This window comes from Intrasporangium sp. (assembly GCF_035688975.1).
Taxonomy (GTDB): Bacteria; Actinomycetota; Actinomycetes; order Actinomycetales; family Dermatophilaceae; genus CALMNV01.
In genome coordinates this window covers 1-44,101 of the sequence record NZ_DASSMH010000109.1, presented here as the reverse complement: position 1 = coordinate 44,101, position 44,101 = coordinate 1, and the positions used below count along the sequence as shown (strand labels likewise).

General features: G+C 70.0%; 41 protein-coding genes and 1 pseudogene. 35 read left to right on the top strand and 7 right to left on the bottom strand.

The features are described from left to right. The 12 genes and pseudogenes from VFJ94_RS11495 to VFJ94_RS11440 form a co-directional block, all read left to right on the top strand. Positions 1–211: pseudogene (locus VFJ94_RS11495) on the top strand (asparaginase); the annotation flags it as partial. A gap of 66 nt (positions 212–277) precedes the next feature. Further along, the gene (locus tag VFJ94_RS11490) at positions 278–1,171 is read left to right on the top strand and encodes a polysaccharide deacetylase (RefSeq protein WP_325004345.1); all 894 of its coding nucleotides are present in this window, start codon (positions 278–280) and stop codon (positions 1,169–1,171) included. Then, on the top strand, positions 1,164–2,528 hold the full coding sequence (locus VFJ94_RS11485; protein WP_325004344.1) for an MFS transporter: 1,365 nt from the start codon (positions 1,164–1,166) through the stop codon (positions 2,526–2,528). Before VFJ94_RS11490 ends, VFJ94_RS11485 begins: the two co-directional genes overlap by 8 nt. Before the next feature lie 94 nt (positions 2,529–2,622). Next, complete coding sequence (locus tag VFJ94_RS11480) at positions 2,623–3,402, top strand: SDR family NAD(P)-dependent oxidoreductase (protein ID WP_325004343.1); 780 nt, start codon at positions 2,623–2,625, stop codon at positions 3,400–3,402. Next, positions 3,399–4,139 carry an SDR family NAD(P)-dependent oxidoreductase gene (locus tag VFJ94_RS11475; RefSeq protein ID WP_325004342.1) on the top strand — a complete coding sequence of 247 codons (741 nt, stop codon included), beginning with the start codon at positions 3,399–3,401 and terminating at the stop codon, positions 4,137–4,139. Before VFJ94_RS11480 ends, VFJ94_RS11475 begins: the two co-directional genes overlap by 4 nt. Before the next feature lie 193 nt (positions 4,140–4,332). Beyond that, positions 4,333–4,518, top strand: coding sequence for a hypothetical protein (locus VFJ94_RS11470; RefSeq protein ID WP_325004341.1), 186 nt, complete (start codon positions 4,333–4,335; stop codon positions 4,516–4,518). After that, the gene (gene pxpA / locus VFJ94_RS11465) at positions 4,515–5,273 is read left to right on the top strand and encodes a 5-oxoprolinase subunit PxpA (protein WP_325004340.1); all 759 of its coding nucleotides are present in this window, start codon (positions 4,515–4,517) and stop codon (positions 5,271–5,273) included. The genes VFJ94_RS11470 and pxpA overlap by 4 nt, the downstream gene beginning before the upstream one ends. Further along, a complete protein-coding gene (locus VFJ94_RS11460; RefSeq protein ID WP_325004339.1) occupies positions 5,266–5,511 on the top strand; it encodes an acetyl-CoA carboxylase in 246 nt (81 codons plus the stop codon). Before pxpA ends, VFJ94_RS11460 begins: the two co-directional genes overlap by 8 nt. Then, on the top strand, positions 5,508–6,869 hold the full coding sequence (locus tag VFJ94_RS11455) for an acetyl-CoA carboxylase biotin carboxylase subunit (protein ID WP_414654605.1): 1,362 nt from the start codon (positions 5,508–5,510) through the stop codon (positions 6,867–6,869). The genes VFJ94_RS11460 and VFJ94_RS11455 overlap by 4 nt, the downstream gene beginning before the upstream one ends. Further along, a complete protein-coding gene (locus VFJ94_RS11450) occupies positions 6,866–7,756 on the top strand; it encodes a 5-oxoprolinase subunit B family protein (RefSeq protein ID WP_325004337.1) in 891 nt (296 codons plus the stop codon). The genes VFJ94_RS11455 and VFJ94_RS11450 overlap by 4 nt, the downstream gene beginning before the upstream one ends. Then, complete coding sequence (locus VFJ94_RS11445) at positions 7,746–8,708, top strand: biotin-dependent carboxyltransferase family protein (RefSeq protein ID WP_325004336.1); 963 nt, start codon at positions 7,746–7,748, stop codon at positions 8,706–8,708. The genes VFJ94_RS11450 and VFJ94_RS11445 overlap by 11 nt, the downstream gene beginning before the upstream one ends. A gap of 40 nt (positions 8,709–8,748) precedes the next feature. Then, on the top strand, positions 8,749–9,261 hold the full coding sequence (locus VFJ94_RS11440) for a GNAT family protein (protein ID WP_325004335.1): 513 nt from the start codon (positions 8,749–8,751) through the stop codon (positions 9,259–9,261). 95 nt (positions 9,262–9,356) lie between these two features. Here VFJ94_RS11440 and VFJ94_RS11435 read toward each other — a convergent pair whose 3' ends face one another. Beyond that, positions 9,357–12,056, bottom strand: a complete 2,700-nt coding sequence (locus tag VFJ94_RS11435) for a UvrD-helicase domain-containing protein (protein ID WP_325004334.1) — start codon at positions 12,054–12,056, stop codon at positions 9,357–9,359. A gap of 292 nt (positions 12,057–12,348) precedes the next feature. Between VFJ94_RS11435 and VFJ94_RS11430 the strand changes: the two genes are divergently transcribed. The 4 genes from VFJ94_RS11430 (at position 12,349) to VFJ94_RS11415 (ending at position 17,554) form a co-directional block, all read left to right on the top strand. Further along, positions 12,349–14,022 (top strand): AMP-binding protein, encoded by a 1,674-nt coding sequence (locus VFJ94_RS11430; RefSeq protein WP_325004333.1) that lies wholly within the window; start codon positions 12,349–12,351, stop codon positions 14,020–14,022. Further along, complete coding sequence (locus VFJ94_RS11425; RefSeq protein ID WP_325004346.1) at positions 14,022–15,824, top strand: helix-turn-helix domain-containing protein; 1,803 nt, start codon at positions 14,022–14,024, stop codon at positions 15,822–15,824. The genes VFJ94_RS11430 and VFJ94_RS11425 overlap by 1 nt, the downstream gene beginning before the upstream one ends. A 92-nt stretch (positions 15,825–15,916) precedes the next feature. Then, positions 15,917–16,549 (top strand): SDR family NAD(P)-dependent oxidoreductase, encoded by a 633-nt coding sequence (locus VFJ94_RS11420; RefSeq protein WP_325004332.1) that lies wholly within the window; start codon positions 15,917–15,919, stop codon positions 16,547–16,549. An 18-nt stretch (positions 16,550–16,567) separates the two neighbouring features. Continuing rightward, positions 16,568–17,554, top strand: a complete 987-nt coding sequence (locus VFJ94_RS11415; protein WP_325004331.1) for an NADPH:quinone oxidoreductase family protein — start codon at positions 16,568–16,570, stop codon at positions 17,552–17,554. A 68-nt stretch (positions 17,555–17,622) separates the two neighbouring features. Here VFJ94_RS11415 and VFJ94_RS11410 read toward each other — a convergent pair whose 3' ends face one another. After that, positions 17,623–18,411: a glucose 1-dehydrogenase gene (locus VFJ94_RS11410; protein WP_325004330.1), complete on the bottom strand. Its 789-nt coding sequence runs from the start codon at positions 18,409–18,411 to the stop codon at positions 17,623–17,625. A 124-nt stretch (positions 18,412–18,535) separates the two neighbouring features. Here VFJ94_RS11410 and VFJ94_RS11405 point away from each other — a divergent pair, with 124 nt between their 5' ends. Continuing rightward, complete coding sequence (locus tag VFJ94_RS11405) at positions 18,536–19,582, top strand: phosphotransferase family protein (protein WP_325004329.1); 1,047 nt, start codon at positions 18,536–18,538, stop codon at positions 19,580–19,582. A gap of 62 nt (positions 19,583–19,644) precedes the next feature. Here the strand turns inward: VFJ94_RS11405 and VFJ94_RS11400 are convergent, their stop codons facing one another. Both VFJ94_RS11400 and VFJ94_RS11395 read right to left on the bottom strand, forming a co-directional pair. Next, positions 19,645–20,643 carry an NADPH:quinone oxidoreductase family protein gene (locus tag VFJ94_RS11400; protein ID WP_325004328.1) on the bottom strand — a complete coding sequence of 333 codons (999 nt, stop codon included), beginning with the start codon at positions 20,641–20,643 and terminating at the stop codon, positions 19,645–19,647. A gap of 99 nt (positions 20,644–20,742) precedes the next feature. Further along, positions 20,743–21,195, bottom strand: a complete 453-nt coding sequence (locus VFJ94_RS11395) for a MaoC family dehydratase (protein ID WP_325004327.1) — start codon at positions 21,193–21,195, stop codon at positions 20,743–20,745. A gap of 189 nt (positions 21,196–21,384) precedes the next feature. On the opposite strand from VFJ94_RS11395, the gene VFJ94_RS11390 reads away from it, so the two are divergent. The 5 genes from VFJ94_RS11390 (at position 21,385) to VFJ94_RS11370 (ending at position 27,514) form a co-directional block, all read left to right on the top strand. Beyond that, positions 21,385–22,620, top strand: a complete 1,236-nt coding sequence (locus tag VFJ94_RS11390) for an acyl-CoA dehydrogenase family protein (RefSeq protein WP_325004326.1) — start codon at positions 21,385–21,387, stop codon at positions 22,618–22,620. A gap of 192 nt (positions 22,621–22,812) precedes the next feature. Continuing rightward, positions 22,813–23,919, top strand: a complete 1,107-nt coding sequence (locus VFJ94_RS11385) for a LuxR C-terminal-related transcriptional regulator (RefSeq protein WP_325004325.1) — start codon at positions 22,813–22,815, stop codon at positions 23,917–23,919. A gap of 62 nt (positions 23,920–23,981) precedes the next feature. Then, the gene (locus VFJ94_RS11380; RefSeq protein WP_325004324.1) at positions 23,982–24,962 is read left to right on the top strand and encodes a quinone oxidoreductase family protein; all 981 of its coding nucleotides are present in this window, start codon (positions 23,982–23,984) and stop codon (positions 24,960–24,962) included. Between the two features lie 22 nt (positions 24,963–24,984). Further along, complete coding sequence (locus VFJ94_RS11375; RefSeq protein ID WP_325004323.1) at positions 24,985–25,764, top strand: enoyl-CoA hydratase/isomerase family protein; 780 nt, start codon at positions 24,985–24,987, stop codon at positions 25,762–25,764. Between the two features lie 88 nt (positions 25,765–25,852). Next, positions 25,853–27,514 (top strand): AMP-binding protein, encoded by a 1,662-nt coding sequence (locus VFJ94_RS11370; protein WP_325004322.1) that lies wholly within the window; start codon positions 25,853–25,855, stop codon positions 27,512–27,514. A 99-nt stretch (positions 27,515–27,613) separates the two neighbouring features. Here VFJ94_RS11370 and VFJ94_RS11365 read toward each other — a convergent pair whose 3' ends face one another. Next, positions 27,614–28,030, bottom strand: coding sequence for a MaoC family dehydratase (locus VFJ94_RS11365; protein WP_325004321.1), 417 nt, complete (start codon positions 28,028–28,030; stop codon positions 27,614–27,616). Beyond that, a complete protein-coding gene (locus VFJ94_RS11360; protein ID WP_325004320.1) occupies positions 28,027–28,503 on the bottom strand; it encodes an FAS1-like dehydratase domain-containing protein in 477 nt (158 codons plus the stop codon). Before VFJ94_RS11360 ends, VFJ94_RS11365 begins: the two co-directional genes overlap by 4 nt. A 73-nt stretch (positions 28,504–28,576) precedes the next feature. Between VFJ94_RS11360 and VFJ94_RS11355 the strand changes: the two genes are divergently transcribed. Both VFJ94_RS11355 and VFJ94_RS11350 read left to right on the top strand, forming a co-directional pair. Next, positions 28,577–29,752, top strand: coding sequence for an acyl-CoA dehydrogenase family protein (locus VFJ94_RS11355; RefSeq protein WP_325004319.1), 1,176 nt, complete (start codon positions 28,577–28,579; stop codon positions 29,750–29,752). Positions 29,753–29,764: 12 nt separating this feature from the next. Further along, positions 29,765–31,699, top strand: a complete 1,935-nt coding sequence (locus VFJ94_RS11350; protein WP_325004318.1) for an AMP-binding protein — start codon at positions 29,765–29,767, stop codon at positions 31,697–31,699. Between the two features lie 65 nt (positions 31,700–31,764). Here VFJ94_RS11350 and VFJ94_RS11345 read toward each other — a convergent pair whose 3' ends face one another. Then, positions 31,765–32,544, bottom strand: coding sequence for a FadR/GntR family transcriptional regulator (locus tag VFJ94_RS11345; protein WP_325004317.1), 780 nt, complete (start codon positions 32,542–32,544; stop codon positions 31,765–31,767). A 110-nt stretch (positions 32,545–32,654) separates the two neighbouring features. On the opposite strand from VFJ94_RS11345, the gene VFJ94_RS11340 reads away from it, so the two are divergent. From VFJ94_RS11340 to VFJ94_RS11290, 11 genes are all read left to right on the top strand, one after another. Then, the gene (locus VFJ94_RS11340; RefSeq protein WP_325004316.1) at positions 32,655–33,728 is read left to right on the top strand and encodes an acyl-CoA dehydrogenase; all 1,074 of its coding nucleotides are present in this window, start codon (positions 32,655–32,657) and stop codon (positions 33,726–33,728) included. Positions 33,729–33,792: 64 nt separating this feature from the next. Continuing rightward, positions 33,793–34,959 carry an acyl-CoA dehydrogenase family protein gene (locus tag VFJ94_RS11335; protein WP_325004315.1) on the top strand — a complete coding sequence of 389 codons (1,167 nt, stop codon included), beginning with the start codon at positions 33,793–33,795 and terminating at the stop codon, positions 34,957–34,959. Next, the gene (locus VFJ94_RS11330; RefSeq protein ID WP_325004314.1) at positions 34,959–35,708 is read left to right on the top strand and encodes an SDR family NAD(P)-dependent oxidoreductase; all 750 of its coding nucleotides are present in this window, start codon (positions 34,959–34,961) and stop codon (positions 35,706–35,708) included. Before VFJ94_RS11335 ends, VFJ94_RS11330 begins: the two co-directional genes overlap by 1 nt. Then, positions 35,708–36,904: a thiolase family protein gene (locus tag VFJ94_RS11325; protein WP_325004313.1), complete on the top strand. Its 1,197-nt coding sequence runs from the start codon at positions 35,708–35,710 to the stop codon at positions 36,902–36,904. Before VFJ94_RS11330 ends, VFJ94_RS11325 begins: the two co-directional genes overlap by 1 nt. Continuing rightward, on the top strand, positions 36,904–38,142 hold the full coding sequence (locus tag VFJ94_RS11320; protein ID WP_325004312.1) for an acetyl-CoA hydrolase/transferase family protein: 1,239 nt from the start codon (positions 36,904–36,906) through the stop codon (positions 38,140–38,142). Before VFJ94_RS11325 ends, VFJ94_RS11320 begins: the two co-directional genes overlap by 1 nt. Positions 38,143–38,168: 26 nt before the next feature. After that, positions 38,169–39,092, top strand: coding sequence for a hydroxymethylglutaryl-CoA lyase (locus tag VFJ94_RS11315; protein WP_325004311.1), 924 nt, complete (start codon positions 38,169–38,171; stop codon positions 39,090–39,092). A 56-nt stretch (positions 39,093–39,148) separates the two neighbouring features. Next, on the top strand, positions 39,149–39,907 hold the full coding sequence (locus tag VFJ94_RS11310) for a 3-oxoacyl-ACP reductase family protein (RefSeq protein WP_325004310.1): 759 nt from the start codon (positions 39,149–39,151) through the stop codon (positions 39,905–39,907). A gap of 62 nt (positions 39,908–39,969) precedes the next feature. Then, entirely contained in the window at positions 39,970–40,824 is an 855-nt protein-coding gene (gene menB / locus VFJ94_RS11305) for a 1,4-dihydroxy-2-naphthoyl-CoA synthase (RefSeq protein ID WP_325004309.1), read from the top strand. Between the two features lie 78 nt (positions 40,825–40,902). Further along, complete coding sequence (locus VFJ94_RS11300) at positions 40,903–41,688, top strand: enoyl-CoA hydratase-related protein (protein WP_325004308.1); 786 nt, start codon at positions 40,903–40,905, stop codon at positions 41,686–41,688. Continuing rightward, positions 41,688–42,683 (top strand): EamA family transporter, encoded by a 996-nt coding sequence (locus tag VFJ94_RS11295; protein WP_325004307.1) that lies wholly within the window; start codon positions 41,688–41,690, stop codon positions 42,681–42,683. Before VFJ94_RS11300 ends, VFJ94_RS11295 begins: the two co-directional genes overlap by 1 nt. A 149-nt stretch (positions 42,684–42,832) precedes the next feature. Then, positions 42,833–44,065: an ABC transporter substrate-binding protein gene (locus VFJ94_RS11290; protein WP_325004306.1), complete on the top strand. Its 1,233-nt coding sequence runs from the start codon at positions 42,833–42,835 to the stop codon at positions 44,063–44,065. The last annotated feature ends 36 nt before the right edge of the window (positions 44,066–44,101 follow it).

The window sequence follows — 44,101 nt, the reverse complement described above, 5'->3', positions numbered from 1 at the left end:
CGTCGTGGTGACCACCTCCACCCGCGTGCCGCAAGGACCCGTTGCCCCCATCTACGGCGACGGTGGAGGAGCCGACCTCTTGAGGGCCGGCGCCGTCCCCGCTGGGCTGCTGCGCCCGTCACAGGCGCGGGTCCTGCTCGCAGCCCTGCTCGGCGTGCACGCAGACCCCGGCGTCGTGCGCGACGCCTTGGCCTCGTACGTCCACGGCTGATCCACAGCACCTTTTCCTCACACCACTCTCGGCTGGCATGGCCCAGCCCTATGAAAGGAGATTGCCTTGCCGAAGGAGATCTTGTGTGCGTTCGGCGTCGACGTGGACGCCGTCGCAGGCTGGCTCGGGTCCTACGGAGGGGAGGACTCCCCGGACGACATCTCACGTGGACTGTTCGCCGGAGAGGTCGGCGTCCCGCGCCTGCTCGACCTCTTCAAGAAGTACGACCTGCCGAGCACGTGGTTCGTGCCCGGCCACTCCATCGAGACGTTTCCCGAGCAGTTCCAGCAGATCGTCGACGCGGGCCACGAGGTGGGCGTCCACGGCTACAGCCACGAGAACCCCATCGCGATGACGCGCGAGCAGGAGGCGGCCGTCCTCGACCGGTGCATCGGGCTCATCGAGAAGCTCACCGGCCGGCGCCCCACGGGTTACGTCGCGCCCTGGTGGGAGTTCTCCTCGGTCACCAACGAGCTGTTGCTCGAGCGAGGCATCAAGTACGACCACTCCCTCATGCACAACGACTTCACCCCCTACCGCGTTCGGGTGGGGGACAGCTGGACGAAGATCGACTACTCCGCGAACGCGGAGGACTGGATGAAGCCCCTGGTCCGGGGTGCGGAAACCGACCTCATCGAGATCCCGGCGAACTGGTACCTCGACGACCTGCCGCCGATGATGTTCATCAAGGCAAGCCCGAACAGCCACGGTTTCGTCAACCCGCGTCACCTCGAGGAGATGTGGCGGGACCAGTTCGACTGGGTCTACAGGGAGATGGACTACGGCGTCGTCACCTTCACCATCCACCCGGACGTCTCCGGGCGTCCGCAGGTTCTCTTGATGCTCGAGCGGCTCATCGAGCACATCAACCAGCACGAGGGTGTGCGTTGGGCCACCTTCGACCAGATCGCGGACGACTTCGCCGCCCGCAACCCACGCAACGGAGGAACTCATGAGTGAGATGGCTCTGCCCATCGACGAAGCGGCTGAGGGCGTCCAGCGGCGCCGCTTCCCCCACTTCACCCGGAAGCAGACCAACACGGCGATGATCCTCGCCTTGCTGGCGTGGACCGTGGCCGTGTTCGACTACGGCCTCTTCGGCACCCTCCTGCCCGCCATGCAAGCGGACTTCGGCTGGACGTCCTCGACCGCGTACCTCGTCAACACGCTGATCGCGATCGGCACCGCGATCGTCGCCTTCGGCGTCGGTCCCGTCATCGACCGTCTCGGTCGCCGGCGCGGGATGATGGTGACGATCGGCGGCACCGCTGTGGCCTCGGTGCTCACCGCGCTCATCCCCGCGAAGCTCGGGGCAGTGAGCAGCGGCGCCATGGTCGCCGTGCGCTCGCTCGGCGGTCTCGGGTTCTCCGAGCAGTCAGTGAACGCGACCTACCTCAACGAGGTCTTCGCGATCACGGACGACGAGAGGAAGCGGGAGCGGCGCGGCTTCTGGTACGGGATCGTCCAGGGCGGCTGGCCCCTTGGCTTCCTCATCTCGAGCGCCCTGGCCCTGGTCCTGCTGGACCGCCTCGGGTGGCGGTCGATGTACCTGATCGCCACCCTTCCGGCGCTTGCCCTCATCCTGGTCATCGGCAAGAAGCTCAAGGAGACGCCGCAGTTCGAGCTGCACGAGAAGCTGACGCGCCTGAAGAAGGAGGGCAAGGTCGGCGAAGCCGAGCGGCTGGCCGCGGCATACGGCGTGGAGCACACCGAGAGTGCGCCCATCGCCCGCATCTTCCAGCCCGGGCTGCGCCGCAACACCGTCGTGCTGTCGCTGGCCTGGATCGTCAACTTCTTCGGCATCAACATCTTCAGCGTGCTCGGCAGCTCAGTTCTGGCCAACGCCAAGGGGGTTGAGCTCAGCACCGCGTTCTGGATGCTCATCGTGATCAACCTCGGCGCCTACTTCGGCTACATCTTCCACGGCTGGCTTGGTGACCGCATCGGACGCAAGCGCACCATCGTGATCGGCTGGATGATCTCCGGGCTCGCGTTCGCGGCCATGCTCTCGCCACTGGTGAACACCGCGCCCCTGATCGTGGCGACCTACGCGATCGGCCTGTTCTTCCTCGTGGGCCCCTACGCCGCGATCATGTTCTACATGGGCGAGTGCTACCCCACCGACTGCCGTGGGACCGGCACCGTGATCATCGGTGCGATGAGCCAGCCCGGCACCATCTTGGGTGGCTTCCTCTTCACTGCAGCCGCTGCCGCCTGGGGCACCGGTCCGGCCGCCATGTGGGTGGGCGCCGTCGGGACCTTCCTGTCCGGTCTGGTGATGCTCTTCGCCAAGGCAGTGCCCCAGCTGGAGCACTGACCGACCGGGAGCTCGACGACATCCGAGTGTCGCGGTGGGCGTGATCGACCGGTCCGCCCCCGCGACCGCTGAACGAGGACAGGTGGAACAAGTCATGGCAGCAAGCGCCCAGCCTGAGGCGAAGGTCGCCGTCATCACCGGAGCCGCGAGCGGGATCGGACGCGCCCTCGCCGTGCGCTACGCCCGGGAGAAGGTCCACGTCGTGATCGGGACCTACCCCGGTGACCCGCACGACCCCCAGGAGACCCTCCGGCAGGTCGAGGCCGCCGGCGGGAAGGGCCTGGTGGTCGAGGTCGACGTGCGCGACGGCAAGCAGGTGGACGACCTCGCCCGCAAGGCCCACGAGGCCTTCGGCAGGATCGACAAGGTGGTCGCCAACGCCGGCATCCTGCGGCGCGCCCCGCTCGCGGAGCTCTCGGACGAGGCCTGGGACGACATGCTGTCCGTGGACCTCACGGGGGTGATGCGCACCTTCCGCTCGTGCGCCCCCTATCTCGGCCAGGGTTCCGCGATGGTGGCGGTCTCGTCGATCGCCGGCGGTGTCTACGGCTGGGAGGACCACGCGCACTATGCCGCGGCCAAGGCCGGCGTCCTCGGCGTATGCCGCAGCCTTGCCGTGGAGCTCGCGCCCCGCGGCATACGGGTCAACGCCGTCATCCCGGGCCTCATCGAGACCCCGCAGTCGTCCGACCCCGTCAACTCCCTCGGCCCGGAGGGCCTGCGCCGGGCGGGCACCGACATCCCCTGGGGACGGGTGGGGCAGCCCGAGGAGGTCGCGGACGTCATCTGGTTCCTGACCTCCCACGACGCCCGCTACGTCACCGGCCAGGAGCTCGTCGTGGACGGCGGCCTCATCGTGAAGATGCGCGCATGAGCGGTGTGCTCGCGGGGCAGTCGGCGCTGGTCACGGGGGCTGCCAGCGGCATCGGGAGAGCCATCGCCGAGGCGTTCGTCGCCGCCGGTGCCGCGGTCGTCGTCCTCGACCACGACCCGGCCGTGAGCGAGGACGCGGCCCGGGGCGTGGGGGCCGTCGGCGGCGTCGCTGCCGACGTCGCCGACGAGGACTCCGTGGTGCGGGCGGTCGCCGCCGCAGAGCGGCAGCTCGGACGGGTGGACGTGCTCGTCAACTCCGCGGGGATCCTCACCCAGTCACCCCTGGTCGAGATGCCGCTCGCCTTGTGGCAGCAGACGCTGGACGTCGACCTCACCGGCGTCTTCCTCATGTGCCGCCACGTGGTCCCGGGCATGGTGTCGCGGCGCCACGGACGCGTCATCAACATCGCCTCGCAGCTCGCCATCAAGGGCGGCACCTCGCTGACTCACTACAGCGCCGCGAAGGCGGGTGTCATCGGCCTGACCAAGGCCCTGGCCCTGGAGGTGGCCCGCGATCACGTCCTGGTCAACGCCATCGCCCCGGGCCCCATCGAGACTCCCCTGGTCGACGGGATCTCGGAGGACTGGAAGCGCGCCAAGCGCGCGGAGCTGCCCCTGGGGCGGTTCGGCACGCCCGAGGAGGTGGCGCCCACCGCGGTGCTGCTGGCCAGCTCCCCGGGCGGGGACCTGTACGTGGGACAGACGCTGGGGCCCAACTCCGGCGACGTCATGCCGTAGGGAGGGCAACATCATGTGTGGGGCATGCGGAAGGGTCACCGCGACCGACGGTTGGTCCGCGCTGTTCGCCACCAGGCGAGCCCGCTGGGAGGCCAGCCGGCTCGTCAATGAGGCGCTGACCCGCAGCGGTCACCCCGGGCGAGTCACGTGCACGACCGGGCCCTGGGTCGTCAGCTCAGGGACGGGGAGGTCGGTGGTCGCCGACACCCTCACGGAGGTGTGGGGTCAGCTCGCCTCGCTCCACCCCATCAGCGCCACCACACTGCAACCGCTGGTGGGCGACCTCTCGACCTCCACGGCGCGGGCGGTCCTCGAGGCCGCGGAGCAGGTGCGGTCCGACACCGAGGCGACACCACGGGAAGGATGTGTTGCGCGATGACTGTCACGATCAACTCCGACATGGGGGAGTCCTACGGGATCCACTCCTTCGGCAACGACGAGCTCCTCCTGCCACTCATCGACAGCGCGAACGTGGCATGCGGCTTCCATGCCGGCGACCCGGTCGGCATCCACGACACGGTGACGAAGGCGGCGGCATCCGGAGTGGCCGTCGGCGCGCACCCCGGGCTGCCGGACGCCGTCGGCTTCGGGCGCCGCGAGATGAAGCTCTTCAAGGAGGAGGTCCGCGACCTCGTGCTCTACCAGGTCGGTGCGCTGAAGGGCTTCCTCGACGCCGAAGGCGTGCCGCTCCACCACATCAAGCCGCACGGCTCGCTCTACGGCATGGTCGCGCGGGACGAGGTGCTCATGGACGCGGTGTGTGACGTGGCCGTCCAGTACGGCGTCCCGGTGTACGGCATGACGGGCACGGCCCATGAGCGGGTCGCCGCCAGAAGGGGGGTCGCCTTCGTCGGCGAGGTCTACGTCGACCTCGGCTATCGCGCGGACGGCGGGCTCATCATCGCGCGGCGTCCCCACGCGACGCCCCCGGACCTCGCGGCCAGGCGAGCGCGGCTGGCCCTGCACGAGGGCGTCGTCGAGGCCGACACCGGGGAGCGGGTCCCGGTGGTCTTCGACAGCATCTGCGTGCACTCCGACACGCCGAATGCCGTCGACGTCGCCGCAGCAGTGCGCGAGGTCATCGAATCCGCCGAGACGCACCATCCCGACACGAGAGGAAACCACGATGGCTGAGCACGCAGTCCACTCACCGCTGCCGGGCATTTTCTACCGGAAGCCGTCACCGGACGCCGAGCCGTACGCCGAGCCCGGTTCCCGGGTCACCGCCGACCAGACCATCGGCCTGGTGGAGGTGATGAAGCAGTTCGCGGAGGTCAAGGCGGGCGTGGACGGGACCCTCGTCTCCTTCGCTGTCGAGACCGAGCAGGTGCTGTCGCCGGGGCAGCAGATCGCCACGATCGAGGTCGACTGATGCACAAGCTGTTGATCGCGAACCGCGGCGAGATCGCCGTCCGCATCGCGAGGGCCGCCCGCGAGCTGGGCATCACCACCGTCGCCGCGTGCAGTGAGGCGGACACGGACGCCGTCTCGGTCCGCTACGCGGACGAGCGCGTCGTCATCGGTCCTGCTCCCGCCGGCCAGAGCTACCTCAACGTCGAGGCGCTTCTCGGTGCCGCGAGGCAGGTGTCAGCCGACGCGGTCCACCCCGGATACGGCTTCCTCTCGGAGAACGCCGACTTCGCCGAGCGGGTGGAGAGCGAGGGGATGACCTGGGTCGGTCCTTCGCCCCACGCCATCCGTCTCATGGGCGACAAGGCCCGGGCGCGCTCCACCGCCCAGCAGGTCGGAGTCCCCACGGTCGCGGGCTCCGACGGCCCGGTCGCCGACCCGGATGCGGCGAGGGAGGCGGCAGCCACCGTCGGCTTCCCGGTCGCGATCAAGGCAGCCGCCGGCGGGGGTGGACGAGGCATCCGCGTCGTCGGCTCCGACGAGGAGCTGGAGTCCCAGCTGCCGGTCGCGCAGGCGGAGGCCCGGGCTGCCTTCGGCAGTCCGGACGTCTACATCGAGCGCTTCGTCCCACGCGCCCGGCACATCGAGGTGCAGGTCTTCGGTGACGGCACCAACTTCATCCACATGGGCACCCGGGACTGCTCGATGCAGCGGCGCCGGCAGAAGGTCATCGAGGAGGCCGGTGAGCTCGGCCTGCCCGAGCACGTCGAGCGCGGGATGACTGCCGCGGCGGTCAGCCTGGCCGAGGCCGTCAAGTACTGCGGCGCGGGCACCGTGGAGTTCCTCTACGACGCCGAGCGAGCCGAGTTCGCCTTCATCGAGATGAACACCCGTATTCAGGTGGAGCACCCGGTCACCGAGATGGTCTGGGGTTTCGACCTCGTGCAGGAGCAGCTCCTCGTGGCGCAGGGACAGCCCCTGTCGAAGTTCCAGGAAGAGCACCGCCCGCGGGGACACGCGATCGAGGTCCGGCTCAACGCAGAGGACCCGCACCTCGGCTTCCTGCCCAGCCCGGGCCCCTTGGAGCGCTTCCGCCTGCCCGGCGGGCCTTTCGTTCGCGTGGACTCCGGCTACGAGGAGGGGGGCCAGGTCCCGCCCTTCTACGACTCGCTGCTCGCCAAGATCATCGTCTGGGGCGCGACCCGCGAGGAAGCCATCGTCCGTCTGAGCCGGGCCCTGGGCGAGGTGGAGGTGACGGGCGTGTCGACGACGGTCACCTTCCTCCGGCAGGTGCTGGACCTGCCCGAGTTCCGGACCGGCACCTACCACACCCGGTTCCTGGAGGACTGGATGCAGCAGCAGCACAAGGGGTCACGATGAGCCGACTCGGGCGGAGCCGGTACTCCTGGGGAGGCGACGAGCACCTGGTGGTGCAGATCGCGGAGGCCATGAGCCTCGAGGCGAACTTCACCGCGATGGCGATGAGCACGGCGCTGGCCAAGCGAGCACTGGACGGAGTGGTCGACATCTGCCCGGCCAACGCGTCCCTGCTCATCCGGTTCAACCCGGACGTGATCGCGCCCCGGGACCTGGAAGCCGTGGTGCGCGGCATAGAGACGGACGTCGCCGAGGCACCCCACCTCAGCCTCGACACCCGGATCTTCGAGGTGCCGGTCTGGTACGACGATCCCTACACCAACGAGACCGGCGCGCGGTTCCGGGACCGGCACCAGCGGCCGGAGGGCAACGACCTCGAGTTCGCCGCCATCGAGAACGGGCTCGACTCGGTGCAGGCCTTCATCGAGGCGCACTCCTCGTCGCCGTGGATCACGTCCATGGTGGGCTTCGTCGCCGGGCTTCCCTTCCTGTTCCAGATGGTCGAGCGCGAGCGGCAGCTCGAGGTGCCCAAGTACATCCGGCCGCGCACCGACACACCGGCGCTCACCGTCGGCTACGGCGGCTGCTTCTCGTGCATCTACTCCGTGCGCGGGGCCGGGGGCTACCAGATGTTCGGCATCACCCCGGTGCCCATCTTCGACCCCGAGCAGAAGCTGCCCGACTTCGAGGACTTCATGGTGTTCTTCCGACCCGGCGACATCGTGAAGTTCCGGCCCATCGACGAGGCGGAGTACCACGGCATACGGGCCGAGGTGGAGGCGCGCACGTACCGCTTCCACCAGGCGCCGGTGCGGTTCACGCTGGAGGACTTCCTCGCCGACCCCACGAGCTACAACGCAGGCCTGCTGGAGGCACTGAATGTCGATTGAAGTCATCTCCCCCGGGCTCGGCTGCAGCGTCCAGGACCGTGGACGCCCGGGCTACTACAACGTCGGCATCCCGCCCTCCGGCGCGCTCGACCTCACCTCGGCGCTCGCCGCGAACCTGCTCGTGGGCAACGACGCCGATGCCCCCGTCATCGAGGCCGCCTACCTGGGGCCGCAGCTGCGCTTCACCGACGCCGCGGTCATCGCTCTCACCGGGGCGAGGTTGGAGCCTCGCCTCAACGGGGACGTCGTGCCCCAGTGGGAGTCACTGCAGGTCTCGGCCGGCGACGAGCTGAGCTTCGGCTACCTCCAGGACGGGGCGCGCATCTACATCGCTGTCGGCGGCGGCATCGACGTGCCGGCCGTCCTCGGGAGTCGGTCCACCTACACCGTCGGCGGCTTCGGCGGGCACCAGGGCCGCACCCTGCAGGCCGGCGACGTCCTCTCGCACGGCACCGGGGGGACCCCCGCGAAGGTGCTGCCCGAGCACCTGCGGCCCACGCTGTCGCGCGAGGTGGATGTGAGAGTAGTCCTCGGCCTGTACGACTACCGGCTCACCCCTACCGGGCTGGATCGGTTCCTGGACTCCAGCTGGACGCTGAGCCCGGTCGCCGACCGCATGGGCTTGCGCTACAGCGGCCCGGAGCTGGAGTGGGAGGAGCGCGAGCAGCCGTTCGGTGCCGGGTCCGATCCGTCGAACATCGTGGACGCCGGCTACCCGATCGGCTCCATCCAGGTGCCGGGCGGCGTCGAGCCGATCATCCTGCACCGCGACGCCGTCTCCGGTGGGGGATACGCGATGGTGGCCACGGTCATCAGCGCCGACCTGGACCTCGTCGCCCAGTGCTCGCCGGGCACGAAGACGCGCTTCCGTGCCGTCTCCCTCGAGGACGCCGTGGCCGCGCGCCAGGTCGCCCGCGACCACGAGGAGAACCTGCGCTCCGCACTCCGGTGACCCCGGCTGCTCGGAGCCGTGGGTCTGGGAGGCTGCGTCGATGGAACAGCACGTCGCGATCCGTCCGCTGCGGGCCGGTGAGTTCGCCGACCCGCGTGAGGCCGAGTCGGACCTCGACGACTTCGGTCCGCGGCCCGGCGTGAGCGACCCGGAGCGGTGCTCCGTGGACGCTGACGGCCGCCTCGGCGTCGAGGCGGGCGGCCGGCTCGTGGGCATGGTCAGCTGGCACTGGCGGGACTGGGGGCCGAACGCCGGCTCCCGCTGCCCGATGATCGGGATCTGGCTGTATGCCGGGTCGCGTGGCGTCGGCGTCGGGACACAGGCGCAACGGCTGCTCGTCGACCTGCTCTTCCTCCACACGACGGCCAACCGGGTCGAGGCCCACACCGATGTGGACAACGTCGCGGAGCAGCGCGCCCTCGAGCGTGCGGGGTTCACCCTCGAGGGCGTCGTCCGGGGCGCCCAGTGGCGGTCCGGCCGCTACCGCGACGGCCGGCTCTACTCGGTGCTGCGGGCCGAGTGGTCAGACAGGTGGGCTGCCTCGTCCCGGTGAGCCGCGCTTGCTCTCGGGCGCGCTGTTCGACGATGGCGCAGAGCGGCTCGTCGAGCGAGCCGAGAACGCGAGTGAGATCGCAACCCTCGCGCTCGTCAGGCCTGTCGCCAAGTGGGGGCGTCGTTGCTCGTGTGCCGGCAGGAGGGGAACGTGCTGCATCCCCAGAAGGTTCCGTACCGCCCCTGCCGCTGGCGGAGCACGCCCACGCCGCACGATGGGCACGGCACCGGTGCCAGCGGGCGCTCGGCGGACTGGGTGACATGCCCGTCGCGGAGCAGCTCGGCAAGGAAGGGCGACGGAGACGCCTGCGGAGCGATGAGCACGACGCCACGCCTGGCCCTGGTGAGCGCGACGTAGAGCAGGCGCCGCTCCTCAGCGTGCGGGTGCGGGTCCGGGGCCGCCATCGCCAGGGACAAGACCGGGTCGTCGACGACCTGGGACGGGAACCCATAGAGCCCAGAGCTGAGGTTCGGGATGATGACGTAGTCAGCCTCGAGCCCCTTGGACGAGTGCACGGTGCGGAAGGTGACGCGCAGACCGCGGTACGCGCGGGTCGGTACGTGCTTCCTCTCGAAACCGTACCTGCCCAAGATGTCGACGCTCACCATGTCGCCGTTGCGGCTCTGAACGGTCCCGGCCGTGACGGCCGCCTCCAACTGGGCCAGGACGCCGGCGACGGCGGCGTTTGTGTCCGCGCTCGTGAGCACCTCACGCACATGGATGCCTTCGACAACGTCGGGGCGGGCCGGGGTCGTGTGCACCGACGTGACCGTCTTGGTCTGCTGCGTTGGGTTCTTCATGATGAAGGCGCTGGCGGCGTCCGCGATCGACTGATGGCAGCGGAATGTCGTGGTCAGGTGCAGGTCCGGGCCTGGCCCGAAGTAGTCGTGGAAGTGGGTGACGACGCCGATGTCGGCGCCGGCGAACCGGTTGATGGATTGCCAGTCGTCCCCGACGGCGAGCAGGTGCCGTCCCGGGGCGTTCACGAGGGCCCGGGTGAGCCGGGCTCGGGCCCGGCTCGCGTCCTGGAGCTCGTCGACCATGACGAGGTCGTAGGGACTCGCCCACGCACCGGTCTCGAGGTGCTCGCTCGCTTGAACGAGCATGTCCTCGAAGTCGACGTGACCGCACGCGGCGAGCCGGTCCTGCCACTGATGGTGGATGCGCCAGTACAGGGTGAGAAACAGGTGGGCGCGCTGCGCGTTGCGCACCCGCGTCGACACCTGCGCCCGGACGTGTTCCTCGCTGAGCGAGTTCGCCTTCACATGCGCCATGAAGGTGCGCACGAGCCGAACGAGGTCCTGCTCCGGGAGCGCCCGGTCACTTGTCCCCGCCCGGTCCGGGTCCCAACGCAGGTGCAGGCCGGCACGGCGCAGCTCGTGGCCCAGGCGGGGAAGGTCGGTGCCGTCCATGACGCCGGCCCACGTGGTCTCCAGCAGCGTCGTGCCGTGCTGGCGGTGCAGTTGACGCTTCCACGTCATGGCGTCGAGGTAGCCGTGCCATTCCGGCGGCGGGTTCCCGTCAGCGTCCAGGCCCCAGTGTTCGTGCCACACGTCGATGCTCGGATAGTAGAAGTCCGGGTGATACTGGCGTCGACGGTCCGTCGCCGTGCGGTGCACGTAGGGCCGCTCGTACTCGTACGGCACGTGGTGCAGGTAGAGCCAGTCGGCGAGGATGCGTTCGCCGTGGCTGCGCACTACGTGCCCGCCGAAGGTGGCGAAGCCGGCGACGCGCCGCCTGGGGTCCCACGCGTCCGGTTCGGGTGGGGCGTGTGGATCGTCGGGCAGACGGGAATAGAGCAGGCGGAACGAGTCCCACGCGAGGGCGAAGTCAGGGTCGCCGAGGCGCAGCTCGGACACGATGTCGGCGACCATGCGAGTGTCATGCCCGTCTGCAACCCATGGCGCGACGGACGGTTCGTGCCCCGTCGCGTGACCTATGACCTCAAGCCCGAACGCGTGGAAGGTCGTGGCATGCACACCGTCGGATGGAATGCCCGCCGCGTCGAACCGGGCCCGGATGCGTGCCTTCAACTCTGCGGCCGCCGCTTTGTTGAACGCGAGCAGCAGGATCCGGTCGGGGGAGGTGAACCCGCGCTGGACGGCATACGCAGCTCGGCCGACCATGACGGACGTCTTGCCGGAGCCGGCTGAGGCCATGACGTTCACCCGGTTGTCATAGGTGTAGACGGCTCGAACTTGTTCCGCGGTGAGGGGGCTGCTCTCGATCGCGTCGAAGAAGGACCGGTGCTCGCGGACCGTGCCGGCGGCAATCGCCTCGTTGGCGGTGGCGGCGCGCGCACGGACGTCGTCCGCAGTGGTCGCGAGCGCCTGCGCCTCCGTGTCGGTGAGCGGGCGGCCCAGTGCAAGCCTGGTCCCGACCGGCGGTTGCGGCCGGGTGGTGACCAGCTCCTCGACCTGCTCCGTCGTGACCCAGCGCAGGGCCCTTGTCGCCTGGGCCAGGACGTCGTCTACGCGAGCGCACCACGCGAGGGTCGCGTCGAGCCGGGCCCGCGCACCGGCCGAGCTCAACGCATGACGAAGGGTGCGGGCCTGCGACCACGGCAGGCCGCGGAACACCTCGCAGCCGGTGCCCCGCAGCCGAGGCAGGCACACCTCGGCGCGCCACCACAGCCACGCCTGCGCCCTCACCCGAAAGTGGTGGGCGTCCTCGGCCTGCGTGTGCACCTCGCCGTGCTCAGTGCGCAGGACAAACCCGCCGCTGGTTCGGGTGATGGACCAGCGTCCGTGTCCCGGGGACCACGTGTGTTCGTCGACGGAATCGTTCACCGTCACCGTGCCACCACCGCCCTGTCCATGCCCGGCACGGCTGACGGCCGGCGTTTTCGCGTTCTCGGTGCACCATTGTGCAGGGCGCGGGTCACCGTCGCGCACCGTTTCGCCGGGGGCAGCCGGGAGGCTGGGATTCGACCACGGAGCACAGATGCTGGGGGCGCTGCGCGAAGCTGAGCGGCATACCTTGTCTTATCGGTCCGACCATTCTATGTTTAACATGACGGCGTGCTCGTCACCCCACCTCCGGTCACGGTCGGGCACCTTCTCACGTCATCCCAAGCCTGGAGCGCCCATGACAACGCAGTCGTCCGCCAGCGTCTCGGACCGGTACACCGAGGAGGAGGTCAGCGGCTACTACGACGCTGGGTACTGGCGCCACGAGAGCCTGTATGAGGACGTGGTCGCCCAAGCCGAGGCACGGCCGGACAAGGTGTTCGTCTTCGACAGCACGACCTCCTACACCTACGCCCGACTGCGGGACGACGCCCTGCGGTTGGCCGCCGGCCTGCGCCGTCTCGGCCTCGAGCGCGGCGACCGAGTCGTCGTCCAGCTGCCCAACTGGGCCGAGTTCGCGCTCGTCGCCGTCGCCCTCTCGCGACTGGGGGTGGTCGTCGTGCCGGTCATGCCGATCTACCGAGAAGCCGAGGTCTCCTACGTCGTGGAGCACTCCGGAGCCGTCGCCGCGGTCACGTGCGACTCCATGAGGGGCTTCTCCTACCTCGAGATGTATGCCGCCGTCCAAGGCGGGCACCCCGAGCTGCGACACCTCATCCTGGCCCGCGCCGAGGCGTCCTCCCCGGGGACGAGCCGCCACGGTGCCAGGGAGCTCGCCTCCCTCATGGTGCCGGGTGATCTGGCGGAGCTTGCTGCGGAGGTCGGTCCCGACAGCTCGCCCGACGACCCCTTCCTCATCGTCTACACGTCCGGGACGACAGCGAGGCCGAAGGGCTGCTGCCATACGTACAACACGATCCGCGCGAGCTCCGCTGCGATCGCCACGAGCATCGAATACACCGCCGACGACGTCCAGTTCGGCCCGTCGCCGATCACCCACGGCACGGGCCTCGTCACCAGCCTCGTCCTGCCCCTCATCGCCGGCGCCTCGTCCCACCTGATGGAGGCCTGGGAGCCGACCGAGGGAATCGAGCGGATCCAGCGGCACGGCTGCACCGTCACGGTCACCGCCACCGCCTTCCTCCAGATGATGATGGGCGTGCACGACCCGAGCGCGCACGACCTCAGCAGCATGCGGTACTGGGTGTGCGCAGGCGCGCCGATCCCGGGCAGCGTCGTCCAGAGAGCGGGCCAGATGCTCGGCGGCGGCCGGGTGCTCAGCCTCTACGGTCGGTCCGAGAACTTCCTCACGACGATGTGCACGGCGACCGATCCGCCTGAGCGCTCGGCAACCTCGGATGGCCGCGCGCTCGCGGGCGCCTCGGTCAAGGTCGTCGACGTGCTCGGGGACGAGGTGCAGAGGGGCGCCGAGGGGGATATCGCCTACAAGGGGCCGAGTCACATGCTCGGCTACTACCGCAACCCCGCCGAGACCGACGCCCTCTTCACCCCTGACGGCTACTCGACGTCCGGTGACCTCGGCTCCATGGACAGGGACGGATTCGTGCGGGTGACAGGCCGGACGAAGGACATCATCATCCGCGGCGGTCTCAACATCAGCGCCCGCGAGATCGAGGACCTCCTGCTCGACCACGTGGCCATCGGCAGTGTCGTGGCGGTGGGCATGCCCGACGAGCGTCTCGGGGAGAAGGTCTGCGTCTACGTCGTCCCCGCCCCCGGACACGAGGCGCCCACGCTCGACGAGATCACCGACTTCCTGCGCCAGCGGCACGTCGCGACGCCCAAGCTGCCTGAGCGCCTCGAGGTCGTCGGGTCCCTCCCCATGACCGCGACCGGCAAGATCCAGAAGCACCTCCTGCGCGAGGAGATCGCCGCGAAGCTACGCGCGTGATGCAGACGAAGAGGCCGACACCGGCCACGGACGTGCCCGACCGGCTGCTCGACGTCGTGCGGTTCGCCTCACGCAGCAGTGGTGGTGCACGGGTGACGCTCCACCTCCGCCGAGCCCGAAGTGGCCGGTTCGAGCTCGCGGCCACCTCGGACGACCAACGCTTCCCGCCGGACTCGCCGTTGTCCGTCCCGCTCCTCGAGCGTGTCCTTGAGTCAGAGGCCCCCGTCGTCGTCACGGACGGTTCGCCCGACCGGGTTCGGGTCGTGACCCGGGTCCTCGGCTGGAGCGGCGACGTCGTGGGCATCGTGGCCTTCGAGTCGGTCGACCGGCCCGACGAGAGACCACCTGCGGTCGAGCGGCCGGCCCTGCAGCGCATCGGGGCGCTTGCCGCTGTGGTGGCCGAAGCGGTGGCGGCGGTGAACCAGGCCCAGGAGCTGGCCCGAGCCAACGGTGCACTGAGGACGCGCACGCGTGTCGACCGGCGGTTGGCCGAGGTCACCCGTGCCGGAGGCGGCCTGAACGCGGTCGTCCGCGAGGTCGCCCAGCTGACCGGCAAGGTCGTGACGCTCTTCGACCACGGCGAGCGGCAGCTCACGAGCGCCTACGCCGGGGCCGGGATGCCCGCCCGATGCCCCGCCATCAAGGAGATCCTCGCCGCCTGCCGCGCCAAGCCCAGCCACGCGGGCGGACCGTTCGTGGTCCCAAGTGGTGGCCCCGGCGGACTGAGCCGGCGCAAGGTCGTCGCTCCGGTTGTCACGGGTGACGAGATCTTCGGGTGGCTCGTCATCGACGAGCACCCGACACGCTTCACGGCGCTCGACACGTATGCCGCACAGCGGGCCTCGGCCGACCTCAGCTCGGAACTGCTCGTCCAACGGCGGGTCGCGCGAATGGCGTGGAACGCGAGGTCCGCTCTGGCCCGCTCGATGGTCCGGGGCACCCAGACGGCCCAGGACCTCGTGGCGAGCGCCGAATACCTCGGCGTCGACCCGAGCGCTCGCCGGGTCCTCGCCTACGTGCTCGAGCCGTCATGCGCGAGAGCCGAAGTGGCCACCGACCAGGCACTCGCGGGCGTCCTAGAGCGGGACCTCGGGGTCGAGGTGCTGACGACCCGGGGCTCCGAGGGGGTCCTGCTCGTCATCGAGTCACCCGCGGGCCGCGGGACCGTCTCGATGGTCCAGGAGGTCAAGGCAGCGCTCGCGGCCGCGACGGCGCGAATCTGTGGACCCGGTGCCATCGTCGGGATCTCGACCGTCTGTGAGCCCACCGCTCTTGCGCGCGGCTATCGGGAGGCCCGCGAGGTTGCCCACTGCATCGACCGCTTCGCCGGTCGTGCCGCCAGCCGGGTGCTCGCGGTCGACGATCTCGGGCCCGCCCGGCTGTTCCTCGCCAACAGCGACACCTCCGCGATCAGGGCGTATGTCGCCGACGTGCTCGGCCCGCTGCTCACCTCCGAGCCCGGGATGGCCGACCTGCTCATCACCCTTCAGTGCTACTTCGACGCCAGCCGCAGCGTGCGGACCTCGGCGGCCCGCCTGGGGGTGCACGAGAACACGATTCGCCTGCGACTGGCTCGAGTGGCGACGGCCACGGGCCTCGACGTGGCCGGCGACGCACACGACCAGCTGAGCGTCCAGACCGCCCTGCTCGTGCTCCGCCTGCAGGGCCACCCCACCCTCGACGCGGTCGGCGCGGACAACGCCCTGGTCGGGGTGGCGGACCGGACGGACCATGCCGAGCCCGGTGTGCGGCATACCGACCTCGCCCCTCGGGCGACCAATACGGAGAGGAAGACGGCATGACGGACGGCGTGCGGCGCAAAGCACTGGTCACGGGTGCCGCGCGGGAGGGCAGTATCGGCAGGGCCATCGTGGCACGGCTAGAGGCAGATGGCATGGAGGTCGTGACCCTCGATCTGGAGCACGGGTGCACCTACCAGGCGGACATCTCCCGCGATCCGCTACCTGACTTCTCCGACGTCGACGTCTACGTCGCGAACGCCGGGCTGACGACGACGTTCGGCGCCGCCCACACCATGAGCCTGGAGAAGTGGCAGAAGGACCTCGACGTCAACCTCACGGGGACCTTCCGCGTCCTGCAGGGCTGTCTGCCGGGAATGCGGGAGCGGCGTTTCGGTCGCATCGTCGTCATATCGAGCACGGCCGGCACCCACGGCATGCCGGCTCAGGTGTCGTACAGCACGACGAAGGCAGGCCTGCTCGGCCTCGTCAAGACCGTCGCCGCGGAGAACGTGACGCTGGGCATAACCGCCAACGCAGTCCTGCCCGGCATGACTGCGAGCTCGGGCATCCTGTCGATGCCACAGGAGATCCAGCACGCCTGGCTCGCGTCCCTGCCCAATGGTTTCGTCGCCCCTGACGACATCGCGGACGCGGTCGCCTTCTTCGCCTCGCCCAGGGCCAAGAGCGTCACTGGCCAGGCCCTCACTGTCGACGGGGGTGACGGCCTCAACACGCGCTCCGTCACGTCGTCTGTCATCACGTCGTCCCTGGCTCGCCGACGGTGAGCGGCCCGAGGCGCTGACGTGCGCGCCTTCGTCATCACGGACCTGACCGGCCCCCGAGCCGGAGAGCTGCGCGAGGTTCCCGAGCCGGTCGGGGCACACGGATGGGCCGAGGGGGAGCGGCTCCTCATCGACGTGCACGCCACCGGGGTGAGCTTCCCCGACCTGCTCCAGTCGCGGGGGGAATACCAGCACGGCGAACCGCCGCCCTACATCGCCGGGGGAGAGGTCTCGGGTGTGGTGCTCGAGGCGCACCCGGGCTCCCGTTTCAGGCCGGGGGACCGGGTGGCCAGCCTCACGCTGTGGGGCGGCCTCGCGGAACGTGCGCTCGGCCAGCCCCGCTACACGGTCCGCCTGCCCGACTCGATGTCCTTCATCGAGGGCGCAGCCCTCCAGCTCAACTATGCGACAGCGTGGTTCGCGCTCTACCGGGTGGGGCTGTGGCCGGGCGAGACCGTGCTCATCCACGGGGCGGCCGGGGGAGTGGGCACGGCGACGATCCAGGTCGCCCAGGCGCTGGGTGCGACCCCCATCGCGGTCGTCTCGAACGATACGAAGGAACGGGTCGCCCGCGCGGCCGGAGCCCAGCTCGTCGTCCGGCCGGAGCCCGGCTGGGTGGACGAGGTCAAGGCCCTGACGCACGGCCGCGGCGTCGACGTCGTCATCGACCCGGTCGGGGGCGACCGGCTCATCGACTCGTTGCGATCCCTCGATGTCGGAGGACGCCTGGCCGTCGTCGGATTCGCGGCCGGCGCGATACCGGAGGTCCGGGTCAACCGGCTCCTGCTCCGGGACCTCAGCGTCGTCGGCGTGGCAGTCGCGCCCTATGTGGAGCGGCATCCCCAGATCGGTGCGGAGCTGGCGACGGCCCTGGAGGAGCTGAGCGCCAGCAGCGCCATCCGGCCCGTCGTCGGCCACGTCCTGGGACTCGACCAAGCCGGTGAGGCCCTTGCCCTCATCGAGAGGCGTGAGGCCCTCGGCAAGGTCGTCGTGAAGGTGAAGCCGTGAGAGTCGAAGAGGCTCGGGGACCGGACCGGTCATCGCGGCGCGGTGGCACCCGCCGTCCCTCGGTGCGCTCAGTTGACGAGGACGCCGCCGTCGACGGGGAGGCTGACGCCGGTGACGTAGCTCGCGGCGTCGCTCGCGAGGAAGACCGCGGTGGCGGCGAGATCGGCGGGGTCGCCGATGCGCCCCATGGGGATCCGTGCCGCGACGACCTTGGCCTTGTAGCTCTCGCTGTAGTGGGCGGTCGCCTCAGAGGGGAAGACGCCGGGCAGGATCGCGTTGACGCGGATGCCGCGGGGACCGAGCTGTGCGGCGAGGTCGCGTGTCAGCCCGAGGATCGCCGCCTTGCTCGCACTGTACGCCGCGGCAGGCATCTTGGCGGTCGTCAAGGCCATGACACTGGAGATGTTGATGATGGAGCTCCCGGGCCCCATGACCCGGGCGCAGGCTTGGACCATCCAGTAGGACCCGTTGAGGTTGAGGTCGACGATCGACCGGAAATGCTCCGGCGGGTCCTCCGTGACCGGGTGGTACTCGCCGCCGCTGCCGGCGTTGTTGACGAGGACGTCGACCCTCCCGAACGTCGCCATCGCCGCCCGGACGAGCGCGTCGCAGTCCTCGACGCGCGTGACGTCGGTCGCGACGGCGATCGCCTCACCGCCAGCCGCCTCGACGAGGCCAACCGTCTCCTCCAGGCGGTCGACCCGACGCGCGCCGAGCACCACCTTGGCGCCGGCCTGCGCCAACCCCACGGCATACGCCACCCCGAGACCGGAGGAGGCGCCGGTGACCACGGCCACCTTCCCGGTCAGCGCGAAGCGTTCCGGGATCGCCGTCGCCACAGCGGGGTCCACCGTCATGGGGTCTGGTGTAGCACGTGCTTGGCTCACCGATGAGCGGCGAGACGCGTCGGAGCTGTGCACATCTCCACTCCAGCGCAGAGGTCGCGTTGCGATGGCCCGACCCGGACCGGACAGTGGAGGCGTGACAGAGCTGGATCGAGACGTGCTGCTTGCGCGGGTCACGGCGGCCGCGGAACGACGCTGGCCGGGGGCGGCGGTCCGCGGCCTCCGGCGCCTGCCCGGAGGCGTGTCGAGCCTGACCTATTCCTCAGAGCTGTCGCGGCCCGGCCAGCCGGTCACCCAGGTCGTCGTCAAGGTGGCCCCGGTGGGTCTCGAGCCGGTGAGGAACCGCGACGTCCTGCGGCAGGCGCGGGTCATCCGGCTCCTGGGGGCGCACGACGGCATCCGGGTGCCCGCCGTCCTCCTCGAGGACCCCGCCGCGCCGCCGCTCTTCGCCATGGAGCTCGTCCCCGGCGACTCCTACGAGCCGCTTCTCGACGTCATGGAGCATCCGCCCCCGGCCGGCGTCGTGGCGCTCCGCGCCCGGTCCGCGGCCCGGATGCTGGCGCGGATACAGAACCTCACCCCGGTCGACCTGGGCGTCGAGGACGAGCCGGTCACGTCCCTGCGGGAGGAGCTCGATCGCTGGGCCCTTCTCTTCAGCACGGTCGACGGCGACCTCTGCTCGGACCACACCGGGCTGCAGGCGCGGCTCACGGCCACGCTCCCCGCCCCGGTGGATCCGACCCTGCTGCACGGCGATTACCGCCTCGCGAACCTGCTTTTCGACGACACCCAGCTCACCGCGGTCATCGACTGGGAGATCTGGTCGGTCGGCGACCCCCGCAGCGACCTGGCCTGGCTTCTCATGCACACGGAGCCCGCGCACTACTTCCGACATGAGCGCTGCCCGCAGGACCTGGAGGCGGGGCGAGGCATGCCGCGCGCTGGCGTCCTGCTCGACGAGTACCTCGCCGTGCGCCCGAGGCCCGTCCCTGACCTCGACTGGTTCCTCGCCTACTGCCACTACAAGACCGCCTCGACGATCGCCGTCCTCGTCAAGCGCAACCGTCGGCTCCCGGAGCCGGACCCGCTCATCGCCGTCGGCGGCGAGTCCCTGGAGGCCGTCATCGCCCGGGGCCACGCGATCATGGACGCCGTCGAGGCCGGACGTCCCTGGGTCGCCTGACCACAAGGCGGCCGTATGCCGCCCCTGCTGGCCCAGCGGCATACGGCGAGCGCCTCTGGGGCTCAGCCCCGCCGCTCCGGCATGACCTCGACGACGACCTTGCCGACCGCGGCGCGCTCCTCCAGCGAGCGCAGCGCGGCCGCTGACTCCTCGAGCGGGAAGGTGGCCCCGACGAGGGGTCGGAGTGCCCCCTCGGCGGCGAGTGACTCGACCGCGTCGCGGACCATCCGGAGGGTGCCCGGCTGCTCGGTCTCCATGTTGTCCATCGTGATCCCCGTGACGGTGAGGTTGCGGTGGAGGAGCCGGTTGACCTTGACGGTGGGGATCTCCCCACCGGCGAAGCCGACGACGACGAGCCGGCCGCCCTGACGCATCGACCGCAGCGAGTCGGTGAACCGGTCCCCGCCGACCGGGTCGATCACGACGTGCACGCCGCGGCCGTCCGTCAGGGCGCGCACCTCCTCGAGCCAGGGGCCACCGGAGCGGACCACCTCCCGGGCTCCGCAGGCGCGGGCCGCGGCCTCCTTCGCGTCGCTCGACACCACGGCAATCGTCTTGGCACCAAACGTCTTCGCGAGGTCGAGGGCTGCCGTGCCGACGCCTCCGGCGGCACCCTGGACCAGGACCCACTCGCCGGGCTGGACGGCCGCACGGTGCAGGGCGTACCACGACGTCGCGTAGTTCATGTAGAGCGAGGCGCCCTCGGCGAACGACATCGAGTCCGGGAGCTTGACCGTGTATTCGGGCAGCGCGAGGGCGCGCTCCGCGAGACCTCCGTGCCAGATGATCCCTCCGACGCGGTCGCCGGGCTCGAAGCGGGACCCCTCCGGCGCCTCGAGGACGACGCCGGCGATCTCGCTGCCCGCGACGTAGGGCGTGGGAACGCCGTTCTGGTATCGGCCGCGGGTCTGCAGGGGGTCGATGAACGACAGACCGGCCGCGTGGACCTCCACGAGCAGGCGGTCGCCGTCTGCGCGCGGGTGGGCGCCCTGCGGCTCAGGAATGTCGGTGAGGACTGCCGCGTCCGGTCCGGTCAGCTGGGAGACGACGATGGCCTTCATGGGTCTGCTCCTCGGTGGGTGGGGATCGTTGTTCGCGTGAGCCGGATCGGTGCCGCGATCCTCCCTCGCCGGCGCTCGGTCGATTTCTCGTGCCCTGGCTCAATCGAAGTAGGCCACGACTGACTCCGCTACGGCGGCGGGCTTCTCCCGGCCCTCGATCTCGAACGTCTGAGTGATGGTGACGCGGTGACCCCCCGGGATCCGCTCGACCGCCCTCATGGTCGCCGTCATGCGGACCCTGGAGTTCACCGTCACCGGGCTGAGGAAGCGCACCTTCTCGAAGCCGTAGTTGAGGGCCAGCGACGGCCCGGTCAGCGAGTAGATCTCGTAGAGGAACTTCGGTCCGAGCGACAGCGTGTAGAGACCGTGCGCGATCGTGCCGCCCAGCCCCGCCTCCTTGCCGCGGGCGTCGTCCAGGTGGATCTGCTCGAAGTCGTCCGTGGCGTTGGCGAAGGCGGTGATGTGCTCCTGGGTGATGTGGTGCCAGTCGCTCGTGCCAAGCGGCCGGCCCACCCGTTCCTTGAGCTCCGAGATGCCATTGAGCGTCAGCATGAGTCGATGACATCACGTGGGTCCCGGCGGGGGTCTCCGCCGATGCTGCTGGCGGTGGAGCAATCGACAGTCCCCAGGGAGGGGCTCACGCCGAGGAGGTTCGACCAGGCCTACCGTGCGGACAGACGCAACCGGCAGGCACAGCAGCGAGCACGCAGACAGGGCAGCACGCACAGACAGGGCAACACCATGGACTGGTCGATTCCCCAGGACGTCACCAACTTCGTCAAGCACCTCGACGACTTCATCGAGCAGCAGATCAAGCCCCTCGAGGCCGACCACCCCCACTTCTTCGACCACCGTCGTGAGTACTCCCGGACGGACTGGGAGCGGGACGGCTTCCCGGCGAAGGCGTGGCGCGAGCTGCTCCAGGAGATGCGCCGCCGCGCGGACGCCGCGGGCTTCTTCCGGTATCCGCTGCCGTCCGCCCTCGGCGGGCAGGACGGCACGAACGTCGCGATGGCCCACATCCGCGAGCACCTGCTGACGAAGGGCTCGGGGCTGCACTTCCCGCACTCCGACGAGGCCTCTGTCGTCGCCAACCTGCCCATCGCGCTCGTCCTCGACGAGTACGGCACCCCGGCGCAGCAGGAGCTCATCGAGCCGCTCATCCGCGGTGACATCGAGATCGCCTTCGGTCTCACCGAGCCCAACCACGGGTCCGACGCGACCTGGCTCGAGACGACGGCTCGCCGGCACGGCGACGACTGGATCATCAACGGGGAGAAGCGCTTCAACTCCCTCGTCGACTGCTCCGACTACGACATCGTCTTTGCCCGGACGGGCGGCCAGGACGGCAAGGCAGACGGGATCACCGCCTTCCTCGTGCCCATCCCCACGCCGGGTTTCTCGATTCCGTTCAACCACTGGACCTTCAACATGCCGAGCGACCACTCCGAGGTCCACCTGCGCGACGTCCGCGTCCCGGCGAGCGCCGTCATCGGTGAGGTGGGCAAAGGCCTTGACTGCGCGCAGCTCTTCGTCCATGAGAACCGCATCCGGCAGGCGGCCGCGTCCCTCGGCGCGGCCCAGTACTGCATCAACCAGTCGGTCAGCTACGCGCAGGAGCGCGTGGTCTTCGGCAAGCCGCTGCACGAGCACCAAGGGATCCAGTGGCAGCTCGTCGAGCTGCAGACAGAGGCCGAGCTGGTCCGCAACACGATCTACAAGACGGCATGGATGATGGACGTGTGGGGCACGACCGGCGTGAGCGACAAGGTCGCCATGGTCAACTTCCGCAGCAACCAGCTCGCCTGCAACGCGGCCGACCGGGCAATGCAGATCCATGGCGGGATGGGCTACACGCGGGCGAACCAGTTCGAGCACATCTATCGGCACCACCGCCGCTACCGCATCAGCGAGGGCACCGACGAGCTGCAGAAGCGACGCATCGCGAGTGCGATGTTCCGCTTCTCGAAGGACTGACCACCGGCCGCTGCGCGTCGCTGTCAGGGGCATCAGCCGGTGCGTGGACGCCCCTTATGATGCTCGGATGGGCATGCGTCGAGGGCCGCGCCGATGAGCGTCGACGCCCGCGCGACGCCTCGGGGGCCAGATCCGCGAGAGGGGACGAGGCGCCAGGCTGAGCTGCGACGTCGCGCGCTCGAGCTGCTTCGGATGACGGACGAGCTTGCGGAGTCCGACCTCGCGCCCGAGTCCGAGGGGCTGGACAGCCTTCGCGCCCTCGACGGCCACCTCGCCATTCGCAGCGGTCAGCTGCGCGACCGCCTGCTCGCGGCGGATGTGCAGCTCTCGCTGGCGCCACTCCATGGTGTCAGTACGGCGCTGACCGACGTGCAGACCATGCGCTTCGAGATCCGAGACTTCATCGTCCACGAACGGCTCCGACGGCTCGAGCAGCTCGAGAACGGCTTGGCCCGGCTGCGCGCCGTGCACGACGCTGACCTGCTGCTGGGCACGGTGTGCCAAGCGGTGGTGGAGTGCTGTGGGTTCGATCGGGTCATGCTCTCCAGGGTCAAGGGGTCCATGTGGCGGCCATGGAAGAGCTACGCCGCGCAGCGACAGGACGCCGAGCTGCAGTTCCGGGACTGGATGGCTGCGGTTCCCGAGATCCCTCTCGACCACCTGCTCCTCGAGTCGGAGATGGTGCGCCGGCGCGAGGTGGCCATCGTCGAGGATGCGGCGACCGACCCGAGGGTGAGCCCAGTCCTTCGCGAAGCCTCGGGCCACAGGTCCTATGTCGCGGCGCCCCTCATGCCCGAGGGCCGCGTCGTCGGCTTCCTGCATGCCGACTACCGAGACCTCGCGGTGACGCCGCTCGATCGCGACGTGCTGGCGGCCTTCGCCCGGGCCTTCGACGGCATCTTCGAGCGCGCCGTGCTGCTTCGCCGGCTCCGGGAACAGCGCGACCAGGTGCGGGTCACCCTCCAGACCGTCTCCACCATGCTCGACGAGCTTGCCTCTGCCGAGATCGAGCTAGCCATGCACGACCACTCCAGCGCCCTCAGCACCGGCCCTGCGCGACGATCGACGCAGGACTCGGCTCGTGGGCGGCTCGAGAGCCTGCTCACCAAGCGCGAGCTCGAGGTGCTCGCCCTCGTGGCGACGGGCGCGACGAACGACCGGATCGCGGAGCGGCTCGTGATCTCGAGCGACACGGTCAAGACGCACATGAAACACATCCTGCGCAAGCTGCGCGCCGAGAACCGCGCAGAGGCGATCGCGCACTACCTCCGGCTGACGCTCGAGGCCGGCGAGGCCTGACCTGGGTTGCCGGATGGCCGGACCCTCGATAATGTCGAATGGTCAGACCGCAGGGAGGGTCGATGCAGGCCGTGGTCATGAGGGAGTTCGGCGCCGCCGAGGTGCTCCGCGCGGAGTCGGTGCGCGAGCCGGCGCCACGGCCGGGATGGGTGACGGTCGGCTTGCGGGCCAGCTCCCTGAACTGGCACGACGTGCTGGTCCGCGAAGGTCGCTACGGTTCGCCGCTGCCGCACGTCCTCGGAGCCGATGGGGCTGGCGTTCGCACCGACACCGGCGAGGAGGTCGTGATCTTGCCCTCCCTGTGGTGGGGGCATGGCGAGTCCGCCCCCGGCGCCGACTTCGAGATCCTCGGTGACCGCCGCTGGGGGACGTATGCAGAGCTCGTTCAGGTCCCGACCGGCTGCGTCGCGCCCAAGCCCACCGGACTGAGCTGGGAGCAGGCGGCAGCCCTCCCCCTGGTGGGCGTCACGACCTACCGAGCCCTCCTTCCCAGAGGCCGCCTGCAGCGGGGGGAGAGCCTGCTCGTCCTCGGGTCGGGAGGAGGGGTGGCCACGATGGCCGTCTCCCTCGCGTCCGGCATCGGCGCCCGCGTCGTCGTGACATCGTCGTCGCCCGACAAGATCACCCAGGCGAAGGCCCTCGGCGCCGCGGATGGGGTGCTCTACACCGACGACGACTGGCCCGACCAGGCCAGGGCGCTCTCGCCCGGCGAAGCCGGGTTCGACGTCGTCCTCGACCCTGTCGGGTCCTGGCAGGGCTCGCTCCGATGCCTGAAGCCCGGAGGCCGGCTCGTCGTCCTCGGCGCCTCCCGTGCCGACTCGGTGGTCCTGGAGCCGCGGGCCTTCTACTTCGGCCAGTACGAGCTCATCGGCACGACCATGGGCAGCCCGCGTGACTTCGCCGCTCTCCTCAGGCTCCTCGACACGCACGACGTGCGACCGCTTCCGATCAGTGCGACCTTCTCGCTCGACGGCGCTGCGGACGCCCACCGATTCCTGGAGCAGGGCAGGGGCTTCGGCAAGGTCGTTCTCACCCAGTCCTGAACCCAATGGAAAGGGAAGGCACGTGACGAAGAAGGTGCGCTACGAGGTCTCCGACGCAGTCGCGACCATCACCCTCGACCACCCCGAGACCCGCAACGCCCTGAGCGACGAGCTGCTCGACGACCTCATCGAGGCGTTCCTCGAGGCCCGGGCCGACGCCGCTGTGCGCGTCGTGGTGCTCACCTCGTCGCACGACCGGATCTTCTCGGCCGGCGGCGACCTCAAGGCGTTCGCAGGCGACACCCCGACGATCACCAAGTATGCCGGCCTGCACCGCTTCCCCCGGCTCTACCAGCTCATCGGCGACCTCGGCAAGCCCGTGCTCTGCGCCGCCAACGGTGACGTGCTCGCTGGGGCCTTCGGTCTCGCGCTCGCCTGCGACCTCGTCATCGCCAAGAGCTCGGTCCACTTCGGCTGTCCCGAGATCAACGTCGGCGTCTTCCCCTTCATGATCTCCGCCCTCATCTACCGCAACATCGGCCGGATGAAGGCGAACGAGCTGATGATGCTCGGCGAGCCCGTCAGCGCGGCCGAGGCCCTCGATCTCGGCATCGTCAACCGGGTCGTGCCCGCGGAGGACTTCGACGAGACCGTGCGCGACTGGGCGCAACGACTCGCCGCGAAGTCACCGCTGCTCATGCGACTCGGCAAGGACGCCATCAACGCAACCCGGGATCTCGCCCTGGCCGACGCGCTGTCCGCCCTGCAGGCACGGCTCGCCCTTGCCTTCACCACCGAGGACATCAAAGAGGGGGTGGCGGCCTTCCGAGAGAAGCGGCTGCCGGAGTGGCGGATGCGGTGACGGCGAGGACATCTTGACCCTTCGGTCCAACCATTCTATGTTTGAGCCGATAGAGGTGTGCTCAGGTGTCGAAAGGGACGGCCGCCCCATGATGTTCGCGAAGGTCACTGACCGCTACTCCGCCGACGAGATCGCGACGTTCTACGAGACGGGCCAGTGGCGCAACGAGACCCTTTTCGAGGTGCTCGAGCGACAGGTGGAGGCGCAGCCGGACCGGGTGTTCCTCACGGACGACACGAGGGCGCTCACCTTCCGACAGCTGCGCGACCGCGGCCTCCGTCTCGCAGTCGGCCTGCACCGCTGGGGCCTTCGGGCGGGGGACCGGGTCACCGTCCAGCTGCCCAACTGGACCGAGTTCGCGGTCATCACCTTGGCCCTCTCCCGGATCGGCGCCATCATGGTCCCGATCATGCCGATCTACCGCCGTGACGAGGTCGCCTACATCTCCGGCAACGCTGGCGCGCGTCTCGCCTTCACGGCAGAGTCGTTCAACGCGTTCGACTATCCCAAGCTGTACGCCGACATCCGTTCCGAGCTGCCCGCCCTCGAGGACGTCGTCGTGGTGCGCGGATCCGGTGCGGCGAGCCAGGGCGCCATCGACTTCGAGTCACTCGTCGTGGATACCGACAGGCAAGCAGCAGCCGCCGAGATCGGCGAGCGAGTTGGTCCCGACGAGCCCTTCGTCGTCGTCTACAGCAGTGGCACGACGTCGTTTCCCAAGGGCTGCCTCCACACCTTCAACACCATGGGCTGTGGTGCACGCATCCTCGGTGACGCCTGGGGGGTCACGCCCGACGACGTGCAGTTCGGGCCGTCCCCGGTGACGCACACGACCGGTCTCGTCACGAGCATCATCGTGCCGCTGATCCGCGGCTCCCGGTCGCACATCATGCAGTCCTGGGAGCCAAGGCTCGGGCTCGAGCAGATCAAGGAACACCGTTGCACGATCACCGTGAACGCCACGACGTTCCTCCAGATGGCGCTCGACGTCTACGACCCCGAGGTGCATGACGCAAGCAGCATGCGGGTCTGGGTGGCCGCCGGCGCCCCCATCCCGGCGAGCGTCATCGAGCGTGCGGCCACAATGATCCCGGCCATGAAGGTGCTCAGCCTCTATGGCCGCACCGAGAACATCACGACGACGATGTGCCGACCCGACGACGAGCCGCGCCGCTCGCTCACCTCTGACGGCAAGGCCCTGCCGCTCCAGTCGGTCAGGATCGTCGACGCGGAAGGCAACGAGGTGCCTCGCGGCCAGGAGGGCGACATCGCGTACAGGGGCGCGATGCACATGCTCGAGTACGTCGGGAAGCCGGTCGAGACGGCCGAGCTGTTCACCCCGGACGGCCATTCCCGTTCCGGCGACCTCGGTGTCATGGACGAGGACGGCTACGTCCGGGTGACCGGGCGGACGAAGGACATCGTCATCCGCGGTGGCCTCAACATCTCCGTGCGCCAGGTCGAGGACCTGCTGACCGCCCACCCAGCGGTGAGCCGGGTCGCTGTGGTGGGCATGCCCGACGAGCGCCTGGGCGAGAGGGCCTGCTGCTACCTCGTCCCGACCGCCGGCAACGAAGGCATCACGCTCGAGGATCTCACGGCCTACCTGCTCGACCAGGGCATCGCCAAGGTGAAGCTGCCGGAGCGCCTTGAGATCGTCGACGAGCTGCCGACGACCGCGACGGGCAAGATCCAGAAGCACGTCCTGCGCCGGATGATCGCCGAGAAGCTGAGCGCGTCGGTCGCCTGAGCGAGGGTCCCGCCCGGACGATGCCTGTCCGCCGAGAGGCATCGTCCGTATGCCGGGTGAGGGCTCCGTATGCCGGGTGAGGGCCCGGCGCGAGGGTGCTCAGGAGGTGCTGACCCGTGCCTGGACCGTGCCCGTCGCAACGATGACGCCCTCGTTCGTGGCGCGCAGCTCGACCGTCGCGATCGCGCCGCCCTCGGTCTGCTCGAGCGCCGTGACGCTGCCGCTCAACGTGATGCTGTCGCCGACGGCGAGCGGGGCGACGAAGCGGACCTCGATGCTCCGGAGGTGCTCCACGCCGAGCCAGTCCGAGGCCCAGCCTGCGAGCAGGCCCGCCTGGAACTGTCCCATGGCGATGGGCCGCGGGAAGCCGGCACGGTGGGCGAACTCGACGTCGTGGTGCAGCGGGTTGAAGTCGCCTCCCGCTCCGGCGAAGCGGACGATGTCGGTCTGGGTGATCGGCCCCAGCGTGCGCTCGGGGGCCCCGTCGCCGACGGCGACGGGGACCGGTGGCCTCATCCGGACGCTCCTCGCTCGATGATCGTCTCCTCGACGTGGACGGAAGGTCTGCCGGCAGCGTCGACGTACTCCGTCTCCAAGGTGATGACGCGCATCCGTCCACCCCGGGAGCTCTCGCGCTCGACGTCGCCGGTGACCCGGCGCACGCCGTGCAGGGAGTCGCCCGCCTCGAGCGCCCGGGCGTAGGTCCACCTGACGCCGCCGACGACGACGCGTTCGAGGGCGAGGCCGAGCCGGTCGACGAACGCGCGTTGGTCGCGATGGTGGCCGGCGACGACGACGTGCGTGGCCGTGGCCAGGACATCCTTCGCGCCGGTTGCGGCGGCGGCGGCGCGGTCGGTGTGGACCGGGTCCGTGGTGAAGGTCGCACGCGCGAACTCACGGATCTTGCCGCGCTCCACCTCGAAAGAGACCTCGTCGATGACGGTGCCGACGAGATCTCGCTGGACCCTCTGCTGGTGGGTCGCGCCCATGGCGTCGCTCCTGTCACTATCGGTCAGACCTATAGTATCATTGGGCCTACTGGCTAGATGAGGAAGGGTGCTGATGGATCTCACCGACTCCCCGGAAGAGGCGCAGTTCCGTGCGGAGGTGCGCGAGTGGCTCTCGTCGGCGCTGCCCACGCTGCCCTGGCCCCAGCCCGTCGAGCTCGTGGAGCGGGCCCCGTTCTGGCGGCACTGGCAGAAGCTCGTCTTCGACGCCGGCTACGCGGGCCTGTCCTGGCCCGTCGAGTACGGCGGCCAGGGAGCCGACCCCGCGAGGCGCGCCATCTTCAACGAGGAGCTGGACCGGGCCGACGCGCCCGAGCCCCTCAACATCCTCGGTGAGAACCTCGCCGGCCCCACGATCATCCACTACGGCACCGAGCAGCAGAAGGAGCGGTTCCTTCCGCCCATCCTGCGCGGCGACGAGATCTGGTGCCAGCTCTTCTCGGAGCCAGAGGCGGGCTCCGACCTTGCCTCGCTGCGCACGAAGGCTACCAAGGTCGAGGGCGGCTGGAAGATCAACGGCCAGAAGATCTGGACGAGCCGGGCCCAGCTGGCGTCGTACGCCATGCTGCTCGCCAGATCGGGCGGCGGTCCACGCCACAAGGGAATCACCTTCTTCCTCCTGCCGATGGATTCGCCGGGGGTGACGGTGCGCCCGCTCGCGCACATGCTGGGTGAGACGGAGTTCAACGAGGTGTTCCTCGACGACGTCTTCGTCCCCGATGACCTCCTCGTCGGGGAGGTCGACGGGGGCTGGGAGGTCGCCATGGCGACGCTGTCGTACGAGCGCGTCGCCATCGCGACCGGTCGGGTCAACACGCAGCGTGCCGTGGAGGACATCGTCGAGGACATCCGGAGCCGTGTCGACGAGAGCGGCGCGTCCCTCGGGGCCTCGCAGTCGATCCGACAGAAGGTGGCCGACCTCTACGGACGGGCGTTCGTGCACTACCTGATCGGCCAGCGCGTCGTGACGCAGGCGACCGCCGGGGCCCCCCCGGGGCCCGTCGCGTCCCTGGGCAAGCTGTACTTCACCCCGCTCGTCGATGATCTCGCCGACTTCCGGCTGTCGCTCGAGCCGCTCGGCGGCCAGCTGGGCCTGGACGACGAACGCCAGGACGCGGCCCGCTGGCTGCGGCTCGCCTACCAGTCGCGCGGCAGCGCGATCGCCGGTGGCTCGACGTTCATCCAGCGAAACATCGTCGCCGAGCGCATCCTCGGTATGCCGCGCAGCTGAGAGGAGCCGACCGTGTCGGACTACACCTGGCATCCGTCCGCCGACTACGTCGACAACGCGAACGTCACCAGGCTCGCGAGGGCGCACGGCCTCTCCGGCCTGCCGGAGCTACGGGCGCGCTCCGTCGCCGACGTCCGCTGGTACTGGGACGCGGTCGTGCGCGACCTCGGCCTTCCGTTCCGCCAGCCCTACACGCAGGTGCTCGACGTGTCGAAGGGCATCGAGCACCCTGACTGGTTCATCGGGGGTCGGCTCAACGTCGTCGATGCCTGCCTCGAGCGCTGGCGGGACGACCCCGACGCCGCCGAGCGGCTCGCCGTCGTCCACGAAACCGAGGATGGCACGACCCGTTCCCTGACCTACCGTGAGCTGACGGAGCAGGTGGAGCGGGCCGCCGCGGGTCTGCGTCGACTGGGCATCGGCAAGGGCGACGCTGTCGCCCTGTTCCTGCCCATGGTCGCGGAGGCGGTCGTCTCACTCTATGCGGTGGCGCGGCTGGGTGCGGTCCTGGTCCCGCTGTTCTCCGGCTTCGCCCCGACGGCCATCGCGTCGCGGATCCAGGACGCCGACGTCAAGGCGGTCGTCGTCGCCGACGGCACGGTGCGGCGGCGCAAGCAGGTGGCGATGAAGCCGCTCCTCGATGAGGCGCTCGAGTCGTGTCCTACCGTCGAGCGCGTCATCGTCGTCGACAACCTGGGCAGCGCACCCCGGTTGAGCGAGGGTGAGACGGCGTGGGCGGACCTCGTCTCCCTCGAGGGGGACCCGGGCGACGTCGAGGTGCTCGGTTCGAACGACCCGCTCCTGCTCGCCTACACCTCCGGCACCACCGGTCGCCCCAAGGGGGCCGTCCACACCCACGCTGGCTTCCTCGTCAAGACGGCGAGCGAGGTTGCCTACTCCTTCGACGTCGCTCCGGGCGGCGTCTTCTGCTGGGTGACCGACATGGGCTGGATCATGGGGCCGCTCTCGATCATCGGCAGTCACGCGAACGGCGCGACGCTGCTGCTCTACGAAGGCTCCCCCGATGTGCCTGACCTCGGCCGGCTCTGGAGTCTCGTCGAGAAGCATCGCGTCACGATGCTCGGAGTCTCGCCCACCCTGATCCGCACCCTGCGCCTCACCGAGAACCGTCTGAGCGACGTCGACCTGTCCTCGGTGCACGTCCTCGGGTCGACCGGCGAGCCGTGGGACCCGGACTCCTACGAGTGGCTGGCGAAGGACCTCTTCGGCGGTCGAGTGCCCGTCATCAACTTCTCGGGCGGCACCGAGGTCGGTGGCTCCTTCCTCGCGCCCTATCCCGTCGAGCCGATCCGGTCGTGCTCGCTCGGGGGGCCCTCGCTGGGCATGGACGTCGATGTGGTCGACGACGCCGGGCGCCCCATCCGCGGCCAGGTCGGCGAGCTCGTCTGCCGGCAGCCGTGGCCGTCGATGACCCGTGGCGTCTGGAAGGACCCGGAGCGCTACCTCGAGTCCTACTGGTCGACCTTCCCCGGCCTGTGGCGGCACGGCGACTACGCCGTGGTCGACGGCGATGGCCAGTGGTTCATCCGTGGCCGGTCCGACGATGTCATGAACGTCGCGGGCAAGCGACTGGCGCCCGCCGAGGTCGAGGCGGTCATGGCAGCACACCCGGCCGTTGCCGAGGCCGCCGCCGTCGGTGTGCCCGATGCCAAGAAGGGGGAGGCCGTGTGGGCCTTCTGGGTGCCGCGCCCTGACGCGACCGAGGACGTCTCGGACCAGCTCAGGCAGAGGGTCGCGGACGAGCTCGGCAAGCCGTTCGCGCCCAGCGTCGTCCACCGGGTCGAGCGCCTGCCGAAGACGCGCTCGGCCAAGATCCTCCGGCGCGCCATCCGCGCAGCGGCCCTGGGCACCGACCCTGGTGACCTCTCGGGCGCCGAGAATCCCGAGGCCATCGACGAGATCCGCGCCGTGGTGGGTCGCTCCTGACCCGCCCGCACGCCACGCGGCAGCTCCCGGCATCCGAGCTGACCGGTGGACGATCGGGCGCGGAGTCAGTCCTCGTCGGGCACCGCGATGTCGGTGCGCTTGTCGGCGGCGAGTGCGGCCTTGGCGTAGGAGTGCACATGGCGCGTCATCCGGCGGACCGCGGCGTCGGGGTCGCGGTCGCGGATGGCATTGGTGATGGTCCGGTGGGCTCGGGCTGCGGTGGCCCTCACGTGAGCGTCGACGAACCCCTCGTTGTGGGTCTGCGTGTAGATCGCCTTGGAGATCGCCATCATGAACCCGCTGAGCAGCTCGTTGTGGCCCGCGGCCGCGACGGCGACGTGCCAGTCGATATTGGCCTTGAGGAACGCCCCGAGGTCTTCACCGGAACTCACGATCGCCTCGTTGGCGGACTCGAGCCGCTCGAGGTCCTCGTCGGTCCGGTTGCGTGCAGCCAGGCTCGCGCAGTAGGGCTCGATCGCCTCGCGTGTCTCGAGCAGCGCCGCGATGCGGATCTGGCGCCCCCGGATGAGCAGGCCGACGCTCCGGGCCATGACGTCCTGGCCCGGCCGCTGGACGAAGGCGCCTCCTGCGCGCCCGGCCTTGATCCGGACGAGCCCCTGGACCTCGAGGATGCGCAGGGCCTCGCGGACCGTGGTGCGGCTCATCCGGGTCTGCGTCACGAGCTCTCGCTCCGGCGGCAGGGGCGTGCCCTCGACGAACTCACCGCTCAGGATCCGCTCGCGCAGCCCGTTGGCGAGCACATCGGAGGCCTTGGGCACCTCCATCGGCGCGAGCTGGATCGAGGACCGCCCGTTCTGCGACGCTGTCCCTGCGGCACTACTCATCGGTGACCCAATCTATTCTGGTCTAACGGTCTGACCTAAGTTACCATTCTTGAGTCCGACATGACAGAGAGGCCAGACTAGCCCCGTCGCGGGCTCGTGAGGAGTGCGCCGTGCGCTGGGAGCTTGCCGAAGAGCAGGAGCTGTTCCAGGAGTCGCTCCGCGGCTGGCTGGAGAAGGTCGCCCCGAGCGATCGCGTCCGGCGCTGGATGGACTCCTCCGATCCCAGCGCCTTCGAGGAGCGCCTCGCGCGTGACGGCTGGCTCGCCGTGGGCGCCGCGGAGGAGCGCGGCGGTCAGGGTGGGGGGCTGCTCGAGCTCGCCCTGACGGCCGAGGAGCTGGCCCGCCGGGCGGCGCCGAGCTCGGCCTGGCTCGCCACCATGACCGCGCTTCCGGCGCTCCCTGACGATGTTGCCCTGGACGCGCTGGGCGGTGGGGGGTTCGCGGCCCTGGTGGTCGATGGTGGTCGCCCGGTGGACTGCGCCGACGGAGTGAGTGAGGACGGGCAGGGACGGCTGCACGGCTCGGTGCCGCTGGTTCTCGGTGCCGACCGGGCGGCGCGGCTCGTCGTGCCGGTGCGGGCGCCCCGTGGCCGCGAGCTGCGACTCGTCGACGCTGCCGACGCCGGGGTCACCATCACCCGCCGCTCGCTGCTCGACCGGAGCCGGTCGGCCGCCGATGTCGTCCTCGACGGCGTGAGCGGCAGGCCCCTGGACGTCGAGGCCGAGGTCGTGCTCGGCGAGGCAGCCCTGCGCGGCGCGGTGCTGGTCAGCGCAGATGCGCTCGGCGCCATGCAGCGGATGCTCGACCTGGCGGTCGACTACAGCCTCCAGCGCCACCAGTTCGGCGTCCCCATCGGCTCGTTCCAGGCGGTCAAGCACGCGGCCGCGTCGATCCTCGTCTCGGTCGAGGCGGCCCGCTCGATCGTCTACTACGCCGCGGCCTCCGTCGAGGCTGCCCAGCACGACAGCGCGACGCACGCGGCCATCGCCAAGGCGCAGGTCACCTCGTCGGGCGTGAGCGTCGGCGACGCTGCCCTCACCATGCACGGGGCCATCGGATACACCTGGGAGCACGACCTCCACCTGCTCTACAAGCGGGCCCGGCTCGACGAGCGGCTCTGGGGCCGCCCGTCCGACTGGAACGAGCGCATCGCGACCGCGCTCGAGCTCCTGCCGACGGGCTGAGAATGCGCTTGCCGTTTGGTCAGTCCTTTACTAGGATTGATCCAAAACACGGAAGGCGCGCGTCGTGGACTTTGATCTGACCGAGGACCAGCAGACCATTCGCAAGGCGGTTCGTGAGCTGGCGGGCCGCTTCGACGACCAGTACTGGATGGACAAGGACGCCGCCCACGAGTTCCCCACGGAGTTCTACGACGAGTTCGCGAGGGGCGGTTGGCTGGGGATCACGACCCCCGAGGAGTACGGCGGCCACGGGATGGGCATCACCGAGGCGTCGATCCTCCTCGAGGAGGTCGCAGCTTCCGGTGCGGGGATGAACGGTGCCAGCTCGATGCACCTGTCGATCTTCGGTATGCACCCGGTCATCGTGCACGGCTCCGACGAGCTCAAGGCGCGCACGCTGCCTCGGATCGTGAGTGGAGACCTCCACGTCTGCTTCGGGGTGACCGAGCCCGGTGCGGGGCTCGACACGACGAAGATCACGACCTTCGCCCGGAGGGACGGCGACCACTACGTCGTCAACGGCCGCAAGGTCTGGATCTCCAAGGCCGTCGAGTCCGAGAAGGTGCTGCTCCTGACGCGCACGACCAAAGCCGAGGACGTCACCAAGAAGACCGACGGTATGACGCTCTTCCTCACCGACCTCGACCGGTCAAGGATCGACGTCCGGCCGATCAAGAAGATGGGCCGCAACGCCGTCACCTCCAACGAGCTGTTCATCGACGACCTGCACATCCCGGTCGAGGACCGCGTCGGCGAGGAGGGCCGGGGCTTCAGGTACATCCTCGACGGGCTCAACCCGGAGCGGATGCTCGTCGCCGCGGAGGCGCTCGGCATCGGCCGGGCCGCCCTGCGACGTGCTGTCCAGTACGGCAACGAGCGAGAGGTGTTCGGCCGCCCCATCGGCAAGAACCAGGGGATCCAGTTCCCTCTCGCCGACTCGCTCGCGCGCCTGGATGCCGCCGAGCTCGTCCTGCGCAAGGCGACCTGGCTCTACGACAACGGGCGCCCCTGCGCCCGGGAGGCCAACATGGCCAAGTACCTCTGCGCCGACGCCGGCTTCGACGCGGCCGACCGGGCGCTGCAGACGCACGGCGGCATGGGCTACTCGGAGGAGTACCACGTCTCCCGCTACTTCCGCGAGGCGCGCCTCACCCGGATCGCCCCCATCAGCCAGGAGATGGTCCTCAACTACCTCGGCGAGCACGTGCTCGGCCTCCCGCGGAGCTACTGATGTTCGGGCTTACGGGACGCACGGCCCTCGTCACCGGCGCCGGCAGCGGTATCGGGGCGTCGGTGGCCGAGGCGTACGCCAGGGCCGGCGCCGCCGTCCTTGTCACCGACGTCAACGGCGAGGCCGCGGAGCAGGTCGCCGGCCAGATCCGGGCCGCGGGCGGAACGGCCCAGTCGTTCGCCCTCGACGTGCGTGACTCGGGTCAGGCCCTCGCCGCGGCCGAGCGGGCGGCCGCGCTCGGTGGTGGGACGCTCAACATCCTCGTCAACAACGCGGGTGCCATCGCACCGGCGATGTTCGCCAACTTGTCCGAGGAGGACTTCCGCCGGATCGTCGACATCCACCTCGTCGGCAGCTTCGTCTGCAGCAAGGCGGTGCTGCCGTTCCTGCCGGACGACGGCACCGGCCGGATCATCAACGTGACCTCGGCCGCCGGTCTCGTCGGCACGATCGGCCAGGCGAACTACGGCGCGGCTAAGGCGGGCATCATCGGCCTGACGAAGTCGCTCGCCAGGGAGCTCGCGAAGCGACAGATCAAGGTCAACGCCGTTGCCCCCCTCGCCGCCACGCCGATGACTCAGAAGATCCGCGACGACGAGAAGCTGTCCGCCATGACCCTGGCGCGCATCCCCCTCGGCCGCTGGGCCGAACCGGACGAGATCTCGGCCAGCTTCGTCTTCTTCGCCTCCGACGGCGCCTCATACATCACGGGCCAGGTCCTGCCCGTCGACGGTGGGACGGTGATGTGATGGCGCGACAGACCACGAGCCCCTTCCTCGCGAGCTCTCGCGAGGTCCTCATCGCCGAGGCGGTGCGCACCCCGATGGGCAGGTCGCACCCCGAGCGCGGCTGGTATCGCGACATTCACCCCAACGCGATCCTCGGCTCGGTCTACACCGAGCTGCTTCGCCGGTCCGGCCTGCAACCGGCCCTCGTCGAGGACCTCGTCATCGGGTGCACGGCCCCTTTCGGCGAGCAGTCGCGCAACGTCGGCCGCAACGCCTGGCTGCAGGCGGGCTACCCGCCGGAGGTGCCGGCCGTGACCCTGGACCGCCGCTGCGGCTCCGCCCAGACGGCGGTCGCGATGGGTGCGGCCCTCGTCGGCAGCGGCACGCACGACCTCGTCATCGCCGGTGGAGTCGAGCACATGCTCCACGTCCCGATGGACTCCCCGTCCAGGATCTCGGAGCTCTACGGGGAGCCGTGGCCCCAGGAGCTGCGGGACCGGTACGCCTTCGTGGGCCAGGGCGAGAGCGCAGAGCTCGTCGCCGACCGGTGGGGGATCAACCGCGGGGAGATGGACGACTTCGCGGTCCGCTCGCACCGCCTTGCGGCCCAGGCGATCGAGGCGGGCCGTCTCGAGGCCGAGATGGTCCCCTGGCAGCTCGATGGTCAGCTCCGTCGCGGAGACCAGACGGTGCGGCCGGGCACGAGCCGCGAGACGCTTGCCGGGCTGGGGGCGGTCTTCCGCAAGGACGGCCGGGTCACCGCCGGCTCCTCGTCGCCGATCTGTGACGGCGCCTCCGGCGTCCTGCTCGCCTCGCGCGAGGCGGCGCAGGAGCACGGGCTCCGGGTCCGGGCCCGGATCCTCGACCAGACCACGGTGGGCGTCGACCCGATCATCATGCTAACCGGCCCTATCCCGGCCACGCGCAGGCTCCTGGAGCGCAACGGGATGACGATGGGCGACATCGACCTCGTCGAGATCAACGAGGCGTTCAGCTCCGTCGTGCTCGCCTGGGAGAAGGAGCTCAAGCCGGACATGGACCGCGTGAACGTCAACGGCGGCGCGATCGCCCTGGGGCACCCGGTCGGCGCCACCGGCGGCCGTCTCATCGCCACGCTGGTCGCGGAGCTCGAGCGGCGCGACGCCGAGATCGGGCTGGTCACCATGTGCTGCGGCGGCGGGCTCGGGACCGCCACCCTCGTCCAGCGGGTCGACTGATGATCGATCTGAGCCGGCACGTCTCGCCCGGTGCCGGGATCTGGTGGAGCCAGACGAGCGCGGAGCCGACGCCGCTCGTCCATGCCCTGCTCGACCAGGTCCGCGACATCGGGCCGGTGCGGGCCTTCGTCGGCCTGACCTGGGACCGGCGGCTCACCCGCGACCTTCCGCCTGAGGTCTCCGTCGTCTCGTACGGCGGCCTGGGAGAGCTGCGCACCCTGGCCCGCGCGGGCCGCCTCGACGTCGTGCCGTGCCACTACGGGGCACTGCCTCGGTTGTTCGCCGAGGGCCGGCTCCCGTCGGACGTCGGTCTCGTGCAGGTCTCGCCACCGGATGCGGACGGACTCGTCTCGCTCGGGGTGGGGGTGGACTACATCGCGGACGCTATAGAGCACACCCCCGTGCTCATCGCGGAGATCAACCATCGTATGCCGCCCACGCGCGGATCCGCACGGATCCCGCTGTCCCGCTTCGCTGCGGTCGTCGAGACGGACCGGCCGCTGCTCGAGGCGCCGGAGCGTCCGGGTGACGCCGTCGAGGCGGCCATTGCCCGCCACGTCGCCGGTCTGGTCGACGACGGCGACACGATCCAGATCGGGGTCGGCACCCTGCCGTCTGCCGTGCTCGAGGCGCTCTCCGGCCACACGGATCTCGGGCTGCACTCCGGCCTGATGTCCGACGCCGTCCTGCGGCTGGTGGACAAGGGGGTCCTGACCGGCGCGCGCAAGCAGATCGACCCGGGCGTGCTCGTCACCGGTGCCGCGCTCGGCAGCACCGCACTGTACGAGCGGGTTGCAGACCTGCCCGCCCTGTTCCGTCCCGCCAGCTACACGCACTCGCCTGCGGTCCTGTCGCAGCTGACATCGCTCGTGTCGATCAACTCCGCCATCGAGGTGGACCTGACCGGTCAGGTCGGCGCCGAGGTCGCGGGTGACACGTACGTCGGGGCCGTCGGCGGCCAGGTGGACTTCTCCCGGGCTGCCTCCCGCACCGGCGCTCGCTCGATCATCGCGCTGAGGTCGACGGTCAAGGGCGTCTCGACGATCAAGGTGGCGCTCGACTTCGGCGCCGTCACGACGGCCCGAGCCGATGTCGACCACGTCGTGACCGAGCACGGCGCCGCCGAGCTGCGCGGTGTCGGGCTGGCCGAGCGGGCGCGGCGCCTCATCGCGGTCGCGGCGCCCGAGCACCGTGAGGAGCTCGAGAAGGCTTTCATGCCAACGGAGCTCGCGCCCTGACGGCGCGAAGAGGAAGGAGAGACGCGATGGCGACGCCGCAGTCAGTGCAGATCCGCGAGGTGGGACCCAGAGACGGCTTCCAGAACGAGCCCGAGAGCATCCCCACCGACGACAAGGTGCGCCTGATCAACTCGCTCGGCCGGGCAGGGCTCAAGCGGATCGAGGTCGCGAGCTTCGTCCGACCCGATGTCATCCCCCAGCTCGCGGACGGGGCCGAGGTGCTGAGGCGCATCGAGGTCCCCGACGACGTCAAGCTCATGGTTCTCGTGCCCAACAGCCGAGGCCTCGACAACGCCCTCGCCCTGCGCGACACGTTCCACGAGGTCGTCATCTTCGCGAGCGCGTCCGAGACCCACAACCAGAAGAACGTCAACCGGACCGTCTCAGAGACGATGGCCGACAACGCGGTGATGGCGCGTCGGATCGCCGCCGAGGGTCTCGGGTGCTCGGGCGTCATCGCGACCTCGTTCGGGTGCCCCTACGAGGGCAAGGTTCAGATGGCGCGGGTGCTCGACCTCGCCGAGCAATTTGCCGAGGCGGGTGCGAACGAGGTCGGCTTCGGGGACACGACGGGCATGTGCAACCCGGCATACGCGGGCGAGTTCTTCGCCGCGGCGATCGAGCGCCTGCCCGGCATCGAGGTCACGGCCCACTTCCACAACACCCGAGGACAGGGTCTGGCCAACGCGTATGCCGCCCTGCAGGCCGGATGCGCGAGCTTCGAGGCGAGCTTCGGCGAGCTCGGGGGCTGCCCGGTGCCGGCGGGCTCGACCGGGAACATCGCGACCGAGGACCTCGTGAGCATGTTCCACGAGATGGGCGTCGAGACCGGAATCGATCTCGGCCAGGTCATCGAGGCGGCGCGCGAGGCCCAGCAGGTCCTCGGGCGCAAGCTCACCAGCCACTCCATCATCGCGGGCCCGATCGACTGGACGCCGGCCGCCGGCTGAAACCCCGGGTCGAGGGACGCGGCCGACACACCACACCAGGGAGAGAGAACGGACACATGAGCAATCGAGTCGCATTCGTGACGGGCGGCGCCCAGGGCATCGGCAGGGGGATCTCGGAGGCGCTCGGCGCTGCCGGCTTCCGCGTCGCCGTGGCCGACCTCAACCTCGAGGCCGCAGAGAAGACCGCTGCGGAGATCAGCGCCGCCGGCGGCGAGGCCATCGGCGTCGAGGTCGACGTCACGAGCACCGAGTCGGTGACGGCCGCCGTGCAGGCGGTCACCGACCGGCTCGGACCGATCGAGGTCGCGGTGAACAACGCCGGCTGGGACGACTTCATGCCCTTCCTCAAGACGACCGAGGAGTTCTGGGACCGCATCCTCGAGATCAACTTCAAGGGTGGGCTGCGCGTCACCAAGGCGGTCGTGCCCGGCATGATCGAGCGTGGCTGGGGCCGCGTCATCAACATCGGCTCTGACGCCGGACGCGTCGGGTCCTCCCTCGAGGCCGTGTACTCCGGCGCCAAGGGTGGGACCATCGCGTTCACCAAGACGCTCGCCCGCGAGGTCGCGACGAAGGGAGTCACCGTCAACACCGTCTGCCCCGGACCGACCGACACCCCGGCGCTGCGCTCATTCGCCGACGCCTCGGGTGAGGAGGCCGACAAGGTGATCGGCGGCATGGCCCGCGCAGTCCCGATGAAGCGTCTCGGCCAGCCGAGCGACGTCGGGGCCGCTGTGGCCTTCTTCGCGTCCGACGCGACGAGCTACATCACCGGCCAGACGCTGTCCGTCAGCGGCGGCCTGACGATGGCCTGACCGCCACCCGCGGGGCCGCCGGCTGTCGGTGGGCGTTGGGCCGTGGTCGGTACGCTACGGCCATGACGAGCACGGACAGCGCGGCCCCGGTGACCTGGTCGACGGTGACGGACTACGAGGACATCCGATACGAGCACAGCGGGGACGGCATCGCCAAGATCACGATCAACCGCCCGCACGTGCACAACGCGTTCCGACCGCAGACGCTGGTCGAGATGTCCGACGCGCTGGTCCATGCGCGCGAGGACGGCTCGGTCGGCACGATCATCCTCACGGGTGAAGGCGGTCGCGCGTTCTGTTCTGGTGGCGACCAGAACGTCCGCGGCGACACCGGCTACCTCACGGAGCCGGGGAAGGCCGGCAGCGTCGGTCGCTTCCACGTCACCGACCTTCAGGTCCAGATCCGCCGCCTGCCCAAGCCGGTCGTCGCCATGGTGGCCGGCTACGCGATCGGCGGTGGCCACATCCTCCACCTGGTCTGCGACCTGACCATCGCGGCCGACAACGCGCGCTTCGGCCAGGTGGGACCGAAGGTCGGCTCGTTCGACGGCGGTTTCGGGGCAGGCCTGCTGGCCGAGCTCGTCGGGGTCAAGAAGGCCAAGGAGATCTGGTTCCTCTGCAGGCAGTACGACGCCCACCAGGCCCTCGACATGGGACTGGTCAACACCGTCGTGCCGCTCGCGGACCTCGAGGCGGAGACCGTGGCGTGGTGCCGAGAGATGCTGGCCCTCTCGCCGTTCGCGCTGCGCCTCATGAAGGCGAGCTTCAACGCCGCGGAGGACGGCCTTTCGGGAATCCAGCAGCTGGCCCACGACGCCAACCTCCTCTTCTACGCCACAGACGAGGCGAAGGAGGGCCGGGAGGCCTACAAGCAGAAGCGGCGCCCGGAGTTCGAGAAGTTCCCCCGACGCCCGTGACGAATGCCTTCGGCGCCTTCCGTATCGGTCCAACAATTCATATAGTGTGATCAAACTTCAGCGAGCGAGGACGATCACATGCCTGAACCCGCAACCCCCGCCGTCGCCTGGCGCGTCGTCAAGGACGGCGTCATGGTCGTCACGCTCCAGCGCCCGCAAGCCAACGCGCTCGGCCTGCCGATCATCGCGGGCCTCCAGGCTGCTCTCGACGAGGCGGAGCGGCGCGGCGACATCAAGGTCATCGTGGTGGGCTCGGGCATCCCCGGGTTCTTCGCGGCCGGCGCGGACATCAAGCACATGTCCTCTGTCGACGCCGAGTCGTTCACGGCATACGGCGAGGCACTGCGGGCAGCACTGGATCGGCTGGCAGCCGACACGTGGATCACGCTGGCGGCCGTGGACGGCCTCGCCCTCGGTGGTGGGCTCGAGCTGGCCATGGCCTGCCACCTGCGGGTGGCCGGCGCGGAGGCCAGGCTCGGGCTGCCGGAGGTCAGGCTGGGCCTCATCCCGGGGGCCGGGGGCACGCAGCGCCTTCCTCGCCTGGTCGGTCGGGGCCGCGCTCTCGACATCATGCTCACCGCTCGTCAGGTCTGCGCCGAGGAGGCGCTGACGATGGGCCTCATCGACCGGCTGGTCCCCGCTGGCACCGCGCTCGAGGCGGCGCTCGGACTCGCCGACGAGCTGCTTGCGATGTCCCTGCCTGCGCTGCAAGCGGTTGTCCGCACCGTCGACGCGGCCTTCGGCCTCCCGGCCTCGGCGGGCTTTGCGTTCGAGGTCGCGCAGGAGCAGGCCCTCTTCGAGGGCGGCGAGGCCAAGGAGGGGATCGCGGCCTTCCTGCAGAAGCGTCCGCCGAAGTTCGCCTGATGGCCGCCGGGCAGGCCGGCCGCGCGCGGGTGTGGTTCGCGCTCGGCCTCGTCTACCTCGTCTGGGGTTCGGTGTACCTCGCCATCCGCCTTGTCATCGACGAGGCTCCGGCCCTCGCCTCGATGGGCGTCCGGTTCCTCCTGGCGGGCGCGCTCATGGCGGGCTTCCTCGCGGTACGCAGTGGGGTCCGCCGCCTGCGCGTCACCCTGCATGAGCTCGCCGGGATGGCCTTCATGGGCGTCACGCTGCTGGCGATCGGCAACGGCATGACCTCGGTCGGCCAGCTCAAGGGCGTCCCGTCAGGGGTGGCAGCGCTGCTCATCGCCATGGTGCCGTTGTGGATCGCCCTCTTCCGGACGCTCTCGGGTGACCGGCCCCCGCTGCTCAGCCTGCTGGGAGCCGGCGTGGGTCTGGGCGGCCTCGCCATCCTCGTCCTTCGCCAGGGGAGCAGTGCGGGAGCCCTGCCGCTCGCCGGGGTCGGGGTCATCCTGGTCTCGAGCCTGTCGTGGTCCTTCGGGTCCTGGGTCCAGCCGCGGATCTGGCTGCCCAGGGATGTCTTCGTCAGCTCCACGTACCAGCTGCTCGCGGCGGGCGTCGCCCTCTTCCTCGCGGCGTTGCTGTCCGGCGAGCGGTTCAGCGCCGACATCGGCCCGCGTGCGTGGGGAGCCCTCGGCTACCTCGTCGTCGTCGGCTCCCTCGTCGGCTTCACTGCCTACGCCTGGCTGCTCCAGCATGCGCCGATCTCGCTCATCGCGACGCACACCTACGTCAACCCCGTCGTGGCCGTGCTCCTCGGGTGGCTCGTCCTCGGCGAGCCGGTCACCTCCACGCTGCTCCTCGGTGGAGGGGTCGTCATCGCTGCCGTGGTGCTCGTCGTGAGCGCCGAGCGGCCGGCCCGCCCCCGGGCCGAGCACGTCGTCGAGCCGGGGCGCGTCGCGCCGGCAGCTGACGAGCCTGTGGGCGCGGTCGCCGGGCGTCGAACCCGCCGAAAGTAGACGCTCCCCACCCCCCAGGGGGATGGGACTTCCCCCCTTTGGGTGATGGTGTAGGTCGAATGATCAGACCATTATGGAAGGGGCGCACCACAGCGATCCGTGCGCTCGACCGGGGCCGGCCGGCTCCACGATCCCCTGGGGGTTATGACGTGACGAAGAAGATCTTCCCGGCGCTCTCGGCGCTGGTCGTGGGAGGCCTCGTGGCCGCGTGCGGCACACCTGGTGGCGGCACCGCGCCCGGGACGACCGGGGGTGCCGACGGTGGCACGATCAAGGTCGCACTCATCCCGCCGTCGAGCGGAGCGCTCGCCCAGTTCGGCTCCGACGCCGCGGAGGCGTGGCAGTATGCCGCCGACGAGGCCAACGCCGCGGGGGGCGTCGCGGGTCACAAGGTCGAGCTCATCAAGTCGAACACCGACGCGACCCCGGCCACGACCCTTCGGGCGGCCCGCGAGGCCGTCACGCAGAAGGGTGCGAGCTTCATCGGCGCGGTCATGACCTCGACCGAGCACGGCGCCCTCGACGCGCAGCTCGCCGGGCTCGGTGCACTGGAGTTCAACGGCCTCGGCAAGGACGACGCCCTGACCGGCAAGGACTGCAAGGCGAACGCCTTCCGCGTCGTCCAGTCGACGTCGATGGACATGAACGCGCTGGCTGCCGCGCTCAAGGACCTGCCCGGCACCAAGTGGGCCATCCAGGCCGTCGACTACTCGACCGGCCACACCTCCGCCGAGGTCTTCAAGGCTGCAGCAGCCAAGGCCGGCAAGCAGGTCGTCCTGGAGCAGTACGCCCCCCTCAACACGAGCGAGTTCGGCACCTACATCACCAAGCTCAAGGAGAGCGATGCCGACGCCCTCTTCGCCGTCGAGTACGGCGCGGACGGCGTCGCCTTCGTCAACCAGGCTGCCCAGTTCAAGCTGACCGAGAAGTTCAAGACGGTCGTCGGCTTCAACATGGTCTCCGAGCCGCTCTTCAAGGCGCTCGGCGACAAGGTGGTGGGCTTCTACAACAACGTCGGCTACGACGTGAACAGCGACAACCCGCTCAACAAGAAGTTCGTCGAGGGATGGGCGGCCAAGCACAACGGCACCAAGCCCTACTACGTCGTCGCGGACAACTACCTCTCCGCGCAGACGCTCTTCGCAGGCATCGCGAAGGCCGGCAGCACGGACCCAGCCAAGGTGCGCGACGCCCTCAACGACCTGTCGTTCGACAGCATCGTCGGCAAGGTGACGATGCGTGCGGGTGACCACCAGCTCATCCGACCGTCCTACGTGGGCCAGGTCGTCAAGCAGAACGGCGCGCTCGCGTTCAAGGTGATCAGTGAGTCCGACGGCTCCACGACCGCCCCCACGGTCAACCCGGCCTGCAAGCTGTCCTGACCCCTCGACGGTCGGTCGCCGACCGGGCCCGGGCCA

Bases quoted from the DNA above. Each gene is read 5' to 3' on its own strand.
- VFJ94_RS11485 (WP_325004344.1), top strand. From the start codon at position 1,164: ATGAGTGAGATGGCTCTGCCCATCGACGAAGCGGCTGAGGGCGTCCAG.
- VFJ94_RS11480 (WP_325004343.1), top strand. From the start codon at position 2,623: ATGGCAGCAAGCGCCCAGCCTGAGGCGAAGGTCGCCGTCATCACCGGA.
- VFJ94_RS11475 (WP_325004342.1), top strand. From the start codon at position 3,399: ATGAGCGGTGTGCTCGCGGGGCAGTCGGCGCTGGTCACGGGGGCTGCC.
- pxpA (WP_325004340.1), top strand. From the start codon at position 4,515: ATGACTGTCACGATCAACTCCGACATGGGGGAGTCCTACGGGATCCAC.
- VFJ94_RS11460 (WP_325004339.1), top strand. From the start codon at position 5,266: ATGGCTGAGCACGCAGTCCACTCACCGCTGCCGGGCATTTTCTACCGG.
- VFJ94_RS11450 (WP_325004337.1), top strand. From the start codon at position 6,866: ATGAGCCGACTCGGGCGGAGCCGGTACTCCTGGGGAGGCGACGAGCAC.
- VFJ94_RS11445 (WP_325004336.1), top strand. From the start codon at position 7,746: ATGTCGATTGAAGTCATCTCCCCCGGGCTCGGCTGCAGCGTCCAGGAC.
- VFJ94_RS11440 (WP_325004335.1), top strand. From the start codon at position 8,749: ATGGAACAGCACGTCGCGATCCGTCCGCTGCGGGCCGGTGAGTTCGCC.
- VFJ94_RS11430 (WP_325004333.1), top strand. From the start codon at position 12,349: ATGACAACGCAGTCGTCCGCCAGCGTCTCGGACCGGTACACCGAGGAG.
- VFJ94_RS11425 (WP_325004346.1), top strand. From the start codon at position 14,022: ATGCAGACGAAGAGGCCGACACCGGCCACGGACGTGCCCGACCGGCTG.
- VFJ94_RS11420 (WP_325004332.1), top strand. From the start codon at position 15,917: ATGGAGGTCGTGACCCTCGATCTGGAGCACGGGTGCACCTACCAGGCG.
- VFJ94_RS11410 (WP_325004330.1), bottom strand. From the start codon at position 18,411: ATGACGGTGGACCCCGCTGTGGCGACGGCGATCCCGGAACGCTTCGCG.
- VFJ94_RS11400 (WP_325004328.1), bottom strand. From the start codon at position 20,643: ATGAAGGCCATCGTCGTCTCCCAGCTGACCGGACCGGACGCGGCAGTC.
- VFJ94_RS11395 (WP_325004327.1), bottom strand. From the start codon at position 21,195: ATGCTGACGCTCAATGGCATCTCGGAGCTCAAGGAACGGGTGGGCCGG.
- VFJ94_RS11390 (WP_325004326.1), top strand. From the start codon at position 21,385: ATGGACTGGTCGATTCCCCAGGACGTCACCAACTTCGTCAAGCACCTC.
- VFJ94_RS11385 (WP_325004325.1), top strand. From the start codon at position 22,813: ATGACGGACGAGCTTGCGGAGTCCGACCTCGCGCCCGAGTCCGAGGGG.
- VFJ94_RS11380 (WP_325004324.1), top strand. From the start codon at position 23,982: ATGCAGGCCGTGGTCATGAGGGAGTTCGGCGCCGCCGAGGTGCTCCGC.
- VFJ94_RS11370 (WP_325004322.1), top strand. From the start codon at position 25,853: ATGATGTTCGCGAAGGTCACTGACCGCTACTCCGCCGACGAGATCGCG.
- VFJ94_RS11365 (WP_325004321.1), bottom strand. From the start codon at position 28,030: ATGAGGCCACCGGTCCCCGTCGCCGTCGGCGACGGGGCCCCCGAGCGC.
- VFJ94_RS11360 (WP_325004320.1), bottom strand. From the start codon at position 28,503: ATGGGCGCGACCCACCAGCAGAGGGTCCAGCGAGATCTCGTCGGCACC.
- VFJ94_RS11355 (WP_325004319.1), top strand. From the start codon at position 28,577: ATGGATCTCACCGACTCCCCGGAAGAGGCGCAGTTCCGTGCGGAGGTG.
- VFJ94_RS11345 (WP_325004317.1), bottom strand. From the start codon at position 32,544: ATGAGTAGTGCCGCAGGGACAGCGTCGCAGAACGGGCGGTCCTCGATC.
- VFJ94_RS11330 (WP_325004314.1), top strand. From the start codon at position 34,959: ATGTTCGGGCTTACGGGACGCACGGCCCTCGTCACCGGCGCCGGCAGC.
- VFJ94_RS11325 (WP_325004313.1), top strand. From the start codon at position 35,708: ATGGCGCGACAGACCACGAGCCCCTTCCTCGCGAGCTCTCGCGAGGTC.
- VFJ94_RS11320 (WP_325004312.1), top strand. From the start codon at position 36,904: ATGATCGATCTGAGCCGGCACGTCTCGCCCGGTGCCGGGATCTGGTGG.
- VFJ94_RS11315 (WP_325004311.1), top strand. From the start codon at position 38,169: ATGGCGACGCCGCAGTCAGTGCAGATCCGCGAGGTGGGACCCAGAGAC.
- VFJ94_RS11310 (WP_325004310.1), top strand. From the start codon at position 39,149: ATGAGCAATCGAGTCGCATTCGTGACGGGCGGCGCCCAGGGCATCGGC.
- menB (WP_325004309.1), top strand. From the start codon at position 39,970: ATGACGAGCACGGACAGCGCGGCCCCGGTGACCTGGTCGACGGTGACG.
- VFJ94_RS11300 (WP_325004308.1), top strand. From the start codon at position 40,903: ATGCCTGAACCCGCAACCCCCGCCGTCGCCTGGCGCGTCGTCAAGGAC.
- VFJ94_RS11295 (WP_325004307.1), top strand. From the start codon at position 41,688: ATGGCCGCCGGGCAGGCCGGCCGCGCGCGGGTGTGGTTCGCGCTCGGC.